The sequence below is a fragment of the Candidatus Omnitrophota bacterium genome, assembly GCA_028699255.1.
Lineage (GTDB): Bacteria > Omnitrophota > Gorgyraeia > 2-01-FULL-45-10 > 2-01-FULL-45-10 > FEN-1322.
In genome coordinates this window covers 1-57671 of record JAQVUX010000003.1, presented here as the reverse complement: position 1 = coordinate 57671, position 57671 = coordinate 1, and the positions used below count along the sequence as shown (strand labels likewise).

General features: G+C 46.9%; 58 protein-coding genes (1 of these 58 running past the window's edge). All 58 read right to left on the bottom strand.

Features of this window, described 5'->3' with window-relative positions; translation table 11 throughout:
• Nucleotides 1-1087 carry the 5' portion of a radical SAM protein gene (locus PHS46_03215; protein ID MDD3905524.1) on the bottom strand. It extends 272 nt beyond the left edge of the window, so 1087 of the gene's 1359 nt are visible here — the first part of the coding sequence; its start codon is at nucleotides 1085-1087; its stop codon lies off the left edge, out of view.
• Nucleotides 1084-2565, bottom strand: a complete 1482-nt coding sequence (locus PHS46_03210; protein ID MDD3905523.1) for a hypothetical protein — start codon at nucleotides 2563-2565, stop codon at nucleotides 1084-1086. Before PHS46_03210 ends, PHS46_03215 begins: the two co-directional genes overlap by 4 nt.
• Before the next feature lie 8 nt (nucleotides 2566-2573).
• On the bottom strand, nucleotides 2574-3653 hold the full coding sequence (locus PHS46_03205; protein MDD3905522.1) for a radical SAM protein: 1080 nt from the start codon (nucleotides 3651-3653) through the stop codon (nucleotides 2574-2576).
• Nucleotides 3654-3662: 9 nt separating this feature from the next.
• The gene (locus PHS46_03200) at nucleotides 3663-4601 is read right to left on the bottom strand and encodes a class I SAM-dependent methyltransferase (protein MDD3905521.1); all 939 of its coding nucleotides are present in this window, start codon (nucleotides 4599-4601) and stop codon (nucleotides 3663-3665) included.
• A complete protein-coding gene (locus PHS46_03195) occupies nucleotides 4573-5433 on the bottom strand; it encodes a hypothetical protein (protein MDD3905520.1) in 861 nt (286 codons plus the stop codon). Before PHS46_03195 ends, PHS46_03200 begins: the two co-directional genes overlap by 29 nt.
• On the bottom strand, nucleotides 5434-6888 hold the full coding sequence (locus tag PHS46_03190) for a radical SAM protein (GenBank protein MDD3905519.1): 1455 nt from the start codon (nucleotides 6886-6888) through the stop codon (nucleotides 5434-5436).
• Nucleotides 6885-8243 (bottom strand): glycosyltransferase family 4 protein, encoded by a 1359-nt coding sequence (locus PHS46_03185; GenBank protein ID MDD3905518.1) that lies wholly within the window; start codon nucleotides 8241-8243, stop codon nucleotides 6885-6887. The genes PHS46_03190 and PHS46_03185 overlap by 4 nt, the downstream gene beginning before the upstream one ends.
• Nucleotides 8236-9546 (bottom strand): glycosyltransferase, encoded by a 1311-nt coding sequence (locus PHS46_03180; protein MDD3905517.1) that lies wholly within the window; start codon nucleotides 9544-9546, stop codon nucleotides 8236-8238. The genes PHS46_03185 and PHS46_03180 overlap by 8 nt, the downstream gene beginning before the upstream one ends.
• 12 nt (nucleotides 9547-9558) lie before the next feature.
• Nucleotides 9559-10194, bottom strand: a complete 636-nt coding sequence (locus PHS46_03175; protein ID MDD3905516.1) for a class I SAM-dependent methyltransferase — start codon at nucleotides 10192-10194, stop codon at nucleotides 9559-9561.
• Between the two features lie 15 nt (nucleotides 10195-10209).
• Nucleotides 10210-12087: an asparagine synthase (glutamine-hydrolyzing) gene (asnB, locus tag PHS46_03170; GenBank protein ID MDD3905515.1), complete on the bottom strand. Its 1878-nt coding sequence runs from the start codon at nucleotides 12085-12087 to the stop codon at nucleotides 10210-10212.
• Nucleotides 12088-12093: 6 nt separating this feature from the next.
• Nucleotides 12094-13200, bottom strand: a complete 1107-nt coding sequence (locus tag PHS46_03165) for a DegT/DnrJ/EryC1/StrS family aminotransferase (GenBank protein MDD3905514.1) — start codon at nucleotides 13198-13200, stop codon at nucleotides 12094-12096.
• A 496-nt stretch (nucleotides 13201-13696) separates the two neighbouring features.
• Nucleotides 13697-14314: a hypothetical protein gene (locus PHS46_03160; protein ID MDD3905513.1), complete on the bottom strand. Its 618-nt coding sequence runs from the start codon at nucleotides 14312-14314 to the stop codon at nucleotides 13697-13699.
• 493 nt (nucleotides 14315-14807) lie between these two features.
• Entirely contained in the window at nucleotides 14808-15740 is a 933-nt protein-coding gene (locus tag PHS46_03155) for an SDR family oxidoreductase (GenBank protein MDD3905512.1), read from the bottom strand.
• Nucleotides 15737-16666: an SDR family oxidoreductase gene (locus tag PHS46_03150; GenBank protein MDD3905511.1), complete on the bottom strand. Its 930-nt coding sequence runs from the start codon at nucleotides 16664-16666 to the stop codon at nucleotides 15737-15739. Before PHS46_03150 ends, PHS46_03155 begins: the two co-directional genes overlap by 4 nt.
• Nucleotides 16666-17970 (bottom strand): nucleotide sugar dehydrogenase, encoded by a 1305-nt coding sequence (locus tag PHS46_03145; protein MDD3905510.1) that lies wholly within the window; start codon nucleotides 17968-17970, stop codon nucleotides 16666-16668. Before PHS46_03145 ends, PHS46_03150 begins: the two co-directional genes overlap by 1 nt.
• Before the next feature lie 87 nt (nucleotides 17971-18057).
• Nucleotides 18058-18936, bottom strand: coding sequence for a dTDP-4-dehydrorhamnose reductase (gene rfbD, locus PHS46_03140; protein ID MDD3905509.1), 879 nt, complete (start codon nucleotides 18934-18936; stop codon nucleotides 18058-18060).
• Between the two features lie 127 nt (nucleotides 18937-19063).
• Nucleotides 19064-20023: a dTDP-glucose 4,6-dehydratase gene (gene rfbB / locus PHS46_03135; GenBank protein ID MDD3905508.1), complete on the bottom strand. Its 960-nt coding sequence runs from the start codon at nucleotides 20021-20023 to the stop codon at nucleotides 19064-19066.
• Nucleotides 20020-20742, bottom strand: coding sequence for a sugar phosphate nucleotidyltransferase (locus PHS46_03130; protein ID MDD3905507.1), 723 nt, complete (start codon nucleotides 20740-20742; stop codon nucleotides 20020-20022). The genes rfbB and PHS46_03130 overlap by 4 nt, the downstream gene beginning before the upstream one ends.
• Nucleotides 20743-20751: 9 nt before the next feature.
• Complete coding sequence (locus tag PHS46_03125) at nucleotides 20752-21198, bottom strand: dTDP-4-dehydrorhamnose 3,5-epimerase family protein (GenBank protein MDD3905506.1); 447 nt, start codon at nucleotides 21196-21198, stop codon at nucleotides 20752-20754.
• A gap of 3 nt (nucleotides 21199-21201) precedes the next feature.
• Nucleotides 21202-22497 carry a UDP-glucose/GDP-mannose dehydrogenase family protein gene (locus PHS46_03120; protein ID MDD3905505.1) on the bottom strand — a complete coding sequence of 432 codons (1296 nt, stop codon included), beginning with the start codon at nucleotides 22495-22497 and terminating at the stop codon, nucleotides 21202-21204.
• 50 nt (nucleotides 22498-22547) lie between these two features.
• Entirely contained in the window at nucleotides 22548-23984 is a 1437-nt protein-coding gene (locus tag PHS46_03115; GenBank protein ID MDD3905504.1) for a radical SAM protein, read from the bottom strand.
• Entirely contained in the window at nucleotides 23977-26130 is a 2154-nt protein-coding gene (locus PHS46_03110; GenBank protein ID MDD3905503.1) for a cobalamin-dependent protein, read from the bottom strand. The genes PHS46_03115 and PHS46_03110 overlap by 8 nt, the downstream gene beginning before the upstream one ends.
• Nucleotides 26102-27823 (bottom strand): glycosyltransferase family 39 protein, encoded by a 1722-nt coding sequence (locus PHS46_03105; GenBank protein ID MDD3905502.1) that lies wholly within the window; start codon nucleotides 27821-27823, stop codon nucleotides 26102-26104. The genes PHS46_03110 and PHS46_03105 overlap by 29 nt, the downstream gene beginning before the upstream one ends.
• A 3-nt stretch (nucleotides 27824-27826) precedes the next feature.
• Complete coding sequence (locus tag PHS46_03100; protein ID MDD3905501.1) at nucleotides 27827-28717, bottom strand: decaprenyl-phosphate phosphoribosyltransferase; 891 nt, start codon at nucleotides 28715-28717, stop codon at nucleotides 27827-27829.
• Between the two features lie 25 nt (nucleotides 28718-28742).
• Nucleotides 28743-30938 carry an LPS export ABC transporter periplasmic protein LptC gene (gene lptC, locus PHS46_03095; protein MDD3905500.1) on the bottom strand — a complete coding sequence of 732 codons (2196 nt, stop codon included), beginning with the start codon at nucleotides 30936-30938 and terminating at the stop codon, nucleotides 28743-28745.
• Nucleotides 30925-31572, bottom strand: a complete 648-nt coding sequence (gene fsa, locus PHS46_03090) for a fructose-6-phosphate aldolase (protein MDD3905499.1) — start codon at nucleotides 31570-31572, stop codon at nucleotides 30925-30927. The genes lptC and fsa overlap by 14 nt, the downstream gene beginning before the upstream one ends.
• A 12-nt stretch (nucleotides 31573-31584) precedes the next feature.
• Nucleotides 31585-32898 carry a diguanylate cyclase gene (locus tag PHS46_03085; GenBank protein ID MDD3905498.1) on the bottom strand — a complete coding sequence of 438 codons (1314 nt, stop codon included), beginning with the start codon at nucleotides 32896-32898 and terminating at the stop codon, nucleotides 31585-31587.
• Complete coding sequence (locus PHS46_03080) at nucleotides 32886-34313, bottom strand: sensor domain-containing diguanylate cyclase (GenBank protein MDD3905497.1); 1428 nt, start codon at nucleotides 34311-34313, stop codon at nucleotides 32886-32888. Before PHS46_03080 ends, PHS46_03085 begins: the two co-directional genes overlap by 13 nt.
• A gap of 11 nt (nucleotides 34314-34324) precedes the next feature.
• On the bottom strand, nucleotides 34325-35428 hold the full coding sequence (gene ugpC / locus PHS46_03075) for a sn-glycerol-3-phosphate ABC transporter ATP-binding protein UgpC (GenBank protein MDD3905496.1): 1104 nt from the start codon (nucleotides 35426-35428) through the stop codon (nucleotides 34325-34327).
• Between the two features lie 38 nt (nucleotides 35429-35466).
• Nucleotides 35467-36309, bottom strand: coding sequence for an acetyl-CoA carboxylase, carboxyltransferase subunit beta (gene accD / locus PHS46_03070; GenBank protein ID MDD3905495.1), 843 nt, complete (start codon nucleotides 36307-36309; stop codon nucleotides 35467-35469).
• Between the two features lie 8 nt (nucleotides 36310-36317).
• On the bottom strand, nucleotides 36318-36959 hold the full coding sequence (locus PHS46_03065; protein MDD3905494.1) for a corrinoid protein: 642 nt from the start codon (nucleotides 36957-36959) through the stop codon (nucleotides 36318-36320).
• Between the two features lie 60 nt (nucleotides 36960-37019).
• Nucleotides 37020-38906 (bottom strand): asparagine synthase (glutamine-hydrolyzing), encoded by a 1887-nt coding sequence (gene asnB / locus PHS46_03060; GenBank protein MDD3905493.1) that lies wholly within the window; start codon nucleotides 38904-38906, stop codon nucleotides 37020-37022.
• 12 nt (nucleotides 38907-38918) lie between these two features.
• Nucleotides 38919-40169, bottom strand: coding sequence for a DUF1015 domain-containing protein (locus PHS46_03055; protein MDD3905492.1), 1251 nt, complete (start codon nucleotides 40167-40169; stop codon nucleotides 38919-38921).
• Between the two features lie 29 nt (nucleotides 40170-40198).
• Nucleotides 40199-40441, bottom strand: a complete 243-nt coding sequence (locus tag PHS46_03050; GenBank protein MDD3905491.1) for a zinc ribbon domain-containing protein — start codon at nucleotides 40439-40441, stop codon at nucleotides 40199-40201.
• Between the two features lie 11 nt (nucleotides 40442-40452).
• On the bottom strand, nucleotides 40453-41628 hold the full coding sequence (gene dnaJ, locus PHS46_03045) for a molecular chaperone DnaJ (GenBank protein MDD3905490.1): 1176 nt from the start codon (nucleotides 41626-41628) through the stop codon (nucleotides 40453-40455).
• A 22-nt stretch (nucleotides 41629-41650) separates the two neighbouring features.
• Nucleotides 41651-42067 (bottom strand): secondary thiamine-phosphate synthase enzyme YjbQ, encoded by a 417-nt coding sequence (locus PHS46_03040; protein MDD3905489.1) that lies wholly within the window; start codon nucleotides 42065-42067, stop codon nucleotides 41651-41653.
• A gap of 76 nt (nucleotides 42068-42143) precedes the next feature.
• The gene (locus tag PHS46_03035) at nucleotides 42144-42476 is read right to left on the bottom strand and encodes a hypothetical protein (GenBank protein ID MDD3905488.1); all 333 of its coding nucleotides are present in this window, start codon (nucleotides 42474-42476) and stop codon (nucleotides 42144-42146) included.
• On the bottom strand, nucleotides 42473-42814 hold the full coding sequence (locus PHS46_03030) for a DUF5674 family protein (protein MDD3905487.1): 342 nt from the start codon (nucleotides 42812-42814) through the stop codon (nucleotides 42473-42475). Before PHS46_03030 ends, PHS46_03035 begins: the two co-directional genes overlap by 4 nt.
• Nucleotides 42815-42817: 3 nt before the next feature.
• Nucleotides 42818-43072, bottom strand: a complete 255-nt coding sequence (locus PHS46_03025) for a type II toxin-antitoxin system RelE/ParE family toxin (protein ID MDD3905486.1) — start codon at nucleotides 43070-43072, stop codon at nucleotides 42818-42820.
• Nucleotides 43069-43293: a hypothetical protein gene (locus tag PHS46_03020; GenBank protein ID MDD3905485.1), complete on the bottom strand. Its 225-nt coding sequence runs from the start codon at nucleotides 43291-43293 to the stop codon at nucleotides 43069-43071. Before PHS46_03020 ends, PHS46_03025 begins: the two co-directional genes overlap by 4 nt.
• Nucleotides 43294-43504: 211 nt before the next feature.
• A complete protein-coding gene (locus tag PHS46_03015) occupies nucleotides 43505-43675 on the bottom strand; it encodes a hypothetical protein (GenBank protein ID MDD3905484.1) in 171 nt (56 codons plus the stop codon).
• A gap of 224 nt (nucleotides 43676-43899) precedes the next feature.
• Nucleotides 43900-45843, bottom strand: a complete 1944-nt coding sequence (gene dnaK, locus PHS46_03010) for a molecular chaperone DnaK (protein MDD3905483.1) — start codon at nucleotides 45841-45843, stop codon at nucleotides 43900-43902.
• A gap of 1 nt (nucleotide 45844) precedes the next feature.
• Nucleotides 45845-46420 (bottom strand): nucleotide exchange factor GrpE, encoded by a 576-nt coding sequence (locus PHS46_03005; protein ID MDD3905482.1) that lies wholly within the window; start codon nucleotides 46418-46420, stop codon nucleotides 45845-45847.
• Complete coding sequence (locus PHS46_03000) at nucleotides 46421-47164, bottom strand: hypothetical protein (protein MDD3905481.1); 744 nt, start codon at nucleotides 47162-47164, stop codon at nucleotides 46421-46423. It abuts the gene before it with no gap.
• Nucleotides 47165-47203: 39 nt separating this feature from the next.
• Entirely contained in the window at nucleotides 47204-48445 is a 1242-nt protein-coding gene (gene hflX, locus PHS46_02995) for a GTPase HflX (protein MDD3905480.1), read from the bottom strand.
• Nucleotides 48446-48449: 4 nt separating this feature from the next.
• A complete protein-coding gene (gene miaA, locus PHS46_02990) occupies nucleotides 48450-49376 on the bottom strand; it encodes a tRNA (adenosine(37)-N6)-dimethylallyltransferase MiaA (GenBank protein ID MDD3905479.1) in 927 nt (308 codons plus the stop codon).
• Nucleotides 49357-50139: an SPOR domain-containing protein gene (locus PHS46_02985; GenBank protein ID MDD3905478.1), complete on the bottom strand. Its 783-nt coding sequence runs from the start codon at nucleotides 50137-50139 to the stop codon at nucleotides 49357-49359. The genes miaA and PHS46_02985 overlap by 20 nt, the downstream gene beginning before the upstream one ends.
• 11 nt (nucleotides 50140-50150) lie before the next feature.
• Nucleotides 50151-51461, bottom strand: coding sequence for a tRNA (N6-isopentenyl adenosine(37)-C2)-methylthiotransferase MiaB (gene miaB / locus PHS46_02980; protein ID MDD3905477.1), 1311 nt, complete (start codon nucleotides 51459-51461; stop codon nucleotides 50151-50153).
• Between the two features lie 293 nt (nucleotides 51462-51754).
• On the bottom strand, nucleotides 51755-52516 hold the full coding sequence (locus PHS46_02975) for a class I SAM-dependent methyltransferase (protein ID MDD3905476.1): 762 nt from the start codon (nucleotides 52514-52516) through the stop codon (nucleotides 51755-51757).
• A 45-nt stretch (nucleotides 52517-52561) separates the two neighbouring features.
• Nucleotides 52562-53248, bottom strand: a complete 687-nt coding sequence (locus tag PHS46_02970; GenBank protein MDD3905475.1) for a class I SAM-dependent methyltransferase — start codon at nucleotides 53246-53248, stop codon at nucleotides 52562-52564.
• A 6-nt stretch (nucleotides 53249-53254) separates the two neighbouring features.
• Nucleotides 53255-53545: a DUF1330 domain-containing protein gene (locus PHS46_02965; GenBank protein MDD3905474.1), complete on the bottom strand. Its 291-nt coding sequence runs from the start codon at nucleotides 53543-53545 to the stop codon at nucleotides 53255-53257.
• 1 nt (nucleotide 53546) lies between these two features.
• The gene (locus tag PHS46_02960) at nucleotides 53547-53729 is read right to left on the bottom strand and encodes a DUF1330 domain-containing protein (protein ID MDD3905473.1); all 183 of its coding nucleotides are present in this window, start codon (nucleotides 53727-53729) and stop codon (nucleotides 53547-53549) included.
• A gap of 59 nt (nucleotides 53730-53788) precedes the next feature.
• Nucleotides 53789-54124 (bottom strand): hypothetical protein, encoded by a 336-nt coding sequence (locus tag PHS46_02955; protein MDD3905472.1) that lies wholly within the window; start codon nucleotides 54122-54124, stop codon nucleotides 53789-53791.
• A 1-nt stretch (nucleotide 54125) separates the two neighbouring features.
• A complete protein-coding gene (locus PHS46_02950) occupies nucleotides 54126-54662 on the bottom strand; it encodes a metallophosphoesterase (protein ID MDD3905471.1) in 537 nt (178 codons plus the stop codon).
• Between the two features lies 1 nt (nucleotide 54663).
• A complete protein-coding gene (locus PHS46_02945) occupies nucleotides 54664-55365 on the bottom strand; it encodes a metallophosphoesterase (protein MDD3905470.1) in 702 nt (233 codons plus the stop codon).
• Nucleotides 55362-56153 carry a GSU2403 family nucleotidyltransferase fold protein gene (locus PHS46_02940; protein ID MDD3905469.1) on the bottom strand — a complete coding sequence of 264 codons (792 nt, stop codon included), beginning with the start codon at nucleotides 56151-56153 and terminating at the stop codon, nucleotides 55362-55364. Before PHS46_02940 ends, PHS46_02945 begins: the two co-directional genes overlap by 4 nt.
• Nucleotides 56146-56820: a type IV toxin-antitoxin system AbiEi family antitoxin gene (locus PHS46_02935; protein MDD3905468.1), complete on the bottom strand. Its 675-nt coding sequence runs from the start codon at nucleotides 56818-56820 to the stop codon at nucleotides 56146-56148. Before PHS46_02935 ends, PHS46_02940 begins: the two co-directional genes overlap by 8 nt.
• 509 nt (nucleotides 56821-57329) lie before the next feature.
• Nucleotides 57330-57671, bottom strand: a 342-nt coding sequence (locus tag PHS46_02930) for a penicillin-binding transpeptidase domain-containing protein (protein ID MDD3905467.1), incomplete at its 5' end; no start/stop codon positions are given.

Here is a 57671-nt window from a genome sequence, read left to right as displayed (position 1 = left end):
ACGGCGCCATAGAATACGCTTCCTCATCGGATAGTTCAGTAAACTCGTGAAAGAACTCTTTAAATACGATCCTGTCCGCGCCCATCTCCGATCTCATAGCCTTAAAACGCTCCATCCTGTCTTCGGAGTATTTTGTAAGAATCATCTGCACCACTATCTCGGGTTTCATGACACCGGCTTCTTTTTTTGCCGCCGACAGATTCTTTATGAACTCAAAAACAAGCTTAAAGTTCCCGCCCCGCCTGAAGCTTTCATAAGAAGCGCTGTCGGTGCCATCCAGCGAAATGCTTACCAGATCAATACCGCTGGCGATAAGGCGGGACGCTATAGCTCCGGAATCCGCTATATTACCGTTAGTATGCATCTCTATCCGCGTATACGGATAGACGGTCTCCCGAAATTTCCGGAGATAATCGAATATATTTTTATTCAGTAATGGTTCACCATAAAAAAATGGGTATATTATATCGAGATACCGGAAATTTTTTCTGCTGTCCTCCATAACCCTCTTGATAACCTCTTCGCCTATCATGACCGGTGGCCTCTTAAGCTGACCCAGTCCGGTCGGGCACCCTATGCACTTGAGGTTGCAGGCGCTTGTTGTTTCGACAAAAAGTTCTGACGGCGACCCCATACTTACGCTCATCCGCAAACGTTTAGAAACACCTATAAGTGCCTTGTTGAAAAAATACGGCATCTTACGGATGAATATCCCTAAAAACCCCGCTCTGCCGATACGGCGCAACTTGCCCTCTTTGTCCGGCTCTACGATATAGATATCTTTGAAGCCAATAAAAAATAATAAAATCGCATCGTGAATGTTAAAACCATGGTCTACGACCGCCGCGCTGAACTTCATACTATTAATAACGCGCGCCTCGTTAAAAAACGCTGTAATATTTTTTGACTTGAAACTATTGAGGTCTATGACCTCCATCCCAAAATCATATTTTTCGCACTTCTCTTCTGTGGAAAATGTCAGAAGCGACAGTTCGGCGCCGGGAAAACACTTCCTGGCTATCTTAGATGACGTATATGCCCAGAAATAATTCGAAAAAACGGCTATCTTTATTTTTTTATCACTCATGCCGCGCGCTCCTTTACAAACGATAGAACAAATGACCGGAAACCATCCATCTCTTTTTTTGTCGCCGATAAAAACAACCACGCCGGGATAATAAAAGATTTTACCAGGAACGTCATGATATTAGCGCCCGGCAAATACCATAATATCATCAAAAGGATGACGCTCTTTATAAGAAGCCCCTTATTCTCTATTGCCAGTGAAAATCCGGTGTCCAATTTATAATATATGGTGTATATCACGGCAAATACTACGTTCGCCGCGGCTACGGCCATATTCAGGCTCTTTATATCAAGTCCGCACAGCTTCGCAAATATGAAATAAAAACATACAATGGCCAGGTTATACCCGAGCATCGAAATCCATATAAGCGCCTTCACCTTTTTTCTCGCCATGAGTGAAGTGCTGAACATACAGCACAAGACGAAGAATATATCTCCTGTTACCTGTATGGCAAGAAGCCCCGACGCGCTCAAAAAATCACGCGAGAAGACAAGGAGCACTATATACTTACTGAAGATTATGACCGGCGCGGCGATAGCCGTAGAAGCAAAGAGCGTAAACCGTATGTATTGATTCACTTCATGATTGATGCCGGTGTTATCTTTGATAGCGCACATCTCCGGATAGAAATGACCCCATAACGCGTTCATCACAAAGGGCAGATAGTATGAGCTGAGCGCGTAGGCAACCTGATAATATCCGTTCGCCGAAATGCCGAATTCTTTTATAAATATACTGCGTAGGAAAAGTATGGTAAATGTGGTCAGCATGCCCGGCAAAAAAGTTATCAGGCCGTATTGGAAAAGTTCTATCGATATACGCCTGGCCTTATCGTTACCGAGAATGCGAAGATCGACCTTTTGCTTTACAAAAGTAGCTTTACGTATGAAATAATTCGCAAGTATAAATCCCAGTACGGATACGATTATAACCTGCAATATCGCACCATTCGTCTTAAAGAACCATACCAGGATAAAAAGTATCACAAGGCCGGCTAATGCGTGATAGATCATAAGCTTCGCGTATTCCGGTATCTTCTTGAAACTATAGAATATCGAATCGGCGATACCGCTCATATATACGGCAAAAGGCGTAGCCAAAGTGATACCGATAAAAAATCCCAGATATCTCATATCCGAAAATAGGAACTTGGTTACCCTGCCCGAAAACGGCAATATGGAAATTATAAATACAGCTGATAACACAAACTGTAGGGTAGCGGCTATATTAATCGTCTTTGAAACATCCTCATCTTTTTTTTGTGAAAGCGATTCCGAGAGATTCTTCGTCAGGCCCATACTCATATTCATCGAGCATAGCTGTATGGTAAATATCGAATACATCATAGCCTGGCCAAGACGCCCCACCCCGGCCGGCCCTATCTGCCATGCCAGAAATTTTGCGCGGATAAGGCCCACGGCCATCTTTACGAGGGTCGCCGCGCCTAGAACCGATGTAATTTTAAGTATCCTCTTCATTCACGCCTTTATTTCCACGGATATACTCCGAAATTATCGGGGCACCATAAACATGGCGCAGGGAGAGCCGCCCTGTCATCGGACAAAAACCGTCTTCTGGCTTCCTTAAAAAAATCGTTATTCCACACATCCTTATCTTTATAATTTCCCTGGTTTTCCATGTTCAGGAGCATCATCGAACAACTCGAAACGTTGCCGTCACCATCAAATCGTATCTGAGAAAAATGTGAGCGACATGCGCACTCCCCGGCGTTCTTATCCAGAAGCGATGGGAATGTTACCTTTCTTCGGGCGCTATAAGGCATCTTGCCTGCCATATCGTTTATTTGCCGTATCACCTCACTGGAATTTTCCAATACTCTTTCGGCGGCATTCAATCCGTCGTAAGGAGCCGCGAGAAAATTACATAAAAATACATGATCCGCCCCAAGATCAAGGGAGGCCTTTATCATCTGGGGGATGAACTTATAATTATATTTGTCGATTATATGCGACAGCTTGACTCTGATCCGCGAACCTGTCCGGTTTCTCTCTTCGATCAATTTTTTTACGGAATTATATATATTTTTATAGATATCTTCCCGCATCCCGGTCATCCTTTTAAATTCTTCCGGGTTATGCCCGTTCAGGCTTATGGTGATGCCTTCCAGGCGTGAAGCAAGTATCTTGCCGATATTATCACTGATCGTCGTGCCGTTAGAAAACGTCTTCACGACCATAGACCTGCCGGCGGCATAATCTATCATCCTGAAAAGATCTTTGTTTAAAAGAGGCTCACCCGATCCTATTATCTGTAGCGTAAGCGCGTTCTTAAAACGGTCAACTATGTCCGTAAATAACGCGAGGTCGATATCCTTTGTGTTTTTCTGTATATGTTTATAATCTTTGGGCACGATGCGAGAATGGGTCGGGCACATATCGCAACCCAAAGTACAGCGTCCTGTAGCCACTATCGATATAGTCAACGGATCGTATCCCAACACCTCGTTTCCAGATGAAAAAAGATATTTAAGATAATTCAACTTCTGGCCGGCGGTATAGTCCGACAGCATAGTGTTTACAGCTTCTTTAATAGCGGCGATATCCATGTTTTCTTCTCAGGGTTTTATTGCAACAACGCCAAAAGAGTATCCAGCATTTTTTATCACAGGAAAAGCGCCGACCTTTAAACTAAGACGGCCTGCTTTTCCGGCGGCCATCTTACCAAGCGATGAATTCAATATACCAAAAACTCCGGCAGGAAAGATTTCGGTAGAAAAGGTGCTTTTTATTATAAAACCGTTCTTTTTAAAAAGACTCTTCCAGGCCCACGGAGTATGGCGAAAAAGCTCTTCAATGAAACTTCCGTAACAACCATCCGGCTTTAGCGCTATATAGCGCAATATACCGCCTGCGCTTACCCTCCGGGCGCCTGACGCGATTTGGCTGGAACCATATTGCGTCGCTCTTTTTCTACGAAAAAGTCCCATCAATCTACGCGAGGCCTCGGCGATTATATATTCGAGTTTCATCACAGGCACAAAAAGACGCTCTGTAAAATTCGGCATTATCATTATAGCCCTGCCGCCGGGTTTCAAAACCCTGCGGATCTCACTCAGTGCCTTGTCTTTATCCTTCACATACTGGATCGCGTATGCGGAAAAAACCAGATCGAAGGAACCATCTGAAAAAGGCAGGCTTTCGGCGGATCCTCCGACAACGTCGATCTTATTAATTCCAAGCCGCGCAAAAAGCTCCCTCGCAATATTTATCCCGAGGGAATGACTGGATTCCGCCTTGCCCGGAAGGTCGAACGCAACTACTTTGTCCGCAACCGCGGAAAGCATGGCTGAGGTAAAGCCATTGCCGCACCCTATTTCAAGAGCACACCGCGCATTACCTATATCGCAAAAGTTGGAGACTATCCCGAATTCCATGGCCTTGGCATCAAAATAGTTCGGCCACGGCTGAAGATCACCGGCCGATTTATTGGCCTTAGCGCCTATGCTTTTTATTTTTTCTCTCATTTCAGCGGAGAAAGCGGTCACGCATTTCATTTAGATTCATCCATTCTATTGTCTTTTTACACCCTTCCAGTTCGCGCACATTCAACCATATATTCCGGTAATACTTCGCAATATCCCAATCGTGCAAGGGAAAAATAAAAGATAACTGCCGGTCAACGTCTTCTTTAAGATACGGCGACAAATGCCCCCGCATAATGGGCGGCGGCATCACGGGACCGAAAACGCTCTGTATCTCTACGATGTTTTTTGATGGCGGCAGTATAAATGGCTGGCCGTATTTCGGGATAATCGCATCTTCAAGATATTTACCGCCGGCCGTATCGATTTTCCCTCTTCTTATCGATACGTCTATCAAAAACCCGCAGCTTTCAAGTTTTGCGACTATATCCGCCGTCAAAAACCACCAGCCGGCTATATACACCGCAGGATAAATACCGGAGACTTTAAACCACGCCATCTCTTCATCGATTTGCGCCCTGATGGCCTCCTTGTCGTAATTCATGTGCGAGATCTGCGTAAGAGTACTACCGCCGGTTAAATAAAAGTGCCCATGGTACCCGATCTCGGCAAATTCCGATATAGCGGTAACTCTCGAGCGGAACTCTCCGTCCGAAACACCCGCCTTTTCCATCGAAGATCTTATGAGCGGGCAGGCGGGTGTCATGATACAAACAGCAATCTTCTTGCCGGTATACGCGTTGAATTTCTTCGCGAACTTCCTGACCGAATTATATGTGTCGTCGTCGTGAATCATCTCTGTGTGAATACAAAAATTAAACCCCGCAGGAAAGCTTCTTGCGGGAAACTCAACTTTTTTAAGATACCACCCTATCTTCGAGATCTTATCCGGAAATATTGACATTTAAAATGGGCTCTTCGGGTTGTAGTACCTGTTAAAATTATAAAGCACCCATATTTCCCACGGAAAAGCAAAGTGCCTGCTCCGAAGTCTGGCTTTGCTTAGCCTGTAAAACAACTCTTTTGCGCAACTCCGCACCGGGCTTGACGATTTGGAATGCGTAAGAAGCTTTCCGTATTTGTCAATCCTGTTAAATATCTCCTTGGTGTTTTTATTGGCCCACGGAAGCCACGTGAGATCCATGTCTGTCCCATAGACATTAAATTTGCCGTAACCGGTGATGTTTTCCGGCGCCTTGTAACCGCTCTTTATCGCGATATCGTACAAGTGCGATCCAGGATACGGAAGAAATGTCTGATACTCCACAACCGTACTCGGCACCATCTCGGCCAATTTAATGCCAAGGTCGATCGTTTCACATATCTCTTCCCACGTTTCGGTAGGGAATCCTATTATACCCGCGGCCGTTACCGCTATGTCCGGGAAATCCGCCAGGAGCTCAAACTGTTTCAATATGGTATCTTTGGTAAGATCTTTATTTATGAACTTCAAAACCCTGTCATTGCCGGATTCCCATCCTACAAATATGCGCCTGGTTCCGAGTGCTCTCAGTTTTTTTAATATGTCCGTATTCAATGCCTCCAGCCTTATCATGCAATTGGTATTCGCGATATCCATCTCCTGCATCTTCTCGAGGATACGAAAGGCGCGGGGCATATCCACGAAAAAATTGTCATCGTGCAGTTGTATCGCCCGGACACCGTGTTTTTTATTCAGATAACCCAGTTTTTCGATAACATATTCGTAAGAATGTTTCCGCCATCTTCTCTTGTTGAATTTTTGATTGTAACAGAAGGCGCACCTGTGCGGGCACCCCCTGGAAGTTATAAAATCTATCTGTCTGCGTCCATCCGGTAGGACGGATATGCACTTCTCGGCGTCAATAAGCGTCCAGTCCGGCTCATAGAGGTCAAGGTTCGATATAAAATCCCGCGCGGGATTAATAATATTACTTCCCGCCGATTTATGCCCTATTCCTTTTACGCCGTTAAGGGCCGAGCCCCGGAGAAAAGAGTCGGCGAGATCCACTATTAGCTCCTCCCCCTCCCCTATGGATACGATGTCGATATCTTCATCTTTTAAGCAATCTTCGGGAAGCATGCTCGGATGAACGCCTCCCCACACTATCTTGATGCTTTTATCGATAGCCTTGATAGCTTTGGTTATTTCATAACTCTTCTCCGTCTGCAATCCCGTCAACGTCGATATTCCGACAAAGAGCGGCTTAATAGCGGCTATCTCGCGGGCGGCGGATGGGATGCCTTCGGGAAATACATTGAAAAGGCGGACATCGTATCCGGCCTTTTTCAAAGCATCTCCGAGATACAAAACTCCGAGAGGATGCAAAACCCTGTCGCTTTCCATTATCACCAGCGCTATTACGGCTTTACCTTTCATAAAAACTCCCCTTGTTCCTGCGAATTATTTTTCACAAGAAACCGGTTAAGAACAGAGATCTCCATATCCTTTATTGCCTTATCATTGAAATATTTAAGCCCGAAAGCCCTGGCTGAGGCGCCCAGTTCTGATGCCAATTGCCTATCCTTCAATAATTTTACCGTCAATCGTGCCAGCTCCCCGCTATCTTTGAATTGCGCCACAAGCCCTCTCTCGTTATATCCTAAAAATTCACATGCCCAGTCATGATCATACGAAACTACAGGTTTTTCCGATAAAGCGGCCTCGACTATAGTAATACCCGCATGGGTAAATAATATAACGTCCGATGAGAAATAAAGGTCTGCCAGCCTATCGTGCGATACCTTCCCGAGGAATATCAAAGAATCGGATATACCGAATTCCTCGGCCTGCGCTTCCATCCGGCTCTTCAGCTTTCCATCTCCTGCCACCACAAGCACAACATCCCGCGCCGCTTTTCTCACATTGTTAAGGCACACCACAAGATCTTCGACGAACTTAACCTTCTCTATCCGCCCCGCGTAAAACAACATCGACTTACCCGACAGCCCCAACTCCTCTTTCAGGTTTCTGCGCGACGCCAGTTCCTTAAAGTGGGCGCCCTGCACCGGCGTACGCAATGAAAATGCCGTCGCTTCATTCGCGCCGTGGGATATGGCATAAAACCTGTAATTTATGTAGCTTGAGGTTGTGAATAGGTTGTTCTTAAACACAAGCTTTTCAACTTTATCCTCAACCGCCCTTAATAAAAACGGCGGGAATACCAGCCTTTGCAATGCTCGTGTCGATACATCATAATTATGGACGACATGTATCGTATAAGGAATGCCCGTGCACAACGACGCGACAAAAGCCGTCAGGCCAAGCATAAACGGATCCTGCGCTCTTATCAGCGATATCTCCTCGGCTTTGATCAATTTAATGCACCTGCAAAAAAGACCGAGGGCGCTTATCGCCAGATTCGTTTTCGCGAAACCTATAAGTTCCAGAATATTTTCCGGGCGCTGGGGAATATTTATAACTCTGTGCGAAGGATTATATTGTTTATCGATCCGCCTCGGATTTGAACTGGAGAACAGAACAGTAACCACTCTTTTAAAATATCCGTCGAGATCCGATTTAAAAAGAATGTTCGAGGCTTTATCCCGCTCAATATCATCTATGCTGAAATGGACCAACTGTAAGACATTGCCGGCAACCGCCTTCTTTGTCTTACGAAAATTATTTGCTACACATAAAACCGCTATACATAAAAATGTACCAATATATAGCGCGAGAAAAACAGCGATATCAATTGGGGACATAATTACGCTTAACATATTACGTTTAGCCATGTTTTATCACCGAGTTTAAGATACCGGCCAGCTCGCCGGTTCGCGCGTACCTTGTCTGTTTTAACACTTCGTTTTCATCGCCGGCATACCTTACGGAGGAGTTTTTAATATACTCGTCATAAAGTTTCAGAATAGCGTTTTTCAAAGCTTCTTCCCCGTCGGCAACTATGCCGCCGGAGACTTTTTTGATAAGGCCGGACACGATACCTCCGTCTTTGGCTATGGCCAGGATAGGCCGCCTTGCTCCTATGTAGTCATATATCTTGGCCGAATACCATCCATCCCCGCCCGCGCCCTGCCACTGAACGAACAGCAACGCATCAGCCGCGCGCTGTATCTTCAGCGCTTCCTCGCGGCCGGTCCTGCCATATTCATGTACTATTGAACTAATTCCATACCTGACTGCGAGCGTTTTTATATCCGGCTTATCATATCCGAAAACATAAAACCGGACATCGATCTTATCACTGCTTATCAGGCCTTCGCCGACCAGATCCCTCAGAGCTTTAAAAAAAGCTTCTAACGGCTGATAGGTTTTGTGCAGTTTACCGGTGTATGCGATGACTAATTTATCGTTCTTCTTGTAGCTTTTGCCTGAAAATTCGTCTTCGTCAAATCCGTTCTCTATCACCTTTACCCTGTCACAGCCGGAAGAATTAGCGCGAAGCGTTTCAGCCCAAGGTTCAGATACCGTTATCACCGCATCCGCATCTTTTAGCACACGCTTTTCCATAAACCTTAAAACAGATTTTTTAAACGGATGCCTTTGCCGATAATGGTCATCAGCCCAAAGATCCCTAAGATCGGCAACCCATGGTATGTGGCATTTCTTTTTTAACGTTCGCGCTATCAAGTTAGCCGTTTCGGGAGGCGATGTACTGAATATGACATCTACGCCTTCTTTTTCGATAATATTCATACCGGACTGAACCGCAAATTTATACCATCCTATTCTTTCGTCGGGTATAGAGATAAGCTCGCGAACGGCTTCCGCCAAATGATTTCGTCTTTGAAGCTCGCCTGCGCATTTTACATCGGCGGATCGGTTCGCCGAAGCCGGGCGTTTAAAAAATATGGCACTCTTTATTTTTTCGATAACATCCACGTAATCCGTCTTGATAGTCCTTATTTTGCCCGCTTCGTCCGCATAGTCAGAACGGGCATCTCCGCGATCTATAGTAAGGACTACGGGTTCCCAGTTATAATCGGAAAGATACTTTGCAAACTTTAATGCCCTGCCCACCCCTACGTCTTCCATGGGAGGCCACAGATACGATATCATCAGAACCTTATTCTTCTTCAAGTCTCCTCCGCCCTAAAACCGCTCTGCGATAACACAAATATTGGTGGCACAATCAACTTCCAGGAAATATGCCAGGATCCTCTTTATGAAAAATCTGAAGCGGCCGTAATTACGCCATACCAACCGATAAACTTTAAGATTACCGTATCCCTGGTTTTTCAATATGGCGCATAGATCCGTGTATGGATACGGCCTTATATGTGTAACGTCCGTCTTCCAGAAATGATTTATATGATGAATATTCGGGGTGGTGATTATAAGCGTCCCTTTTTCGTTCAAAATATCTTTAAAAGATTTGATCAGTTTTAAAAATGATTCCAACGGAAGGTGCTCAATAACCTCAAAACACAGGATAAGGTCGAATTTTTCTTTCACCTGGGATATATCCCGGTAATCGTATGAGATACCGTCCGCTATATCCAGAGTTTTGTAATTTCCTTTAAATCCATTGTCACAGGCGAATTTTTTAAATCTCAAATCTCCGGCGCCGAAATCAAGAACACTGCCTGCGGAAAGGACATGTTTAAGCCACAACTTATGCGCCTCGGAAGGTTTTCGGCAGGCCGATAATGGGTATGTCTCGATAATTCCTTTTTGTACGGCACCCCGATCTATGCCACAGCTCTTCATCTTCCAGTAATTTTCCATTCTAACCAGGCCCTTTCACGCGAAAAAAGTATTCAGCCATATCTCTAAATTTACCCAGCTCCATATAGTAAAAGAGCGATCCGCTTTACCGCTCATATGTTCATCTATAACTTTCCTCATCCCGTTTTTATCGAATATCTTCCATTTTTCGATAACTGAGGAATCCGGCATCGACATTACCCGGTCTTTTAGCTTGCCCTTGAACCATATGCCGACAGGCGTAACGAAGCCCATCTTATCGCGTCTGGTTCTGATCTTTTCCGGCAGTGAGCCTGACAGTGATTCGCGCAGAAGATATTTGGTAACCCCACCCGAAATTTTAACATCGTACGAGAGGGAGAAAACGAATTCCGCAAGCTTATGGTCCAGGAAAGGCGGACGTGACTCGACAGAATGAGCCATGCTGTTTCGATCGTCTATATGCAATAAAGACGGTAGCGGCGATACGATAGTCGAATCATAAAGCTCCTGATTTAAAAATGAACCGTACCGGACACCCCCTGTCCTATCCTTAGTTTTATCAAAGCCGGTTTCGAAAAAATCTTTGCGCAGAAATGCCGGCCGTTTCGATGCGCATACGCTCCGTGCGATTCTTTTTAATCCGTCGGGGACGACGCTTGAAGAGAATATCTTTATCATGGCGGCAATAATACTTCGTTTTGTGTAACCTGTGATCGGATCCAGTCCGGACAGGCCTTTTAAAAATGGGCCTGCGCCTGCATTCGTCAGAAGATCCAGAAAATAATAGGGGTAGAATTTATTATAGCCGCCCAGAAGCTCGTCGCCTCCCTGGCCGGTGATCAGGACTTTTATGCCTTTTTCTTTGGCTTTCTTCATAACCTCCCAATGGGAGAATATACTTGGACTGCTGTAAGGCTCATCCTGATGCCAGACTATCTTTTCAAGTTCATCTGCGAAAGAAAACGCTTGAGGATATACAAAATTCGGAATAAACTTTTCATCTTTAAGTATCTCATTAATAAATGCCCGCTCATCACACCCTTCTTCGTCAAAGCACGCCGAAAAACTTTCGATGCGGCACTTCGTCGAAGCGGACATGATAACCGCGATGGAAGATGAGTCTATCCCGCCGCTTAAGGCAATGCCCACAGGGACGTCGCTTCGCAGGCTTAATCTCGTCGACTCCTCCAGAAGACTTAAAAATTTCTCTTTTATTTTACCGAAATCGGCAGGCTCGCTATATTTATGCGGCGAAAGCCGCCAATAAGAACACTCCGAGGCTCCGCTACGAGAAACAGATAGATAACACCCGGGCTTAAGCTGTCGGATATTCGAAAAGAATGTTTCATCGCTCGTATCAGTGTAACCATAACCTCTCACAAGATAACGGTGTACGGTTTCAAGATTAGGGCTTTTTTCTATAGTCCCATGTTCAAGAATAGCCTTTATCTCGGAGGCAAATACAAATTTATCTTTATCCAGGTAGTAGTAAAAAGGTTTTATCCCGAAACGGTCCCTGCAACAGAACAACTCTCTCTTATCGCTATCCCATAAGGCGAAAGCCCACATCCCGCGGAATTTATCAAGCGCCGAGGCGCCCCACTCTTCGTAAGCATGCAACACAACCTCCGCATCGGAATGCGACTTGAATTTGTGTCCCAGGTTTTTCAAGTCATGCACCAACTCGGGATAATTATATATCTCGCCGTTGTAAACAAGCCACATCGTACCGTTTTCGTTCGATATGGGCTGGCGGGCCGCCGACGACAGGTCGATAATAGAAAGCCGCTTATGCCCGAGACCTATGTCTCTATCCGTAAAATACCCTTCATCGTCCGGGCCACGATGCGAAAGAGCGGCATTCATGCGCCGTAACGCCGGAGCTTCGATATTCATACCGTTTATATTGAATATACCGGTTATCCCGCACATAGAATATCAGGCTTTAAAATACTCCTTTAATTTGCTTACCACATATTTCATTTCATCGTCACTCATCTCCGGATATAGAGGTATCGAAAATACCTGCTTCGACGCCTTCTCGGCTTCTTTAAAATCGCCCTGTTTGTACCCCAGGTATCCATAACATTTCTGAAGATGCAGTGGTATCGGATAATATGCCCTGGACTCAATCCCGGAATCCGTCAAAAACCGCACTATCGGCTCTGCGTCCTGCCGCGCTCTGAGTGTAAAAAGATGATATGTATGGACATTGTGTGATGGAACTTCCGGCATCTCAAGAGGAAGGCCCTTCAGGTTTGTCGTGTAATAATCCGCTTTATTCCGACGGAGTTCCAGCCATTTATCGAGATACTTCAGCTTTATTCTGAGAACCGCCGCCTGTATATTATCCAGGCGGGAATTCATCCCTATGGCAGAGTGCTCATATCTTACCGAGCTTCCGTGAACTCTGAGCATTTTTACGCTGTCAGCTAAATTCCGATCATTTGTAATTATCATACCGCCGTCTCCGAAGCCACCCAGATTTTTGCTCGGGAAAAAACTTAAAGCGCCGATATCACCCATAGACCCGGCGGAACGCCCCTTATATTTCGCACCTATTGCCTGCGCGGTATCTTCGATCACCTTAAGAGCATGCTTCTTCGCTATATTCATTACAGGATCCATATCAGCGCACTGGCCGTATATATGAACGGGTATTATGGCTTTTGTCGCTTTGGTAATACTCTTTTCGATAAGATATGGGTCGATATTATATGTTTTTGGTTCTATGTCGACAAAAACAGGCTTTGCTCCTACGATCGATACTGCTTCGGCGGTAGCAAAAAAAGTAAACGGCGACGTTATTACTTCATCGCCTGCTTTTATGCCCAATGCCTTAAGAGCCAGTATAAGAGCATCGGTGCCGGATGCCAAACCTACGGCAAACCCTGTACCGCAATATTTGGCGATCTCTTCTTCCAACATCGACACCTCTTTGCCTAATATAAAATCCTGTTCGCGGACAACTTTATCTATAGCCGCGCCTATTTCCGCTTTGATCGGTTCGTATTGCCGCTTCAAGTTCAATATCGGTACTTTCACTTAATCCTCCTTAAATTGTGAATAGCGAGTATTTTAGCACCCAGCCTATATGATGTCAATAAAAAATGGCCCGTGCTTAGGCCATATTTCATTGATATAACAATCTATTTTTCAATGTGTTACAAATCTTATTCTATTCCGAAATATACCATGGTTTGCTTTATTTTAAACGATTTAAACAACTATTGTGAGGCATATTATCTTGATTGGTATAATTTATTCCCCTTCCAGTCATATATTACAATATTACTACCCTTGAGTATTGGGCGGAGTTCGTTATTAAAGTATATTTTCATGACTGTGCTATTCTCGTCCACTTCATCGTAGGATATGACCTCATTCATTTTATTCAAAGACACAATATAATAAATTTCCGTTTTAGGCACACTGGGCACGTAAACCTTTTCTACCGCTAATTTATTACGCATACGGGCATATACCGTACCCGATTTGAACCCTACCCACAATAAGACGATATAAATCACCAAGAACAACGCTATTCTTTTTTGCTTCGTTTCCATATAATCCCTCCATATAAAAGCCACAAAATAAAAGTAACGACAAAGACTCTAACAAAATCTCTAGACAAAGTTATCGAGTACATAAAATGCGCCGGTAAAAATAAGGCAAATAATAGAAAGAGATTTGCGGTCAGATCGCCGAATTTTCGTTTCGCGATCATAAAGATAAAATATACGCTCATTATGCTGAGAAATATATTAAAAAACCTGACTAAGATGGTCAGGTGCCCGAATATAAAATATATCACGCCGATAATATATATGTATATGATTGCTTCGGCCTTAGGGGCTATAAAATGCCCTTTCTGGTACTTTAGCGTATCGAAGAAAATGAATTGGGTATGCGCGTCCTTTCCTTTAAAATAGCTTTCCATGTCGGCTATAGTATGGCTATCCAATAAAAAGGCTATGTATTCTCCGGTGGTAGAATAATATTTACTGTCGGGTAATAATACATCCCTGTCCGTCACGGATACAAAAACGTCATATGCCGAAGCAAAAATAACTCTAAGAAGAAGAGCTATTATTATGACTTTTCGGTAATCAAGCGCGTAAAGCCAGCCAGTCCTATTAATAGATATATCAGATCGCATGCCATCCTGTGCCGTATGAGAGCTTCCACGACGTTATCTCTCATGCCTATATAAATCAAGAAACCAAAAAAGAATATTACCATAAGCGGTAATTTCCGGAAATAAACAATACATCCGTATATAAAGAACGGGAATAGCAGGTAAGTTAAAATAGTCTGCGGCGACAAAACACATAAGAATAAAGGTTGAAATATAGCATTGAACAGGCTATTAATTATAATACCGGATAGCATCCCCGGGGTTACGCCGTGCTTAAAAAATTCAAGGGAGCAATTTTCCGGCAATACGTAATAGTGTGTGGCGGTTGGGTATGTTTCATAGACATGCATAGACCGTTTCATGCAACAATCAACGGATGACGCAAATGAATTATAAGCAGTTTGGGGAAGATGGCGCCAGGCGAACAATATAATTCCAATACCCGCGATAAGTACTATCAAAAAAACAATTCGCGATCTTTTATCCGTAGCGCGCATAAATACCTTTATTTTTCCTACAGCGTAAAATAATCTATGGTGCGCGACAGGCCTTCCTCGAGACCAACCCTGGGCTTCCAACCAAGTATTCTTTTGGCTTTTTCAATAACAGGACGCCTTACTTTCGGATCGTCGACGGGAAGGGGTTTATAAACGATCCTGCTTTTCGACCCGGTAAGTGCTATTATTATCTTAGCGAGTTTTAATAGGGTGATTTCATTGGGGTTTCCGATATTGACCGGCTCATGTTCACGAGACATTAGAAGCCTGTAAATGCCGTCCACAAGATCCGACACATAACAGAAACTCCTCGTCTGATAACCATTACCATAAACGGTTATCGGCCTGTCTTTAAGGGCCTGACTTATGAAATTAGGGATTGCCCTGCCATCCTCTTCCCTCATCCGTTCGCCGTAAGTATTGAATATGCGAACGATCTTCGTATCGAGACCGTGATATCGATGGTAGGCCATCGTTATCGCTTCCGAAAATCTTTTCGCCTCGTCGTAAACACCGCGCGGGCCGACAGGGTTGACGTTGCCCCAATAGCTCTCCGGCTGAGGATTTACGAGGGGATCGCCGTACACTTCGCTCGTCGAGGCAAGAAGGAATATGCTCTTCTTTGCCTTGGCCAGACCTAAAACATTATGCGTCCCGAGAGAGCCGACTTTAAGCGTCGGTATCGGGTATTTGAGATAATCTATCGGGCTTGCGGGGGATGCGAAATGCAGTATATAATCGAGGCGGCCTTTCACATCTATATATTCCGAAACATTATGTTTTATAAATTGGAACTCTCTGTTTTTTGCGAGAGGCTTTATATTGCTCATCTTACCGGTGATAAGATTGTCCATGCATATCACGCGGTAGCCCTTCGCCAGGAATAATTCACAAAGATGCGAACCTAAAAACCCTGCGCCGCCGGTTATGAGTATCCTTTTCTTCGTCATTTCTTAAACCATTCTACCGTGAGTTTCAGGCCTTCGTCGAAACCGGTTATTTTTTTAATCTTTAAAAGCCGCTTCATCTTAGTTATATCCGCGCGCGTCTTTTTGACGTCCCCCCGTCTTTTCGGCGCGTATTCGCTTCTTATGTCAGTCTTCAATATACCGTTCAGCGCAGAGACGATGTCGTTCACCGACGTCGTAGTCCCGCAGGCCACGTTGAATACCTCCCCGGAGATGCCCGGCACGACGCACGCGTTTAAATTCGCGGCGACGACATTCGCCACATAGGTAAAATCGCGCGACTGGTTCCCATTCCATTCTACGATAGGCCGCTCGCCTTTGAGCATCTTGAATATGAACATCGGTATGACAGCCGAGTATTTCGATTCCGGATTCTGTCTCGGCCCGAAAACGTTGAAATATCTTAAACTCACCGTCTCCAGCCCGAACGTCTTGGCGAAGGTAACGCAGTAATTTTCCGCGGCAAGCTTCGAAACACCGTAAGGCGAGATCGGCGAGGCGTAGTCGGACTCTCTTTGTGGAAAGGTTTTGGCATCACCGTAGACCGAGCTTGATGAAGCGTAAACCACTCTCTTGATACCGGCCTTCTTACACTCCATCAAAAGATTCAGCGTACCAAATACGTTTATATCGTTTGTCGTAAACGGGTCATCGACCGATTTTGGGACGGAACGCAAGGCCGCCTGATGGATAACATAATCGATCCCTTTCAAGGCGCGTTTAAGCGCGGCGGCATCACGGATATCGCCTTTTACAATTTCAATCACGCCCGAAAACGGCGCGAGATTCTCCCGTTTGCCCGTAATAAAACTGTCGAAAACCCTGACCTTTTGTTTTCGTCTTACAAGTTCTTCGACGATATTCGAGCCTATAAAACCTGCGCCGCCCGTAACAAGATATTTTGCCACTATAACCTCACTATGTTGGACCTGTTCTTGATATCCTTCAGGATATTTCTGGTGTCGACTACCAGCTTGGAATTATCGACGATAAATTGATAATCCACGTTCGAGTGGTCTGTCACTATGATTACACAATCTACGTCGGAAAACGAGTTCTTCGCGAACTTCCGGCATTTAAGATTTATATCGCCGATCTTAAGATACGGCAGGTACGGATCATAATACGATACGAGCGCGCCCTTCTGAATAAGCATTTCTATTATTTCCAAGGCGGGAGATTCGCGCAGATCTTTTACGTCTTTCTTGTAGGCCGCGCCCACCACCAGCACTTTTGAACACATTAAAGGTTTCTTATGAAGATTCAATCCTTCCGCCGCTTTATACACCACATAACGCGGCATCTCCGAATTGACCTGCGAGGCCAGATCGATAAATCGCGCCTCGAAACCGTGCATTCTCGCCTTCCATGATAAATATATCGGATCTATCGGGATGCAGTGCCCTCCGACTCCGGGGCCCGGATAAAAAGGCATAAATCCGTACGGTTTCGTCTTCGCCGCGTCTATAACCTCCCAGGCATTAATGCCAAGCTTGTCGCACATGAGCATTATCTCGTTAACAAGGCCTATATTCACTATCCGGAAAGTATTCTCCAGGAGCTTCACCATCTCGGCAACTTTTGCCGAAGAGACCGGGACGACTATATCAATGGCCTGTTCGTAAAGAAGTTTTGCTATTTCGGTAGATTTTTTCGATATACCACCGATGATTTTTGGCGTATTCTTAGTGTCGTATTTAGGATTGCCGGGATCGACTCTCTCCGGCGAGAACGCGAGATAAAAATCCCTGCCTTCTTTCATACCGCCCTCTTCCAGCACCGGTAACATAACCTCTTCGGTCGTGCCGGGGTATGTTGTCGATTCAAGCACAATAATCTGGCCACGTTTCATGTATTTTTTTATGTTCTTGACCGCGGAAACTATGTAGGAAACGTCGGGCTCTTTTGTTTTATACAGAGGCGTGGGTACGCAGATTATCAGCGCATCCAACTTTTTAATATGGCTAAAATCGTTCGTAACCGCGAACTTTCTTTTTGTTATGGCATCTCTTATATCCGAAGACGGCACATCAAGTATATGCGAAACCCCTTTGCCGAGTTTTAAAACCCTGGCTTCATCTACATCCATGCCATACACTTCAAAACCCTTTTTGACGAATGTCAGGGCGAGCGGCAGTCCCACATAACCCAGCCCGATGATCCCGATCTTCGCTTCTTTCTTCAGTATCTTAGCCTTAAGTTTTGCCAGCATAATTATCCATCTCCTTTTAGCGCCTTACAGGTCAATTTAGCACCTTACAGACCTCCGAGGTCGCCAAAGGCGACCTCGGAGGTCAAATCACAGGTCAAGGTAATCTTTTAACGCTGTCTGCCAATCCCTCATCTTATAACCGGTCAAGCCGGTAAATTTCGCATTGTCCAATACCGACATCGCGGGCCGCGTTGCGGGCCTGTTCAGTTTTTCCGACGATATCGGAGAGACTTTCGCGTCCGACCCGGTTAACCGTAAAATCGTTTCGGCGTATCCGAACCAGGAGATAGCTCCCGAATTAGCTACATGGTATATCCCGGATCTATCCGCTATCCACCGCTCGCTATCCGCTATTTTATCTAACAGCGCATGAATCGCTTTCGATAAGTCAACTGTATATGTCGGCGACCCTATCTGATCGTCGACAACTTTCAGGTCTTTTTCTGTTTTGCTCTTTTTAATAATCGTATCTACGAAATTTTTACCGTTCTTTCCGTATAGCCAGCTTGTGCGAATGATGAAATATTTATCTAACTTTTTAACAATCTCTTCGCCCTTTAATTTAGATTCGGCGTAAATATTTAAAGGATGCGGCTCATCGGGCTCTTTATAAGGCGCTTTCTTTTTACCGTCGAATACGAAATCGGTACTTATATAGATCAAAACCGCGCCGCTCTGTCTGCAGGCGGATGCTACATTCCTCGTACCGTCGGCATTTATCGCGAAGGCTTTGACTTTATTAAGCTCACATCCGTCTACATCCGTCCATGCGGCCGAATGTATGACAACATCCGGGCGTATTTTTGAAATTATCCCGGAAACGCTGTCTTTGTTTGTTATATTGCAAACAAAGTTTTTGCCGGGGATTACATCGGCTCCGTAAATCTTATATGCGCTTTCCAGTTCTTTACAAAGATCGATCCCGAGCATACCGCCCGAGCCGGTTATAAGCACGCGCCGCTTCATAGCGGAGACATTACTGTTCGAGCGAGCGACTGCGAGGCAAAGCCGAAGCAGGAGTGAGTCGAGAACTTCTCGACTCGGCTCTGCCACCTGCGGTGGCGAGGCCTCGCTCGAAGAATATAACTGAAGGTCATTTTTTTAGCTTCTCCCACCAAATCCTATTATTCTTATACCAATCGACGGTCAGTTTAAGGCTCGCGCGGAAATCGTGGCGCGGCTTCCATCCGAGCGAGGCTATCTTCCCGATATCGAGCGAATAACGCCTGTCATGGCCCGGCCTGTCATTGACGAATTTTATAAGGCTCTTGTCTTTCCCGAGAAGGCTAAGTATAGAATCCGTAAGTTCCAGGTTCGGTATCTCGGCTGTGCCGCCGATATTGTATATCTCGCCGGGTTCGCCTTTATGCAGGACGACATCGATGCCCTCGCAATTATCGAGGACGAACAGCCAGTCCCTGACATTCATGCCGTCGCCATAAACAGGAAGGCTCTTATCATCGATAGCGTTGGTTACGAATAAAGGTACCACTTTCTCGGGATATTGATATGGCCCAAAATTATTCGAGCTCCTGGTAATTATCACCGGCAATTTAAACGTTATAAAGTATGATCTGGCTAAAAGATCGGCGCTGGCTTTTGCCGCGGAATACGGGCTATTGGGTAAAAGCCTGTCATCTTCCCTGAACGAACCCTTCTCGATACTGCCGTAAACCTCGTCCGTCGATATCTGGATGAACCTCTCTACGCCATGCGCTCGCGCGGCCTCAAGCAAAGTATGCGTTCCAAGCACATTGGTCTTAACAAAACTGTGTGGATCGGTAACGGATCTATCGACATGCGTCTCCGCCGCGAAATTCACGACGATGTCCGACTTCGCCACAAGCTTACCCACCAATTTATCATCGGCGATATCGCCCTGGACGAACCTGTACCTTTTATCCTTTTCGACATCCTTAAGATTTTCGAGGTTACCGCAATAGGTCAGCTTGTCTAAATTCGTGACGGAGTAATCCTTATACTTGCCGAGGATATGCCTTATAAAATTGGAGCCGATGAACCCGGCCCCGCCTGTTATGAGCAGTCTCTTCATTTCGATTCTCTCTTCGCTACCAGGTTATTCGCGCGCAGAAGCGATTCGAATGTCCCGGCGTCGGTCCACCATCCGTCGAGGATGCTGTATGTCAGCGTCCCGCGTTTTATATAAGCGTTATTAACGTCTGTTATTTCAAGCTCTCCGCGGCCCGAAGGCTTCAGAGTTTTTATGATATCGAACACTTTATTGTCGTACATGTATATTCCCGTAACGGCATAGTCCGATTTCGGTTTTTTTGGTTTCTCCTCGATGCCGAGTATCCTGCCGTCCTTTAAAGCCGCGACGCCAAACCGCTGTGGGTCAGCCACCTTCTTCAGTAATATCTTGGCGCCCGACGGCTGAGCGCTGAAATCATCAACGGCCTTCTTTATGCTCTTCTCTATTATGTTGTCACCCAGGATAACGACTATTCTGTCATCCTCCGCAAAATGCTTCGCCAGCTTCAACGCCTCGGCTATGCCTCCCTCGCCCTCCTGGTAAGTATAATTTATATGCTCCAGGCCGAACTCTTTGCCGTTACCGAGTAACCGCAGAAACTCTCCGGCATGCATACCGCCGGTCACGATCAGGATATCCCTTATGCCGGCGTCGACAAGTGTCCGGATGGGGTAGTAGATCATCGGTTTGGAAAATACCGGCAGGAGATGTTTATTCGTTATCTTGGTTAATGGATGCAGGCGCTTCCCAAGTCCTCCGGCCAATATTATACCCTTCATACCCATACGTTACTTCCTCCAGTCGTACGGAATGTCGTTTTTGTAGGCGTCCAGCCTGTATTCGTCCGGATCTTTGTAATTATACGATTCGGTCACGGTATTTATCACCAGCGCTTCGCAATCGCTTATGCATTTGAAGCCGTGATAAATATTTTTTGGTATCGTTACGCGCATCGGATCGTCGAGCGATATGATAAAATCGTTTACCTCTTTGTAAGTCGGAGAATCTTCCCGGGCATCATATAAAGCGAGCCGCATTTTCCCGTGAATACATGTAAAATTATCGTCCTGTTTTTTATGGTAATGCCACGCCTTCACGACGCCGGGAAACGCCGTCGTCATATAGACCTGTCCGAATTTCTTAAAAACTTCGTCATCGCATCTTAATATTTCCATGAGCCGGCCGCGCTCATCGGGAATGATCTTCAATTTTCTGACCTTCACGCCGTCTATCACCCGCTATTTCCTCCCTATGCCGATATAGGTAAACCCGAGTTTCTTCATTTCCGCCGGGTCATATATGTTCCTGCCGTCTATGAGTATCGGCTGTCTCATGATCTTCTTTATCTTTTTAAAATCGAGTTCTTTGAATTCGTTCCACTCCGTCGCGAGAAGAAGGCAATCGCTATTCTTAGCCACGGAGTAAGCGTCCCGGCAAAACTTCACATTGCGGGGCATTTCCCGCCTGGCTTTCTCCATCGCCTCCGGGTCATATGTTTTTATATGCGCGCCCTCTTTAAGGAGAACGGATATTATATCGATCGCGGGCGACTGCCTTATGTCGTCGGTATCCGGCTTGAACGCCAGACCGAGCACACCTATCGTCTTCTTCGGCAGGTTCCATAATAACGATTCTATCTTCTTTATAATAAGGCTTTTTTGATAACTATTTATCTCCTGCACCTCTTTTAACAGGCCGAAATTATATCCTACCTTATCGGCTATACGGATAAAGGCGGACAGATCCTTCGGGAAACACGAACCGCCGAACCCTATGCCGGCGTTCAGAAAATCTTTGCCTATCCGCCTGTCGAGGCCTATGCCCTTGGCCACCTCAACTATATCCGCGCCCACCTTGTCACAGATGTCGGATATGGCGTTTATAAAAGATATCTTCGTGGCTAAAAAGGAATTTGAGGCGTGCTTGATTATCTCGGCGGATTTAATGTCGGTTACGACTATCGGAGCTTTGAGCGGTTTGTAGAGTTCCACCAGTATGTCGCGGGCTTTTTTGGATTTAACGCCAACGACTACCCTGTCCGGGTTCATGAAATCTTTTATAGCCGAGCCTTCCTTTAAAAATTCCGGGTTGGAAGCAACGTCGAATTTAATATTCCTCTTATTAAAAACCTTTATGGTATGCTCAACCCATTCACCCGTATTCACGGGAACGGTTGATTTCTCTACGACAAGACGGTAGGACGGCATCGAAACGGCTATCTCGCGGGAAACGTTCTCGACAAAGCTTAAATCGGCCTCGCCGTTACACCTGGAAGGAGTGCCTACAGCGATAAATATAACCTCGCATTTTTTCACACCCTCTTTGATCCTGGGCGTAAATGATAAACGCCCCTCTTTTACATTGCGTTTTATCATCTCTTCTAAACCGGGTTCGTATATGGGTACGGCTCCGGCCTTGAGGCGTTTTATTTTCTTTTCGTCGTTATCAACACATATTACGGTATTACCAAGATCCGCGAAACACGCGCCCGATACCAATCCTACGTATCCGGCCCCGATTATACATATGTTCATATTTTTATCCTTTATTGGAGACAATATTATAGCATAAGGCAATATACCCGCTATATTTTTTTAATGAGGCTACTTACCCCAAGGTTGGACAGAATAACCATAAGCCGCTTAAAATTGACGAGCTTGCCGCCCAAAAAACCTATGACCGGACCATATTTTTTTGTAAACACCTTTGTATAATATTTGGAAGTTATGCTTTTGGTGAGCCGCTTGCCCATCTTAAGGGCCTTTATCCGGTCCTTTGCCGGAAAATCTTTTGTTTCGAATATTGGAATACCGGAATAATAGGAAAGGTGGTCCAGATAGCTGTTTTTAGCGTCAAACATTACGGCATTTTTCTTTACCCACTCAAATACTTCCGTTCCCGGATACGGTACGAGATTGTAGAAATTTATTTTATCCGCGGGCCATTTCCTGATCTTTTTCATATACTCCCGAATCATATTCAGATTTTCGCCCGGATGCCCTATTATAAAAGTCGCTCCGACGTATTCTATGCCGGCATTCTTTGCCATCCGCACCGACTCTTCCGCCTGGCGTATCTTTATCCCCTTACCCATCCTGGCCAATATGCCATCATCCCCGCTCTCAACGCCAAACATTACTATCCTGCAACCGGAGGCTTTCATTTTTTTAAGCAAAGATTCGCTGACCCTATCCACCCGTATACCGTTATCCAGGAACCAGTCTATTTTTAAACCACGTTTTATTATGAGATCGCATATATCCCCGGCACGGGCCATGTCGAAAGTAAAACAATCGTCCACAAATTGAAATTCCCCGTAGCCCAACCGGTTCCAGTGCGCGAGCTCATCTACAACATTCTGCGGAGAACGAGGGCGGAAATTCCTGCCCATGGTCAACCTGACGGCACAATAATTGCATCCGTATGGACAACCGCGCGAGGTAGCGATATTTATCCTGTTCTTTCTTACATACCGCGCTGTTTCAAAATCTTCATACGCAGGAAACGGGAGATCATCCAGGTTTTTATTGGGTTCTCTATCGGGGTTCTCAAAAATATCCCCACCTCTTTTGAAGATAAGGCCATTTATATCTTCCAATTTAACATTATCACCGCGTAAGAAACCTAAAAGTTCGATGATGGTAAATTCGCCTTCGCCCTTAACAGCATATTCGGCGTCGGTTTCTTCGAGGCTCTCTTTCCTTACCGATGAAACATGCGGCCCGCCTATGACTATCGGCACACTGGCAATAGCCTTTACGGCCTTTATCAGCGCCTGCGTCTTGCTTCGCTCAAGAGACCAATAACTTACGCCTATAACGGTAGGTTTGTAAGCCGCGACTATCTCTTTTACGGCGTCGAAGGAATATCCAAGGCGCATATCTATAACCTTAAAAACAACGGAATGTCTTTTTAATATTGCCGCTATGTAAGCAAGGCCCACAGGAGGTTCATTGGGGATACCAAAATCAAAACTCCCCATGCCTATTTTTGGCATAATCAATAATACTTTGTCAGGCATAAGGTTTAAGGCCCTCGGCAACGAAGGTTTGTAATTTATTTATCTCATCCGATACATGTTTTCCATGAGATTCGAGATTACGCAGGTTTTCATCCGCAGATTCTCCTACGCCGCAGTTTATGATATTCGTAAACCCAACCCTGGACATCAACTCTTTAAGCACTTTATAATCGTAAATAAATTTATGCCCCCAGCTCCTGAAAAAATTATTTATGACAAATGTATCCTGATAGATAGCGACATCCGGGAATATCATATCGACTATCCTTGTAATCTCACGCTTTTGCACATCGGTCTTTGACGAATTATAGAGCTCTATAAGATACCGGAGGTCTGGGGTTGAAATGCGTATTCTGCCGCCCGGCCTGAGTATCCTGAAACACTCGCCCAGCATGCGAATGCCATCCTTCAATTCCAGGTGCTCAAGCATGTGCTCGCTGAATATGTAATCGAACGTACCGTCGACAAACGGGAAACGCCTGCGCGCGTCCAAAAAAACACCGTCGGACATCTTTGGATTTATATCGGTGTTACACCACCCCTCCAGCATATTGGAACCTGCGCCAAGGTGGAGTTTCTTTACATCATGCGACTTTATGTAACGGCCGATCCTGCCGCCATTTGCCATCCTGACCAGCGCCCCGGCAAAAGACGCTGACACCCATTCGCCAAAAGCCTTTACCGGATATAGATACCTCTTGTATTTTTTCAACATCTTTTCGCCTCCATCGGCGCCGCGGGCAAGCGTACTGCCGAAAAATATAGTCCACGCCCTTTTAAACAGCGCCTTTATCTGATCTTGTGTCTTTATCTCCCGCAGGAGCCCCATGATTACTCTGGGCCGCATGTAAAAACCCACGACTGCCTTTTTTAGATATTTCGACAATAGCGCCGGCGGAATATCGGAGACAAAAGGCACTATCTGGTAATACAGGAACTTCTCCCATGAAACAGCGCGGCCCCCGAGGCGCTTCTTCCATTCGCCGTATATCTGGCTTCCCGGTATCGGCATCACCGGGGAGAAGCTCGCCTTATCGAGCTTGAGCTTCCGGGAAAGCTCGAGCGTTTTCTTGATATCATCGACGGTCTCGCCCGGATACCCTATAAGGAAAAAACCCGTGACGCTCATGCGCGAATTACGTTTTATCATGTCAACCATGGCGCCCACGCTTTCGGCCCTCAGGCTCTTTCTCATCATCCCGAGCACCCTGGAGGAGCCGGACTCTATCCCGAGCGCCACCGAATAACATCCCGAGGACTCCATCGCGGCGAGCATCTCGGCGTCGACTTTGTCTATACGGATGCCGTTAGGGCAGGCCCACCATATCTCGAGCGACCGCTCCTTGATGCCTTTGCAGAACCGCATGACATAATCTTTCTCGATCGTAAAATTATCGTCCTCTATATGGAACTCCCTCACGCCGTATTCATTGCGCAGAAACGATATCTCGTCGAGAACACTCCCAACCGTTCTCCGGCGCACTTTTCTGCCGAATATCCTGAACGCCGCGCAAAACGTGCACGCGTAAGGACATCCTCTCGAAGTTATTATAGGAGCGACCGGATACGACCGCGAAAATGTGCCATGCGGCGATATCCCGTATGTCCTCGGGTCGATAAGGTCCCACGCCGGCATCGGCACATCCTCCAAATCCTCTATCGTCTCGAGGGGGCCAACCATGATTTTACCGTCGGGCCTCCTGAACGCGGTATTCTTGATTCCTTCGAGGGCAAACGGCATATCCTTTCTCGACAACATCGCGATAGCCGCGATCGCATTCTCGCCTTCACCTACGACGAGACAATCGACATCGGGAATGCTCCGCAGGGCGTGCTCCGGGTCGCCGGAAGGATGCAGACCGCCGGCTATTATAACCGTGTCTTTATTGACCCTGCGCGAGATAGCCGCGACGTCGTTAGCGCTACGGATACTGCTGGTATATACCTGCAAGCCCACAACCGGAAAAGAATGCTCCGCCATATATTTTTCGAAAGCCGCAACGCTCAAGCCGGGCTTATTCAAATCCATTATGTGCGGCTCAAAACCTTTTTTCCTTAAAGAAGCGGCAAGATACCCGAGCCCGAGGCTCGGTATCACCGCGTATGAGTATTCGTCCTTAGGCTTTACGAGTAATACTTTTTTCATAGTGTTTTATGCGCCCGTATAAAACGGCCGCGCCGTAACCGAGAAAGGAATAAAATATCGGTATCGCCACCCCTCTATGTCTGGCATTAGTGACATATATCGCGCCGTATATCAATACCAGAGAAAATATGAACGAGACCAAAAGCGTCTTGATAAATATGGCCTTTCTATCCATAAAGGCAAAGACAGCGCCGAGCGCGACGAGAATATACCCATAAAATAAAAGATAGAGGGAGTAATGATATTTATATCCGCTACCGGGATTTATCAGTATCAAAGGGTCAAAAGTGCCGAAGTTCGGGATAAAAAGAAATAGCGCGGCGCGTTTACAGAAACCATTAAATAACAGCCCCGCGACATCGCCCGGCCTGGATTTAAACGTCTCGACCGAACGTTCCGGGCTCTCGAAGGGGTTGAATCCCATGTTGTGCAACTTTTCATTTTCCGTTATGCCATGGGCGGCCTTTTTAAAACACGCCTTGGCCTGGCCGGAAGAAAACGTAAACTTGCCGTAATTCGCGTGGTTTCTCACGGCATGCAATGTAAGCGGCATAAAAAATCCTGCCAAAAAAATAGTTCCTATTACCGCCGCACGGCGCAGGCCGTTTTGTTTTGCGAAAAATACCGGGATAAAGACGGCCGTGATCACCGCAAAAAAAACGAGCTCCCCCCTTACGACGTTCGCGAAACCGAAAAGGATGCCAATGCCCGCCGCATAGAGAGATTTCTTTGTTCCCTGCCGGCAGAAAAATACCGTCAGGGCCGACAAGCTCAGATAGAACATGGGGATATACAGCGCCTCCATACCTATTACCGTGGAAAGAAATGTGAGGTTCAGGTCGAGCGCCGTCAGGGCCGAGGCGATGAAAGCGGCAGGTCGGGAAAATACGGTTTTCGCAATATAAAATACCGCTACAGGAACGGACGCGCCCATTAAAGACTGTATGAGCGCCATGGCCAGATGATTGCAGTCTCCGAATATTCTGTATATACTGCCTAAAAATACCCAGTATCCGAATCCGCCCCAGTAGGTGCCGTTCTCCGGAATCCTGCCGTGCGCCCAGTCGAGCGCATACGGCGCGTACGTAAGCCCGTCGTCACTCGCCATAAGAAACCTGTCGCCGGCCATGTGCAGTAGCCTTTCATAGAAAAGAAATTTCATGGTAAATGCCGCGGCAAATATAATAATGACATATATATATTCTTTTTTATAAAACACCTCTTTAAAGCCCGACGCGGTACCGGAGATTCCAAGGCCCGGCTTTATCATAACCACTAAAATAAATAGGAATATAAAAGCGGCGGCGTGGGTATATTGGGCGTTGGCAAACAGAGAATATGCCGCATAAAAAAATAAAAAAAGCGCGGGAGAATAGATCATAGCCTCTTCCCGGCCCTTAAAAATATTTCTTATCTTCTTTGCAACATAAGCGGTAAAGATACCCATCATGATAAAAAAATATACTTTCGCGTAAACTTCGTATATACCCCTTCCGCCCAACACAAACGGATTGAGTTTATCTATTGATATCCTGAATATCAGCAACCAGTACACCAGCTGGCAAATGATTGCCTGCGGGATAAAACGGCTCAGCGTTTTCCGCATCGCCTCTTTTGAATAAGACCTGATGAGCAGAAAATATATTAACGCCAGCGTCCAGTATAGTATAAAAGGTTTGATATAATAGGCCAATCGTTACCCCTTAAAGTATATAACGCAAACGACGAAGATAGTGTAGAGTACGATATTTACAAGGAATGGCTTGTCTTTTACCAGTATATCTTCCGGGTTACCGCCCAGATTCTTAGAGTAGGTCAGATAAAGATACCTGAATATCCCATACAGTATAAATACGGTGGAATATTTCAAACCTTCGGCCCCGAAACGGGTCGCCGTTTCCGAATAAACCGTATAGAGTATGTAGCATATGAGAAATGTCGAGGTCGTAAATGATATAAGCTGGTCTAAGAGGAGCGGACTATATTCGCTCAATGTCCTGCGATGAATATGGGCCGTCTCTTTCATGAGCAAGGCCTCGTGCCGTCTTTTGCATAAGCTCAAGAACAGCGACAATAATATAGTGCAGAATAATAGCCAGGAAGACGGCGCCAGGTTTATCGCGACGGCACCTGCGAACACCCTGAGCACAAAACTAAATGCTATAGCAAGTATATCAAACAACACTACATGTTTCAAGAACCGGGAATATGCCAGCTGGAGAATAAAATAAATAAAAAGAACGGCCGCCACCTTCCATGACCATAATACACATATTGCTATTATTACCGGACCGGCTATTCCGGCGATCTTCATGGCCGTACTTTCTTTAAGCGCTCCGGAGGCTATCGGCCTTTTAAGTTTTTCGGGATGGATATTATCTGAATCCTTATCATATATATCATTTATCATGTATGAAAAACCGGATATCAGACAAAAAGCTATAAAAGTAAGCGTTGAATCAATGACGGCTGAGGCGTCAAAAAGAGATCTGGAAAATACGAGCGCTATAAAAACGGCGATGTTCTTCAGCCATTGCCGCGGCCTCATGGCTTCGAATACATACCATATAATATGCGTGTTTTTCATGCCGGCCTTTGGTATTATTATATATTTAGTTAGATAACGAGCTACGGCTTGCCACAGAAGCTGAACCGAATCTCGGACGGGAATATGTCTGTTTCAACCCTATAGGCGTTTCCGGGAACGCCTTCAGCCGGATGGCAAACCATAGGCCGATATTATCGCGGTCGCTTGTACTGCTAAAATCGAGAGTCAACTCGGCAATGAAACAATGCAGGTCCCTGTATATCGTATATTCCTGGTCGGTAAGAGACCCCTTGAATAAACTGTATGTCTGATAGGCCCTGATCCGCCATTTGTCGTTAAACTTATACATCGTATCCGCCGTCAGTAAATTATTTATCCCTTCGATCTCCTTTTCATAATCATATCTGGCGCTCACAGACCACTTATCGCTTATACCGCCCGTTATATCGATACTCGCCGTACGTACAGCGGCGTTCTTTGTGCTATAAGACAAGCGCGATACGGAATACAGCCAGTCATATGGTATTAGTTCCAGTTGCAGATCTACATTACGGAATTTCTCCTCAAATATAGTTCCGACATCTTTCTTCATTCTGAAATGATAGTCGGAGTTGATCATCAAAGTTGCCAGATCCACGGACTTATTTTTTCTCTTTGTCTGCAAACGGTTCTCTAAGCCCAGGCTTATATAATTCTGCTTATCTACGGCGTCTATCTCGTCGAGCTGATAAAGTTTATTAGGCCCTATGGCGGGCTGATGGGTATAAATATAGTTCGCGGTAGGCGTAACCACATGCCGCAGTTTATTTATGTCCAAGCCTAAGAAATTTGTCGAGAAATCGAATGTCCTGTAAAATTTTATGGTATTATTAACACCTGCATTAAGAACCGTCCTTATCTTATTGGACTCGCCGCCGTTAGTTTTGGAATAATACGTTTCTTCACTGCCGATATAAGGCGTCACGGTGAACGTCCTGAAAAATCTGAATACATATGAAAGCTGATTATTGGTATCAAAACGCACTACATCTATACCCTTCTGATTAGTCCCATCGGCGGGAAGACGCTGTTTTAAATATACGCCGCTTGTCACGCCGGTATAATATAACGGCACATCTTTTATAAGAGCGATATTGTTTATATTTAACTTATATTCCGGAAGGCGCTCGACCACAGACTGGAACTTATTAACACGTTTCCTGATGAGAAATTCCGTCGTATACTCTGGTTTCTTGGTTAGAAACGTAACATAGTTATCGGGGTCGTCGCCGAGTTCGGCATATTCATTATAAAAGTAATCTTTAATAATATCGCGATCGCTTAACTTATTAAATTCCATTATTGCCGTCGTGTCTGTGCCTTCTCCCATGTCCCAGATGTGACGCAGTTGATAACGGTACCTGTGTATGATCTCGTTGGGGTGATCATTATCATCCCCCTTACCGTCTTCTTTAGTGTAATAAACTTTAAAGGCGCCCTTACCCATCTTTCCAAAATCGTGATAATTATTTATACCACCGGCCAGGCCAAGACCATCCTTGGTCCTGTAGTCCAGCATGGCGTCGCCTTTAAGCGCATCGTTGACATTATACCGGTAAGATGTCAGGGCGTAATAACCCCATTCCTTCTTTTTTCCGGCCATCACATTTACATACGACTTCTTCTGCTTTAACGGTTGGACATAGTAAGGCCAATAAAGCACGGGAACGTTACCTACAAATACAACGATGTGTTTAGCCACTACCTTGTCATTAAGATATATTTCCACGCGACGGGCCTGCAACCTGTAGTGCGGTTCGTCCAGATCGCAGGTCGTGGCGTATCCGCGCTCCATGATATATTCGTCTTTACGCTCGACTTTCTCCACTTTTTCAGCTTTGCCGTAAAATGGCCGCGCGCTCAGATAACCGTTCAGTACCGTGCCCTTTTTTGTATCAAAATTATAATTCATCCGCTCGCCGGTAAAATACGCGTCTTTCTGAGTAACGCGGACATTGCCCTCCGCCAACGCTTCCCTCGTATCTAAATAAACCGTTATCTTGTCGCAGGTAAGCTCTATGTCTTTATATTTTATGGATATATTGCCGGCACCGGTAACCATCTTCTTTTCGTGGAAATATTCGACGTTATCGCCATTAACTATTATCGGCTCTTTGGGAGCCTGGGGGACAATCTCATTGGGAGACGCGGCGTAAACCGCGGAAGACGCGCATAACAATACTAATATGAGCGCGAACGAAATGAGGTTATTTTTTCGCAACACTCTGCCAGTCCTTTAGGAATTTGCTTATTCCTATATCGGTCAGCGGATGTTTCAGCAGTGCCATCAACGTGCCATACGGCACCGTCGCTATATCCGCCCCTATCCTAGCCGCATCGAGGACGTGGAGCGGATTTCTTACGCTTGCCACAATTATCTGGGTCTTGAAAGAATAGTTGGTGAATATCGTCTTTATGTCCCTGATCAGATCCATACCGGTCAGGCTTATATCGTCGAGCCGGCCTATAAACGGGCTGACGTAAGTAGCTCCCGCCTTGGCGGCCAGTAAGGCCTGGGTTGGAGAAAAACACAAAGTCAGATTGGTCTTTATCCCCTCTTTCGATAATATCTTCGCGGCTTTTAAACCTTCCGCAATAAGAGGTATCTTTATTACGATATTCTTGTGTATCTTCGCGAGAACAGCCGCTTCCCTGACCATTTCATCTGATTTTAAACTTATGACCTCGGCGCTTATGGGGCCGTCTACTATCGAACAGATCTCTTTTACTACCGCGATGAAGTCCCTGCCTTCTTTCGCTATCAGGGAAGGATTGGTGGTGACGCCGTCTATGATGCCTATAGCGTTGGCTTCACGTATCTCATTTATATTCGCGGTATCTATGAATAATTTCATTGGGATATTATACTATCTTTTGTACCTGCACACAACATTTTTGCCTGATTTTTTCGCGTCATACATAGCAATGTCGGCCTTCTCTATCAGGGCATTCACTTCATCCGAATCTTGCGGATAAGCTGAAACGCCTGTCGAGATGGTGATTTTGAGCGCCTCATCGTAGGCTTTGAATAGATGTTCCTCTATTCTCTTTCTAATCCTGTCCGCGACGAGCATAGCGCCCTGCGGACTCGTCTCGGGCAAAACCACGGCGAACTCTTCCCCGCCATATCTCGAAACAAGATCTATCTCGCGAACGCTTTCTTTTATCAGATGCCCCAGATCTTTTAATATAACGTCTCCCACCAAGTGCCCGCATGTATCGTTTGTACGTTTGAAATCATCTATATCTATCATAAGAAAAGCGAACTCGAATTTATACCTATTCGATCTTTGTAGTTCCTCGGCAATCCTTTCATGAAAATACCTTCTTAGATAAAGGCCGGTCAGGGAATCCGTTATGGCCAATTTCTCGACGGTCTCATAGAGAAGCACCTTCTTTATTTCGAGGGTAAACTGCATCGAAAGTATAAGGAATTTTTCCAGTTCTTCGGTAGGCAGATTTTCCACCGTGAGCATGGCGGCTAATTTCTGCTCGTTAAATAGCGGGATCGCTGTGAACGTAGCTACGCCGGGGTCTTCTACGCCCATCTTTTCAAACATATCCTTATCGGAATCCATGGAGGCATGTATCTTCTGCGGATTATGGAGAAAATTTTGTATGAGCTTGCCGTAGTTGGCTATCTGTTTCGACGCAGTCTGACTGTCTTCCTGCCATACGCTGTAGCTCCTGTCCAGCCGCGGAAGCCCGGACGAATCCCAGTTCAGCACAAGAAGATCGCACTTCCTGAATGAGAAGTTGCTTTTAAGAAAAGTGCTAAAGACGTTAAAAATATCTATGAATTTTAGGCTCTCCGACATCTTTTTCGTTATCTCGAAGAGATTTACTATCATGAGCTCGTCTTCTTTCATCGCGCGCTCTTCATCTTCAAGCGCCTTCAGTTTTTCCTGAAGACCAAGCTTCCTGCCATTCTCCTTCTCCAGTTTTAAAGAAAGCTCGCCGCGTTCTTCTTCGATTATTTTTTTATAGACTATCGCGCTCGCCTGTATAAGACCGAAAACAGCGGCGGCCAGAAATGAATTTAAAGGATCAAGCCGGCACGCGAACATAAGCACGGAAACAACGATCGCGGATATTATAACGATGATGCGGTATGAAAGGAAAAAATACGCCAGCGGCGCCGCCATTAAAAGCATTATATTCAGGAATTTCAGGCTGAACAAACTCTATCCCTCCCCTGGGCCTTCGCCTTATAAAGCCGCTCGTCCGCTATTCTTATCAGCCCCTCCGCGGGTAACGCATCCTCCGGATAACCCGCGAGGCCTATCGACACGGTGACATTGGCGGTATGCCGCCGCAACGTGATCGGACTCTCCTTGATCGCCACGCGCATCGCCTCCGCTTCGCGGGCGGCCTCCGCCTTGTTCCTGCCGCACAACATGACGACGATCTCCTCCCCGCCATATCTGGCGACGATGTCCCCTTCTTTTACCAAAGCGCCGAGCGTCCTGGCCATGTGTTTCAATACGATATCGCCCGCCGCATGCCCAAATTTATCGTTGTATTCCTTAAAACGATCGATGTCGAGCATAAGAAGCGACATGTGGGATTTTTTTATCGACGTACGCTTCACTTCTTCGTGCAATCGTTCCATGAAATATCTTCTGACAGCCAGGCCTGTCAGGGAATCCTTTATCGCCAATTCCTGCGTCCTGGCATAAAGCATTGCGTTTTCTATTGAAACCGCGCCCAGGTCGGCTATTATACCTAAAAGCCGGAGATCGTCCTGCGAATAAGCGAATTCACGGGTGTTGTCCATTCTCAGTATGCCGATCACTTTGTCACCGCTTATTAGAGGCGCGGCGATAAGCGACCTGAACACTTTCTTGAGATCGCCGTGGTTGTCCGTAGAGAATCTGAAGTCCGTAGCAATATCTTCCACTATCAACGGACGCCTGTGCTTGAATACCCACCGGTCGAAAAGATCGCCCTTTTTCGCCGCGGCGCGCGCCGTAGCGCGTGATGCCGACAATATAAGCTCCTGCTTCTCGGTATCAACAAGGAAGAGTAGTATCCTGCCGGGCTTGCTTAAAGTTTTTGCTGTCTTCTCCATTATAAGTTTCTTTATGTCGTCAAACATGAGCTGGGTACTGAACGAATCGATAACCTCCTTGAGAGCAGAATATCGCTGGAGCTTTTCCTCCACGGAAAATATCCCCTTACGCCTATCCTCCATACCGGTGGTAATGATATTTGTATCCTCGCGTAGCTTCTCCATCTTCAGCCTGTACGAATCGTAAAGATGGTTCCTGCGGCGGCGGCAAAGAAAACCGAAGAAAGCGGTAATAAAAAATGGCAGAGTAAATATCGTATGCCCGACGAGCCCTATCCTCATATTCAGGAGCAATACGAGGATGGCCGAGAGCACCGTTATAACAATGCCAAAGATCGTGCCAAACGCGATCCACGCGAATATGATCGCGATGTTGTAGGTGAATATCAGATTCTCCGCAAGGTTAAAATAGAATAGCGACAGTATGCTATGATTGGCGGGCAAACTGAATAACAGAAATGTCGAAAGAATAAATGATGCTATGGAAATAACGCCGAGGGCCGTTCTTTTTATGGAAGGTGTCATCCGGATCCGGTTTAGATTATCGTGTTCTCCGTATCTCTATCGAAAAAGTGAACTTTCGACATATCGAACACGAGATCCATATCCTGGTTCAACGTCGGCTTGTTATGTCCACCGACTTTTGCTATAAAGGAGCTTCTGCCTGTGTTCAAATACAAGTATGCTTCGGAGCCCATGGGCTCTATAACCTCGCAGGTTGCTTTTATCGTATTGTCCGGAGGAGCTTCCGACACAAACAACTTATCGTATATATCCTCGGGCCTTATGCCGAATATTATCTCTTTATCGATATATGGTTCTATGGATTTCATCATAGAATCGACGATGCGGACCCTGAACTTGCCTTCGTTAAAATAGCACTTCCCGTCTTTTTTTATTATAGTGCCTTTGATAAAATTCATCGGGGGACTGCCGATAAAACCGGCGACGAATTTATTTATCGGCTTATCGTAAAGCCGGATGGGATCAGCTATCTGCTGAATAATGCCGTCCTTCATGATGACTATTCTGTCGCCCATCGTCAAAGCTTCCGTCTGGTCGTGGGTCACGTACACCATCGTCGTCTGGAGCCGCAGATGCAGTTTCTTTATCTCGGTCCTCATCTGGACACGCATCTTCGCGTCGAGGTTCGAGAGAGGTTCGTCGAATAAGAATACGAGCGGCTTCCTGACTATGGCACGGCCGACCGCTACCCTTTGCCGCTGTCCGCCCGATAGTTCCCTGGGCTTCCTGTGGAGCAACTTCTCTATGCCGAGGATAGTGGCCGCCTCCCTGACCCTGGAATCTATTTCGGTACGCGGATATTTCCGCAGACGAAGTCCGAAGGCCATATTTTCATATACGGACATGTGAGGATAAAGCGCGTAATTCTGGAACACCATGGCGATATTCCTGTCCTTAGGCGGCACATCATTAACGCGCTGGTCGCCTATATAGACGTCGCCCGAAGACGCTTCTTCGAGACCTGCTATTATTCTTAAAGTGGTGGATTTGCCGCAACCGGAAGGACCTACGAGGACTACGAATTCTTTATTTTCAATTCCCAGATTAATGTCCTTTATAGCCTGGACATTGCCGGGGAAGAACTTCGAGACATTATTTAAACTTACCTGCGCCATATAGTTAATATCCTAACATAATAACGCTCGTATGCAAATTAAAAATACGTGAGGAGCTTCGACAGCGTCTCCTTCATGTTCTTACGGGGCACTATCATGTCGATGAGACCATGGCTGAGCAAAAACTCCGCCCTTTGGAAACCGGCCGGAAGCTTCTGTCTTATCGTCTGCTCTATGACGCGTGGGCCGGTAAACCCGATAAGGGCCTTCGGCTCCGCCATTATTATATCGCCCAGCGACGCAAAGCTCGCCATAATACCCGCCATGGTGGGATTTGTAAGAATCGATATGAATACACATCCGGCCCTGTCGTGCTTGCATAAAGCCGCCGATGTCTTGGCCATCTGCATAAGCGAATACATCCCCTCATACATTCTGGCGCCGCCTCCGGAGGCGGACACTATGATAAGAGGAATGCGCTTGGCGGTAGCGCGCTCGATCGCCCTTGTCAGTTTTTCGCCGACTACCGAGCCCATCGAACCCATAATAAATCGCGAATCGGTAACACCCAGGACTATGGGAACACCGTTCATAGTGCCTTCGCCGGTAATGACGGCGTCTTTAAGTTTGGTAAGTTCCTGGTCTTTCTTTACCTTTTCTTTATATGTCTTTGGCCCGGCGAAGACGAGCGGGTCGAGCGACTCCATGTCGGCGTCCATCTCTTTAAAACTGCCCTCATCCGTCAGGAGGGCTACCCTTTCTCTGGCTCCTAAGCCGAAGTGGTAATTGCACTTCGGGCATACACGCATATTCTCGTCGAGCTTCTTGTTATAAATGAGCTCGTTGCAATCCTCGCATCTGGTCCAGAGATCGCTCGGGATGTCCCTCTTCTTCGCAACTCTGACTATCGTATATTTCGGTTTTCTAGGAAAAAACGGCATATCTGTCCCTACCTTTTTAACAATTCCTTCGCCTTGTCTACGGCGAGCGCGGCGTCCTTAGCGTAACCATCCGCTTCTATCGACATGGCGAACTCCTGAGTTACCGGCGCTCCGCCGACCATTATCTTTATTTTATCGCGGAGGCCGGCTTCTTTCAGGCCCCTGATGGTATCTTTCATCGAACCCATCGACGTCGTAAGAAGCGACGACATGGCCAGTATATCCGCGCCGCTATTTCTGATCGCCTCTATAAACTTCTCCGTCGGCACATCTATACCGCAATCCGTAACATCGAAGCACGCGCCTTTAAACATCATACTGACAATATTCTTGCCTATATCGTGGAGGTCGCCTTTTACCGTCCCTATAACGACCTTGCCGACCGGCTTTATGCCGCATTTAAGGAAATGCGGCTCGATAAGAGCCATACCGGCATGCATCGCCTTGGCCGATATCAAAACTTCCGGAATGAATATCTCGTTATTTTTGAACTTCTTCCCTATAGTCTCCATGCCGGCAATGAGGCCTTTATCGAGAATATCGGGTATAGCAATGCCGGCGTCGAGAGCGTCTTTGGTAAGCTTCGTTACGCCATTCCTGTCGCCGCGCATCAGCGCTTCTTTAATATCGTTTAATATTTTTTCTTTCATGTCTCTCCCGGGCATATTAATTAAGATTTTCCGTTCTGCCGGATGGCGGAATGGAAAATCTTACATCCATCTATCATACCACATTTCGAACATAAATAGTGTCCAAATTTCTTTCCTGGTATCTTCTTTATTATTCACGAATTCGTTAAGCATATTTTCGATATAAGAATAGTCGAAGATGCCCTCGCGGGCGATCTTCTCTTTGGCGAAAGCCTTAAGAAGCATCGGTTTCAAATCTTCCTTCATCCATTTCGCGACCGGAACGGCAAAGCCCTGCTTGCGCTTGGTCAGGATCGATGCCGGCAGATATTTCTTCATGGCACTCTTAAGTATCCATTTGGTGGTAAGCCCTCGTAGCTTGAACGCGGGCGGTATCCCGGCGGCAAATCCTGCGAAATCCGGGTCAAGAAATGGCGCCCGCACCTCGAGCGAATTAGCCATACTGGCCCTGTCGACCTTGGCGAGTATGTCATCCGACATATATGTTTTAACATATATGTAAATAGCCCTGTCAAGCGGCGAAAGTTTCCTCGCATCATGAAAAAGGCGCTTTGTCGTTTCATATATATCATCGCCGGATTTATTCAATTCTTTACGGGCCAAAAATAGCTTATTCTGCTCCGGCGGCGTAAACGAACCTATCCACGCCTGATGGCGCACATCATCCGGAAAATCCATCCCCCTGATAAAACGCTTTATCTTGAAATTCAGGCTCATGTAGTCGGTAGATGCGGCTGTAGCGCCTGCCAATAATTTAAGCGGTATATTGCGTAGCGGCGCGGGTATCTTCTTCAGATAGCCGTTCAGCTCATGTGCCAGAAACGACGGATAACCGAGAAATAACTCATCGCCGCCGTCTCCGCCGAGGGCTACCTTCACGTGATCGCGGGTAAACTTCGAGACCAGATACGTCGGGATTATGGATGAGTCGGCGAACGGCTCGTCCAAAAGGTCGAGGATATCCGGAAATACTTCCAGCATCGTGCCCGGGTTCAGTATCTGTTCATGATGGTCGGTGCCGAAATATTTTGCGACGAGCCTGGCGTCGGACGACTCATCGAAAGATTTTTCTTTAAACCCTATCGAGAATGTCTTTATCTCCTTCGGCTCCATAACCTGCGCCATCATAGCGACAACACTCGATGAATCTATCCCGCCGCTTAAGAAAACACCGAGCGGGACATCGCTTACCAGCCGCTTCTTTACCGACTCCCGCAGTAATTCCACCAAGCGCTCTTCGGAAGCCTTCAGATCGAAACGGCCCTGCCGCGGAAACTCCATGTCCCAATAACGCCCCACCTTAATGTTGCCGTCTTTAAGGACGAGTTTGGAGCCCGCTTCCAGCTTACGGATATTTTTGAATATGGAATACGGGGACGGCACATATTCATACGCGAGATATTTGCTGAGGGCGCTTAAGTCTATCTCCCTTTTAATCGAAGGATGCTTGAGTATCGCTTTTAATTCCGAGCCGAATATGAACTGATTGTCGAACTCGCCGTAATAAAGCGGCTTCTTCCCGAACCTGTCCCGGGCAATAAAAAGGGACTCTTTTTTAGAGTCCCATATCGCGAAGGCGAACATGCCGTTTAAAAGTTTAAGACAGTCCTCGCCGTATTCTTCGTACGCGTGGACGACGACCTCGGTATCGGAATGCGTCCTGAACCTATGTCCTTTTTTTAAAAGAACGTTTTTGATCTCGGTGAAATTATAAGCTTCCCCGTTATAGACGATCGCGATGGAGTTATCTTCGTTGAATATCGGCTGGTGGCCCGTCTGGAGGTCTATTATGGAAAGGCGCCTGTGGCCAAGCGCGACGTTATCTTTTATATAAAGGCCTTCGTCGTCGGGCCCGCGCATGGCGAGAGTATCCGTCATCGCCTTAAGGATAGATTCGGACGGACGTTTCGTTTTATCTAAATGGATGTAGCCGCAGATTCCGCACATAATTTTTGATCGCTAAAATTTATTGAACACCAGCCCGGATAGCTGTTTTGGATAGAAGTACGTCGCTTTCCGAGGCATGCGTTCGCCTATTTTCGCTATCTTCTTAACCTGAGCCACTTCGGTAGGATTTAAGAAGAATGCCGCTTTAAATTCGCCATCATCTACGGCCTTTTTTGTTTCTGACGGATCCTTCAGGAATCCTATATTATCGTCGGTATCTTTTACGCCGAGGAGGTGTTGGAATATAAACAGGTGAAGTATCGAGACATCCAGCCTCTTCCAATCCTTAGGCTTATCTTTTATAGCCTTATCGGATACCGCTATGTCTTTTAATTTTAATATGCAGAAAGCGTCCTTACCGAGATACATCCCGAACGCGTGCGCCCCGGCGAGTTTGGCCAGGCGAGTCATCATATCTTCAAGACCCCACACTTTTTCAATCGTGAAGAACTCTTTCAGTTTAAGCGTTATTCCGTCTTTTTCGATATTGCCCAGATCCTTTATGAGACGGTGAGCGGGCAGAACTGTGAGCATATCTTCATCCGCCTCGACGAAATACACCATGATATATTTCGGATTTGCCTCTGACTCTTTCGCGAACATCTTCGACACCTCGTAACGATGGTGGCCATCGGCTATAAACGCGCCTTTGGCTTTCATGCGTTTAGATATCGCCTTGATGATTTTCTGGTCGGATAATTGCCACACCATATGACGTACGCCTTCACGCTCTACGTTTATGACAGGCTTCGCTACGGTACAAAAACTTTTAAGAAGCTTCGTTACTTTATTATCGTCATGCAGAATAAATATCGGCTCAAGATTGGCCCTGACACTGCGCGTAAGCTTCAACCGGTCTTCCTTCGGCGCGGCGAGCGTATTTTCATGCGGCAGTATCTTCTTTTTCCCCTCAAGTTCAAGTTCCATAAGCCCTATAAAACCGACCTGCTCTACCTTTTTCGAGCCGCGCTTATAACTTTGCGTATATATGTAAAAAGATTCCGCATCGTCCCTGGCAAGAACTCCTTCGTCCATCCATGCGTCGAAGATTTGCTTCGAGCGCGTATACCGGTTGTCGTCTTTGGTGTCCGCCGGGGCTATCTTATTCAGTATGAGCCGTACGACATTGTGCGGATCACCGCGGTAGAGTTCGTCCTGCAGTTTTTCGGATATGACATCGTAGGGCGGCGCCATAACAGCGGAGATACTGGAAACTCTCGCCTTATTGTACCGCACCGCTTTAAATGGTTTTACTGTAGGCATTCTTTTTCCTTTAACTTTTACCGGTAATTTTAATGGCTCGAGGGGCAACCCTTACAGCCGTCCGATTTCGGTTTGTGGCAGGACCCGGAAGCCTTATTTTTATAGTCGGTCTGGTAGAACCCGCTTCCTTTGAATATTATACCACTGCCTGTCCCCAGAAGGCGCGTAACATTGCCTTTGCATTTCGGACATTTCTTCAAAGGCTCATCCTTCATACTTTGGAACTTCTCGAACTTCCCGCATTTCCCGCATTCATATTCGTAAGTCGGCATCGTTTCCTCGCTTATCTGAACATCCTCTTCATCTTTTCCACAAACGATCTCGTAAGCGGCCCGGCGTTCTTCTCGGACGCTTTCGCGAAATCTTTCAATGTCCTCTTCTGCTCGGAAGACAGGTCATTCGGCACATCTATCTGCACCTTCACGAGCTGGTCGCCCCTGCCGTAATCGTGCAGGTGCGCTATACCTTTACCCCTCAAGCGGAATACTCTGCCGCTCTGGGTTCCCGCAGGTATCTTCATCATTATCTTGCCTTCCAGCGTCGGTACTTCCGTTTCTCCGCCCAGTACAGCCGTAACAAAACTTATCGGCGCTTCACAATATATATCGGCGCCATGACGCTCGAATATTTCATGGGGCTGTACCTCCAGCAAAAGGTACAGGTCGCCGGGCTTGGCGCCCTTTTCTCCCGCCTCGCCCTCACCATGGACCCTGAGGCGCGAACCGGTATCCACGCCCGCCGGTATCTTCACCTTGATATTCCTCTTCGTCCTGATCCGGCCTTTGCCGCCGCATGCCGGGCATGGCGTTTTTATGACACTGCCTTCGCCGCCGCATGCCGGGCACGCCCTGATAACGTTGAAGTACCCGCTCGACGAGCTGACTTTGCCGCGCCCGCCGCACTCGCTACAGCGCTCCACCCTTGAACCGGGCTTGGCGCCAGTGCCGCCGCAGACCTCGCACGTTTCATGCCGAGGTATCGCGATCGTCTTCTCCGCGCCGAACGCCGCCTCATCAAAAGTTATCGCGATCCGGTACTCGAGGTCGGAACCCCTGCGGCCCCCGTATCGGCGGCCCGTGTCCTCCTCGAAGGAGTCGGTGAACATATCCGAGCCGAACCCGAACCCGCGTAAAAGTTCGTTTATGTCGAATCCGCCGAAGATGTCTTTTAAATCTTCGTAGTGATGGAAGTCCTGCCTCATATCGAAACCACCAGGCCTGAAACTGGAATCTACGCCGGCGTGGCCATACTGGTCGTAGGTCGCCTTCTTCTGCGGATCCATGAGCACTTCGTACGCCTCGGACACTTCTTTGAATTTTTCCTCGGCCTCTTTCTTCTTATCCGGCAATACGCGGTCGGGATGGTATTTTAACGCGAGGTTGCGATACGCCTTTTTTATTTCGTCGGCTGTCGCCGTTTTCGCTATTCCAAGTATTTCATAATAGTCACGCTTCGCCATCCCTTAACTCTTTTCTTTTTACTTACTCGCCTATTATTTTTATGAGGACGCGTTTCTTGCGCTGTCCGTCGAATTCTCCGTAAAAAATCTGCTCCCACGGCCCGAAATCGAGCTTGCCGTCTGTAATCGCGCAGACTACTTCGCGGCCCAGGATCGTACGCTTCAAGTGCGCGTCGCCGTTATCCTCGCCGGTAAGATTATGTTTATACTTGTCTTTCCCATAGGGCGCCAATTTCTCGACCCAGGCCATAAAATCCTGGTGAAGGCCGCGTTCGTTATCGTTTATAAATACGCTCGCCGTAATGTGCATAGCGTTGACCAGACACAGGCCCTCTTTTACGCCGCTTTTGGCGACCGCGTCTTCAACCTCGCCGGTTATGTTCACTATCTCGTAGCGGTTTTTCGTGTTGAGCCAGAGGTAGTGCGTGTATGCTTTCATCTATATCTTCTCTTGTTTAGTGCTACCAACCCTTAGCTGGCGATAGGACTTTTACTCCCGCGCCAACCGTGGTCTTTTATGAATTTTTCCTGACGGCATAAGTGAAATGCGAAAAATATTTCCGCCACGAGGCGTCCGTGGAGCCGAACTGGTTCGACCCGGTAAAATAATCTACCATCGCTTCACGCATACGCGCAAGCTCTTTTAACCGCGTAAAGCTCGAAATATTTTCTAACGTCAAATCTACCAGATCGAGGGCGCGCTCAAAAGCATTCCTGCTATAAACAGTATTTTTTTTCGCCCGCCAGTTCAACGCGCGCTCAACCTCACTGCCTATATTGGCCATCTGCTCACAAAATGACAGTTTCTTCCACCGTCCCGCCGCAAGCTCTTTGTGTTTATAAGTCATTTCTTAACCTTTTTCGTGACTATCCTTATGATCTTTGAGCGCAGAGCCTTGTCTACAACGCCGAGGCTCTTATTGCCCTGGCTCGGGCGCAGATTTATCATCGAATCGAATTCTATAAAATCGTCTCCGGCCTGCTCCGGGTAGATATTGATCCCCCAGATATTTTTTTGCTTCGATCCGCCATCAAGAAGAAGCTCCTCAAGGTCGGAATGCAGTTCGGCGTCGACAGCCATTTTTCCGCGCTCGACATCTACGACCGCCTTTACCATCTCGCCGAACAAACCCGCCGCCATCGTCTTGATTTCAGCTATCGTTATCGTGCCGGTTATTATCTTCATATATTACCTATACACTTCCCTGCGATGCCTTATCCGATAGATCATAACCTCTTTCGCAGGATCATCGATGCGGTATAATACCCTGAAATCTCCGCATCTAATCCTATACCCTTCATCGGCGGTCAGTTTTCGACATCCAAATGGCCTCGGATTTTCCGATAAAAGAAAAATCTTCCTCTTAATAAAGTCGAAATCTCTGCCGGATACGGCATCCAGGTCCTTTTCTGCCTTGGCTATGACCTTAACGCGGTATTTCACGACTTCCTTTTTTTAAGGTAGTCTTCGAACGGCAGAGCGTCTTTCTCTTGAGGACGAAGCTCTTTCAATTCAACTATGTCCTCTATCATCTCTTCTCTCTCAAGCTGGCTCTGGATGGCCTTTTCGACGAAAAAGCCCTGCTTCAGCCCGTGCATCTGACAAAACTCCTTGATCTTCTGGATCAACGACTTTTCGATCTTTATAGATAGTACGCTTTTCATATCAACACCTCCTGTTGCAAGTATATATAATAAAACTTACTTTGTCAATATAAAAGTAAGTTTTTAATTACTTTTATTAATTATTCACTTGCCATTTCAACCCGGGGTGCGAAATTTGATTAGACCATCCCAACCTCGCAGGTTATCTGAACGCTAACACGCGGCCAACCTGCGAGGTTATTTCGCATTTTTGCCGGGTTAGATTTTTTCGCTACTTACAGCAACAACAGCCTTTTGTCTTCTCGGGCTTGTCGATGCATTTGTTGCATATGTCAGCGTCTTTATCGGAAGGTTTCACACCGAATATCTTCGACGCGATCATTTTATATAAAAACCCTTCGAGCGGAACGCCGCATTTTTTACATTTCTTAGCCATCTTCATGCATCTCCTTTTTTACCTGTTTTCTCCCCGACGATAAGTATTCGCCGGTAAGTAAAATTTTCGATTCCCATCAGAAATGTGATGTGGCGATGTGGTGAGCTCCGGCCTTAAAATTGGCCGGCAGTGTCCGGACAATTTTACGGAGCGCGATTTTTACATGGTTAAAAATCGCGCGTCCGGAGCGAAGCACTCGACACAGCACATTCTATCGCTATGCTAAATTTTTACTTCTTACCCTTCTTATCGTCATCTTCCTTCGTATATTCCGCGTCTATGACGTCGTCATTCTTCTTCTGCTCCGCGCCGTCACGTTCGGCCTCCGATCCCTGCTGAGGACCACCGTACTCAGGCCCGGGCCCCTGCTGTGCGCCGGCGCCCGCCGCGCCTTGCGCCTTTTCCTGAGCCTTCTTATATATCTCCTCGGCAAGCTTATGAGAGACCTTTGTCAACTCTTCCGTCTCTTTTTTGATCCTGTCCGCATTCTTATCCTTCATCGCCTGTTTTAAATCATTTATCTTCGCCTCGATATTGCCGCGTTCGGTCTGGCTGACCTTGTCGCCGTATTCTTTCAGGGCCTTTTCGGTCGCGTAAACGAGCGTGTCGGCCTGGTTGACGAGATCGACCTGTTCTTTCCTCTTCTCGTCCTCTGCGGCAAACTTCTCGGCTTCTTTGACGAACTTGTCAATCTCTTCTTTGGAAAGCTTCTTCGGCGCCGATATCTTTATCGACTGCTCCTTGCCGGTGCCGAGATCCTTGGCGCCGACATGCACTATGCCGTTTGCGTCAATATCGAATGTTACCTCTATCTGCGGTATGCCGCGGGGCGCGGGAGGTATGCCTACCAGGTCAAATCTGCCCAGCTCGACGTTGTCATCGGCCATCTTGCGCTCGCCCTGCAGTACGCGGATGGTAACCGCGGTCTGGTTGTCCGCCGCAGTCGAGAATGTCTGGCTCTTCTTCGTAGGCACTGTGGTATTCCTCTCGATAAGCCTCGTGCACACGCTTCCGAGTGTCTCGATACCCAGCGAGAGCGGAGTAACGTCGAGGAGCAGTACGTCCTTTGTATCACCCTTTATAATCGCCGCCTGTATCGCCGCGCCGAGCGCCACGCACTCCATGGGATCGACACCGCGCTCGAGTTTTTTGCCGACGTAATCTTCCACGAACTTCTGGACTATCGGCATCCTCGTAGGACCGCCGACCAAGATTATCTTATCCACCTTCGCGGCGGTCAGCTTCGCGTCGGAGAGCGCGTGGTCGATGGGATGTTTACACCTGTCGATGATCGGCTTTATAAGATCCTCAAGTTTGGCGCGGTTTAATGTCATCGTAAGATGCTTAGGCCCCGACTGGTCGGCCGTAATAAACGGCAGGTTTAAATCGGTAGAGAGCGTGCTCGAGAGCTCCACTTTCGCTTTTTCGCAGGCCTCGCGCACTCTCTGCAGGGCCATCTTGTCGTTCTTTAAATCTATGCCTGTGTCTTTTTTAAACTGATTGATGATGTAATCAATCAGAGTATTGTCCATATCGGTGCCGCCAAGTTGCGTATCGCCGGAGGTGGATATTACCTCGAAGGTAGCCGCCTTATGCTCGTCGTCCCAACCCATCTCGAGGATGGTAACGTCGAGCGTGCCGCCGCCGAGATCGAAAACCATTATCTTCTGTTCTTTACCTGCCTTGTCAAGTCCGTATGCCAGGCACGCGGCCGTCGGCTCGTTTATTATCCTCAACACGTTCAGGCCCGCTATGGAGCCGGCGTCTTTGGTAGCCTGGCGCTGGTTATCGTTAAAATACGCCGGGCACGTGATGACTACATCGTTTATGGTGTCACCAAGGTAGTTTTCCGCATCCTGCTTTATCTTTTGTAAAATGAACGCGGATATCTGCTGGGGCGTGTATTCTTTCCCGTAAATATCGTACTTAAAATCAGTGCCCATCTTGCGCTTTGCGGCGAATATCGTGCCCTGCGGGTTGATGGATGCCTGACGTTTCGCCGGTTCTCCGACGAGCTTCTGTCCGTCCTTAGTAAACGCGACAAACGAAGGGAATGCCTTCCCGCTCGACACGCCCGCGCCTTCGGCGGACGGTATGATAACCGGCCTACCCGCCTCCATATATGCCGCCGCAGAATTCGAAGTACCCAAATCAATGCCTATTATCTTTGCCATATTACGCCTCCTCTTTTTTCTTAGCTATTTTTACCGAAGCAGGCCGAAGCAGCCGGCCGTTCAATCTATAACCCGGTTTCAATTCCGCGAGGACTTTCCCGTCGTCCGCATCCGCGGTTTCCACTATCTCGATAGGCTCATGGACATGCGGATCAAACTTTTCCCCCGCCGCTTTTATCCGCTCCACGCCTATATCTTTCAGAAATCTCTGTATCTGCACCTGTATCATATCCACGCCTGCCTGCACCGCCTTAAAATCCTTTGCTTCTTTTATGTGCCCCTCCGCCATCTCAAGATTATCGAGTATCGGCAGAAACTCCAGAATAAGCGAGTCGTTGGCAAATCTCGCGTAGTCGATTTTGTCTTTTTCCATACGCCGCCTGGCATTCTCAAACTCCGCGTGGGCCCTCATATACTTATCGCAATAACTATCCCGATCGTCGGCCTTGGCCTTTAATTCATCGTACTCTTTCTTTGATAAACACACATTCTCATCAAGCAGTTTCTGCCCCTCATCGCCGGGGCAAGCGCCATCCCGCCCACCGTTTTTATTCTTTGCTTCCTTATTATTGGCCATTTATACGTCAAGCTCCTCTAAAAGTTCCGTCATCGCGTCGGCGAGATACTCCACCGTCGGGATAACCTTTTCGTAAACCATCCGCTTAGGCCCGATAACACCCAGCCGCCCCGATGGTTTGCCCTTCACTTTATAACCGCGGGTGACTATACTGCAATCGCTTAAATAATTAAACCTGTTTTCCTTACCTATATGTATTGTGATGGTATCCGTACCGAAATCTCCGGCCAGAAGATCCAGGAGATCGCGCCTTTCTTCGAGATGCCTTAATATGTGATACAATTTTTTAAAATCCCTGAATTCGGGCTGTTCGACTATATGGCTCGTCCCGTCTAAGTATAATTTTTGGTATTCTGAAAAGAGTGTAATGCCGACATAATTAGTAAGGTTGGATATCAGATGGCTTGTGCGCTCGAGTACTTCTTCCAGGGATCTCATTGTATGAGTATATTCGTTCCTGACTGAAAGCGCCGTGGTATCGTTAACTGTCTTCAGGTGCATCAATGAATCTATGTAGTAACGGTAGCCTTTGTCGGTCGGAGTTCTCCCGGCTGATGTGTGCGGATGGGTTATATAACCGAGCTCTTCTAAGTCAGACATGACGTTGCGTATCGTCGCGCTCGATAGGCCAAGCTGTTTAGCCACGAACCTCGAACCGACAGGCTCCGCCGTCTCGACATAGCGTTTTACAATAAGCGAAAGGACTTCGCCATTCCTGTTTTTAGAATTTTTGAGCATAGTCATACCTGCGTCTCCTGCACAACAGACAATTAGCACTCTACCTTATTGAGTGCTAATTGTCAAGAATTTTTCGAGTTGGCGCGGGATCTCGGCTTCGATGGAGACAAAGTCGCCTGTATACTCTTTTTTGATGATATTGGCGTTCTCGTAGATGATATTCAGAGTCTTTGTATCCGATACGGGTATATTCAATTTAACGGGGATCATCATCCTGTTTGTATACCGGGTCACCTTCTCAATAAGGCCGCTAAGACCTTCCCTCTTGAGGGCCGATATAACAACGGAGTTATCGAAAAACGCCGTGGCCTTAGCGATAACCGTAGGATCGGTTATCTTATCCGATTTATTGAGCGCCGTAATAACCGGCTTATCCTTCACGCCAAGCTCATCCAGGACTTTATGAACCGCGCCGGCCTCTTCGTATGCCTTCGGATGGCTCACATCGACAACGTGCAGGAGAAGATCGGCCTCGCCCACCTCTTCGAGGGTAGCCTTGAACGCCTCGATAAGGTGATGCGGCAGGCGGTCGAGAAATCCTACAGTATCTATGAAAAGCGCCTTCTGATTATTGGGCAGGAGAAGCTTCCTCGTCGTCGGGTCTAGTGTGGAGAAGAGCCTGTCCTGCGCCACCACATCGGATGCGGTAAGCGCATTCAAAAGCGTCGATTTGCCGGCGTTCGTATATCCTATTATCGCTATGGTAAGCGCAAAAGCGCTCTGCCTGTTATCCCTCATCATTGAGCGCCGGCGGCTTAAACTGTCGAGCTCTTTTTTGAGATGGGATATCCTCGAGCGTATCCTGCGCCTGTCTATTTCCAGTTTCTGTTCGCCCGGGCCGCGCGTTCCTATACCGCCGCCGGGCCGCGAGAGGTGTATGCCCTTATCTGTAAGGCGGGGCAGTAAATACATAAGCTGTGCCAATTCGACCTGTATCTTGCCTTCATTGGAATGCGCGCGGCGCGCGAATATGTCGAGAATAAGCTGTGTCCTGTCTATCGTCTTTACCCCGAGCGTTTCTTCGAGATTCTTCTGTTGAGTGCCGGTCAGGTCGTTATTAAATATCGCGATATTAATGTTTTCGGCTTTACAAATAGCGGACAGCTCTCCCACCTTACCTTCGCCGATAAAATATGCGGGCGATAATTCATGCCTCTTGGCTATCTCTTCCCTTATGACCTTGGCGCCCGCCGAGCGCGCCAGTTCAGCCAGTTCATTTGAACGCTCCCCGGCCGTCCATTCTTCGCGCTTGCCGAGATCGACCGTTACAAGCAGTGCCCGCTCCATATATTCACCTCGCCGTTTTCTCTATATATTGCATGATCTTCCGCGTACTCATTTTCCCGACATCGAGCCATTTTATCCTGCTATCGGCGCGAAACCACGTGTATTGCCGCTTCGCGAAACGGCGCGTATTCATCTTTAATATCGCCTTCGCCTCGTCTAAGGAATATTTCCCGTCGAGATAGCCGGATATCTCGCGAAGTCCCAGGATCGAACCCGCCGTCTTTGACAATCGCCGCTTCCGCAGTTTCTTCACCTCGGCAACCGCGCCAGCGCGGAACATCTCGTCCACCCTGGCATCGATCTGAGCGTAAAGCTCCTCCCTGGGGCGGGTGAGGGCGAATATCTTTATATTATACCGGTCTTTTAAGCCACGCGTCAGAGATTTTAATTCCGTCATCGTCTTGCCGGTCAACTCATATATCTCGAGGGCGCGTATCACACGGCGTTTGTCGTTAGGATGTATCGACCCGGCCGATCGCGGATCTATATTCGCTAATTTTGCGTGAAGCCTGGGGGTGCCGTATTTCGCGGCGAACGCCTCCATCTTTGCCCGGAACTTCATGTCGGCTTCGGGCGACGGAAAAAGCCCGTCGATAAGCGCCCTGACATAAAGGCCGCTTCCACCGGCAACTATCGGCACTTTTCCTCTTTTTATTATTGCGGCTATGGCGCTCGAGGCCTTCTTTATGAATAACGCTACGCTGTATTCTTCCTCGGGGCTCAAAAGCTCCACTAAATGATGGCGTGCGCGCTTCTTGTCGGCAGGGCCTGGCGCCTGGCTTAATATGCGCATGCTCTTGTAGATTTGCATCGAGTCGGCGGATATCACCTCGCCGCCGGCGCGCCCGGCGATCTCGGAGGCGAGCGATGTCTTACCGATAGCCGTGGGGCCGACTATGAAGACTACGTTTTTACTGGCAGGTGCTGTCATCGCAGATCTTTGTCCTGTACCCTTCACTGACCAATTTCGCAGACAACCCTTCCGCCTCAGACTTCGATTCAAGCCTGCCAACCCTGACCCTATACAGATTGTCGCCGGCATCTACGGGAAGCTGGACGCGCGCGTCGTAACCTTTAGCGCATACCTTCGCGGACAATCGCTCAGCATTCCTTCTATTTTTAAAGCTTCCTATCTGGACGGAAATATCTTTTTTTGGCCCGGCATCCCCGGAGGCATCCGGCTTTTCCGCGATAGACGGTGTAATAACGGCAGGTACCGCAATGGCCGTCGGCGCAGACGCTGTCATGGGTACGCCTTTTTTACGGCAATCCTCCAGCCGCGAATTGACTAACGGAATATTTCCGCACGAAGGAAACTTCGCTTTTATTTCATTGTATATTCTGGCCGCGTTCTCAGTATCCCCGGCCAAAAAATACGAATCCCCGATGCCGATATGCGCGTCGAAAAACCGCGCCGACTTCTTATACTTCGATATCAGCGCATCGAAACTCTGCCGCGCCTCTTTGAACCGGGCGAGCCTTAATTCGCTTATGCCTTTCAGGTAATATATCTCGTCCCTCTGGCGGGCGCGCTCGTTTATCGCATGGTCCGCCTCCCGCACCGCCCTCTCATACCGGCCTTCCAGAAATAGCTTCTCGACGGAAACGACATCGGCGCCGGCAGTAGATAGCCCAAAGGCCGCAGTTGAAATGAATATGAATGCAAAACCCATTAAAACTTTTACTTTTACCATAACCTTCCCCCTCATCCCTTCCTACCTTTTAACGCGAACGCTGTGGCGGAAATTATTTTCACGTTTACCGTTTTACCTATAAGACGCGAAGACCCGTCGAACACGGCTACCTTGTTGGTTCGCGTCCTGCCGGTGATTTTATCCGTGTCCTTGCCGCGGCCGTCGACTAATATTTCGACCGTCTTTCCTGCGAGCAAAGAGTTCCTGGCGAGTGATACCTCGCACTGGACATCCATTATCGCCTTCAGCCGTTCTTCTTTTACATTTTCGCTGACGCTGTCTTTTAGTTTACACGATTTCGCAGGAGGACGGGGAGAATATTTGAAAGTAAAGGCGCTGTCAAAGCCTATCTTTTTCATAAGCTTCAGCGTGTCTTTAAAATCCTTATCCGCCTCCGAAGGAAAACCGGCTATTATGTCGGTGGTTATCGCCCCGCCCGGCAATATTTTTCTGTAATCCTCTATTAATTTTTCATAATGTCCGGCGGTGTATTTCCTGTTCATGAGTTTCAATATACGGTTTGAGCCGGATTGTAGAGGTAGATGAAGGTGCTCGCAGACTTTGCCGAGGTCCCTCATGGCTTTGAATAACTCAGGCGACGCGTCCTTCGGGTGGCTCGTCATGAAACGCACGCGCTCGATGCCGTCGATCCTCTCGATCCCCTCCAACAATTTTACAAACCCGCCCTGCGCCGGGCCGTACGAATTGACATTCTGCCCGAGGAGCGTCACTTCTTTGAACCCCTGCCCTGCCAGATCATTAACCTCCCGAATAATATCCGCCGCCTCGCGCGAACGCTCCCGGCCGCGCACATAGGGTACGATACAGTACGAACAGAAATTATCGCACCCCTCGCCTATAGAAACAAAAGCTTTGAATGGGGCCGCCCGGTATCGCGGAAAAATCTCCGGCTTCTTCGCGTTTACTTTGTCGACGGCAACTATGCGGCACCGGTCTGCGGCAACACTGCGGATTATCCGCCCGATCTCGCTCTCATTGCCCGTCCCGCATACAAAATCGATGAGCGGCGCCCTCTCCAGCGCCGCGGCGCCGTAACTCTGCGCCGTGCATCCCATAAGTCCGATCACAAGGCCGGGTTTTTTCTTTTTGAGCTTCCCGAGATCGCCTATGTTGCTGAAGAGCCTGTCCTCAGCGTGCTTTCTCACGGAGCAAGAATTGAATATCACAACATCCGCCGTCCCGATCGAATCCGCGATAGCGAATCCTTCGTCGATGAGCAGGCCTATGACGAACTCCGAATCCCGGAAGTTCATTTGACAGCCAAAAGTTTTAATGTACACGCTGGGATTGGTTTTTTTCATAATCTTTTCAAGAAATTGCAATCTATCCTTTTGATATTACGGGACGGTTCTCGTCGCCATCCCAGACCTGTCCCCATTATACTTCTGTCATGTAGAAAGGGACAGGTCTAATCTCAGCCTCAGAACCGTCCCTAAATCATACCTATTCAAAAGATCATCAATGCACTTTTTACCATAAGAATAACCGTCGTAAACATCGCCCATTACGAGCCCTTGATCTCGAATACTACTTAACATCTTCCATCGCCTAATATGGGGGCAAATGGGGACACATCCCATTATCACCGGATTGCTCATTTTACTGCGACAACGAGCATCTCGAAATCGTCAGTAGTAAGCTTATCATTTCGTGAATATGCGCCGAGTTTCGCGCCAAAAATTTCTATCTTTTTATATCCAAGCGAACGAAGTAGCCAGGTAATTTCGCTGGGAACATAACATCGTTCATTGCATTCCAATACTTTTTTATTTCCAGAATCATCTTCAAATTCAACGCGATTGTGGTCCCGGAAAGTCAAGAGATCGAAGGAGCACTCCTTGCACTGGGATTGGCCTTCTTTCCCGGCCGATTTATAGAATTCGCTGACCGAATGAAACAGCGGAAACAGCCCGTTTAATGTGGTAAAAATGAGCTTGCCTTTACTTTTAAGCGCTTTTGTGGCGCTCTTGAGTATCTCAAAATTCATCTCATCTGTTTCCATAAGAGAGAATCCGCCTTCGCACAACATAATCGCCAGATCAAATTCACAGTCAAAAGAGAGGTTGCACGCATCCTGTACCTGGAAATCGATGGTCAAGCCTGCCTCTTTGGCCTTTTCCCTTGCCCAATTTATCTGATTCCCGGAAAGGTCAACGCCGGTAACGTTGTACCCCCTCTTTGCCAGTTCAATCGTGTGGCGGCCGGTACCGCAACCGATGTCCAATATCTTTAGGGACCTATCCTGCCCTATTTCCTGCTCGACAAAATCACATTCGCCCGCAGTGCCCTGAACGTAACATTCTTTGTCATATTTATGGGCGTAATTTTCGAATAATGACTCGTACCACTTTTTCACGATTTACTCTCCGTTCTCTGTTATGGAATTACATTACCCAAACCATTATTTGATCCCGCCATATACGGCAAAATTATAATTTTTCCAAACCACTTCCACATCGCTAAAACCGGTTTTACGTAAAAGATCAATTTCAAAAATAAGCTCGGCCGGCCTGTCTTCGTCTTTATGTTTTGTCAGGATATCGTTAATCTGCGCGGGCGAAAAACTCTTGCGCATAAATCTCTTCCACTTCTCAATATATGCTTTAGCCAAGTAATCACTCGAAGGCAATACAAAATCAGCGCTATAAAATACGCCGCCTCTGGGTAAAGCGTTAAATATCTTACGGTAAAACAACTTTTTGTTTTTCTTGTCCAAATGATGTAAAACCAAAGACGAGATAACCGCGTCGGGCTTATTGGAATAATCATATTTACATATATCGCCTACCCAATACTCAACATCTTTATGCCCTTTAAGTTTGGCCTTTGCCATGTCAATCATATTTTGCGCCATATCGAGACAGACTACACGGGCGGCAGGATATCTTTCCTTAACCGCTTTGGTTATATTGCCGGTACCACATCCTAAGTCGATAATTTTTGGTTTCTTACTATTCTCAAAAGGAAGCGTCAACACCAACGCTTCGATAGCTTCTTTGTAGAATGGCGCTATTTTAAAAAACACTTTATCGAATCTCTTCGCTTCGGTTTCAAAATGTTCCTTTATCGCCTTAAATCTCGCTTTCATTTTTATTTATACTCCCTCCACCACTATCGCGTTTGTCCTGGTTGATTCTTCGCGTAAAGGCGCGATTACCCGATACTCCGGCGAATTCCACCATGCGTTAAATTTTTCCATCGATTCGAACCGAACCATTATGATCCTCGCCGGATCCCAGTCGCCTGAAGCAACCGTCACTTTGCCGCCACGGGCTAAGTATTCGCCGTCGAATTTGTCTATGGTCTGCGGCACTTTTTTGATATACTCGCCGTACTTATTCTTATCCATAACTTCTTTTGCTTCAACGATCATATAAACTGACACGCTATACCCCTTCCACAACTACCACATTCGTCCTGCTCGCTTTTTCGCGTAGCATGGCGATCGCCTTATACTCGGGCGAATGCCACCACGCGTTAAACTTATCAATCGATTCAAATTTTATCATGGTAATCCACGATGGGTTCCAATCGCCCGACGCTACGGTTATTTTCCCGCCGCGAGCCAAATAGGGTATTACGGGACGGTTCTCGTCGCCATCCCAGACCTGTCCCCATTATACTTCTGTCATGTAGAAAGGGACAGGTCTAATCTCAGCCTCAGAACCGTCCCTAAATCACTATAGTGTTCGAAATGATTACGTAAGCTACTATCAGAAAGCATATTGTTATCGTCGACTTTAAGTAACTCCCGCAATCTTTCGCCTCTTGCCTCATATTCTTTTTGTGGCCATAAAATCTTCGATACATTTCCAGCGGCTATGAGAATTGATTGAATTGAACTCCAGACTTCAATCTGATCGAAATTGTCCTTGATAGCCGATAAACGTTTAGCGGCCAATTCTGCAATCTTTGATTGCAACACAATCTCGTTTATAAAAACCGTTTCAGCAAGTGCCTTCATCTTAATTCACTGCGCCCTTCTTCTCCTCCTTCAAGAATGTCGCAATCACGGAACTGATCTGCTTAAACGCGACCGGACAATAATCCCACACTTCAACACAAAGATTCACGATTATAGAATTCTCATTCAACCGTTTGATCTTGTATTTCTCATGAACGTGTCCGCAGAAATTCCATGGCACATTTGGGTCCGCGTCCTCGGCCCGGTGCGTCATACAGATATCCTTTGAGCCGTAGTGAATATAGACCTTCGAAATGATCGTGTTGAGGCTGTTGTGCCGGTCGTGATTGCCCTTGATGAAGATGAATTTGCCGTTTAACCTCTTTTCAAAGTGCCTATATTTTTCTTCGCCGCCTTCTTTGCCACCCTTAAATATGAAATCCCCGAGAAAGAAGACAGTATCTTCTGGCTTCACCCGCTCATTATGCTTGCGAATGATCGTCTCATTCATCTCCTCAACCGTCTCAAACGGCCGCCCGCAATACTTGATAATATTGGCGTGCGAAAAGTGATAATCCGATGTCCACCAGTAGTTCATATTATTTCGTCCTAGCTAAATTGTCCGGTGTCCCGCCGTATAAATCCTTTGATAACTCCGATTGCCAGTATTCCTTTGTATCAACATCCATAATCGTCAGCTTGCCCGACCATCCAGCGCCAGTGTCCAAATCCCATACGTTGCAAACATGAATCGGCTGGAGAGTTCTATAAAGCTCTGTTGTCGTATGTCCGATAAAAATGTCGTCATATTTTGTGATCTGGGCTTCCCGTCTATAATTAGCCGCTTCCCACGCGTCTTTGAGTAAATCCCTGTCCCACACAAGTACCTGAGCGCTATTTTGTTCCAATGGCAAATCCGGCACAAAACCGGCATGGACAAAAAGCTTATTCCCGACCTCCAACCAAAGATGTCCGCTTTTTAGGAAGTCGATATGCGTCTGCGGCATGGGTCCGCCGTTATACGACGCCATTGTCCGGTCACCGCCCTGCTTAGTCCATATCTCCGGCTTGTCGCCTCGCAAGGCCCAGTCCAGCACCCACATGTCATGATTGCCAATGATCAGATTACAATGCTTGAGCTTTAATAACTCATCGATGCACTGCCTGACATCCGGATACCCATCGCAAACATCGCCCATCACGATCAGGCGGTCTTTCTTATAATCGAACTTTGAGCGCTCAAAGCACTGCATCATCGCCTTGTAGGCGCCATGGATGTCACCGATCGCGAAGGTTCTCATTCCTCAACCCTTCGCCGAATATCTCCGAATTTTTCAAACGCGTCTTCTCTTACATTCGCGACATAAGCGTCCGGACCGTTTTCCTGCTCAACAAATAAAGGCCCCTTCAAATCAACACTGGCGAAATACTCTTTGAGGTTCTCTTTGACCTGCTTGCCTTCTTTAAGTTTTTTGATAAGGCCGACCACGTCGTCACAAAGTTGTGCCTTTGTCGGGCTAAATCTGATCATATAGTAGACGTAGTATAGGTCTTTCCTGAGCTTAGCTTTATTTTCCCGATCCACAAACGTCAGTAGTTTATGGAAAACAAACATCGATTCTGTCGGAATCTGAATACTCTTACCGTTCATTTTTACCGGCATGACAGAGCCAAGCAACAAACTGAAATGCTGGATTTCATTGATCTTGATTTCTTGGCCAACGATTTTATTAATGACTTTCCGGGAAACCTTTGGGTCGGTAATAAATTCGACCTCTGCTTTAGCATCTCCCGATGAATCTTTTACAATAGGCACAAAAGGAATCAATCTGTCCATTGATGCGTGGCGCTCGCCATATCCCAATCGTTGCACCCGAGAAGCAACGGTATCCTTCCCTTTAAAGTCATGATCTCCGACACCAAAATCAATATCTCCAGTAGTCACTGCCATATTGGGGACGTCTTTCCACATGTGTTTGGCATAGATGTACGGCACCCAACCGCCGACTAGAACAAGGTACGGCAAAAAATCAGCGAGATCGTCTATAACCTTGATGAGGAGTTTTTCTCCCGGGAATTCTTTAAGCAATTGGCTTTCCTTCCTCTTTTAATGTTTTGAGTAAATACTCAGCGTGATCCCGGCCTCTCTGCGGAAAATGGTAGAGATCCAAATAAAGCTGAAGATTCGAAACAACGTTGTAGCCTTTGATCACCTGGGTATTGAAAAATGTGGCGCTTCGATAATATGGGTTTATTAAATAGAAATTACCGCCCGTTTTTAATTCCTTCAAATCAAGCACCTGCCGCAAGTCTAGCGAGGCGCGTTTGAAATCCGCTACCGGCAAGTAACAATATATCGTCTGCGTATTCACGTAGCTGGTAATAAGATTGGCTCCGGTATGAAGGGTCAGTGCATATTTGCTTGGCTCCTTTTTGCCAGCAAAATACTCCTTTAGCCGGGGAAGAATATCCTCTCGGGTTGAGTAATAAAGATGGGCTTCGTTAAGCTCAAACTTATAGACTTTAAGCCATTCCTCAAGAAGCTCTTCTTTATTTTGCAATATACTGTGCGCGAGCCTGCCAGACCGGACTCCTCCGACAAACCCTTTGGCGCGCAATTCTGATAATACTTTTGCCGCGCGCGCGCGTCCCACGCCAAATTCTTTCTCGAAATCTCTGGCGACCCATTTCCTATCGGGTTGAGTTAGCATGGCGCGAATGATTATGTTCGCCTTATCTCCTAAAAGTATTTTCATCGTAGCAACTCCTTCACTCAATCCTTACTTGGCCCTCTGAAAACCAAGATATTATTAAATGTCCACTTTTCCTAAATGTCCACTATTTAGTGGACATTTCTAATTAGTGGACATTTTACCATGATGCTCCTGAGAGTCAAGAGAAATATCTGATCAGGTCGGTAAAATCATTTCCATCCATGTCCATCAAAACGCCCTTTTTTGACCCTCCCGAACGCCCGCAGGATACCCCTAAAACTGCCTGTTTTCCGACGCTGGACGCTTGTTTTAGCCGGTTTGACCATTTATGCCAAAACCCCAAAAGTGATGGACATGGACATCGATTTTTTTGACCACTATCACTGGCTCCTTGCGCCTCGCCCGACCCGCACCGAGGCCCCTTTCCAAGGACCCTTGCCTCGCCGAAGCCAAAGGCGAAAGCACTTTGGCGAAGGCGGGCGCGGCCGCCTCCCAGCATAAAAAATCCCTATGACCGCGCTTTTTAAAACGACCATAGGGATGAGTTGTTATTACAACAGGTTTTGAGACTTAAAGATGCTCTCTATGATCGTCCGGGCAGTCTTGCCCGATGGATTATCGCCTCCGGTAATATTACACGCGAAAACGTAGGTCGTACCGTTATGTTCAAGAAAACCTACAAACCAGCCCACATTCCATTTACCATCCGGCCCCGCGCCGGATCCGGTCTTACCGTAAAGCGTTCCTTTACCGGTCTTCTCTGCCCGCATAATATCGCGTAGTATCGCGATATTCTTTTCAGAGAACGGAAGTTTACCGTCCAAAAGCTTATTCAAAAGAGCAACCTGCTCATCCGCGCTGATCTTGATGGATGTAGTATCCGGACGCGGAAG

Excerpts from the sequence above, each read along its gene's own strand:
- PHS46_03210 (MDD3905523.1), bottom strand. The coding sequence starts at position 2,565 with ATGAAGAGGATACTTAAAATTACATCGGTTCTAGGCGCGGCGACCCTC.
- PHS46_03205 (MDD3905522.1), bottom strand. The coding sequence starts at position 3,653 with ATGGATATCGCCGCTATTAAAGAAGCTGTAAACACTATGCTGTCGGAC.
- PHS46_03200 (MDD3905521.1), bottom strand. The coding sequence starts at position 4,601 with ATGAAATGCGTGACCGCTTTCTCCGCTGAAATGAGAGAAAAAATAAAA.
- PHS46_03195 (MDD3905520.1), bottom strand. The coding sequence starts at position 5,433 with ATGTCAATATTTCCGGATAAGATCTCGAAGATAGGGTGGTATCTTAAA.
- PHS46_03190 (MDD3905519.1), bottom strand. The coding sequence starts at position 6,888 with ATGAAAGGTAAAGCCGTAATAGCGCTGGTGATAATGGAAAGCGACAGG.
- PHS46_03185 (MDD3905518.1), bottom strand. The coding sequence starts at position 8,243 with ATGGCTAAACGTAATATGTTAAGCGTAATTATGTCCCCAATTGATATC.
- PHS46_03175 (MDD3905516.1), bottom strand. The coding sequence starts at position 10,194 with ATGGAAAATTACTGGAAGATGAAGAGCTGTGGCATAGATCGGGGTGCC.
- asnB (MDD3905515.1), bottom strand. The coding sequence starts at position 12,087 with ATGTGCGGGATAACCGGTATATTCAATATAAACGGTATGAATATCGAA.
- PHS46_03160 (MDD3905513.1), bottom strand. The coding sequence starts at position 14,314 with ATGCGATCTGATATATCTATTAATAGGACTGGCTGGCTTTACGCGCTT.
- PHS46_03155 (MDD3905512.1), bottom strand. The coding sequence starts at position 15,740 with ATGACGAAGAAAAGGATACTCATAACCGGCGGCGCAGGGTTTTTAGGT.
- PHS46_03145 (MDD3905510.1), bottom strand. The coding sequence starts at position 17,970 with ATGCTGGCAAAACTTAAGGCTAAGATACTGAAGAAAGAAGCGAAGATC.
- rfbD (MDD3905509.1), bottom strand. The coding sequence starts at position 18,936 with ATGAAGCGGCGCGTGCTTATAACCGGCTCGGGCGGTATGCTCGGGATC.
- rfbB (MDD3905508.1), bottom strand. The coding sequence starts at position 20,023 with ATGAAGAGACTGCTCATAACAGGCGGGGCCGGGTTCATCGGCTCCAAT.
- PHS46_03130 (MDD3905507.1), bottom strand. The coding sequence starts at position 20,742 with ATGAAGGGTATAATATTGGCCGGAGGACTTGGGAAGCGCCTGCATCCA.
- PHS46_03120 (MDD3905505.1), bottom strand. The coding sequence starts at position 22,497 with ATGAACATATGTATAATCGGGGCCGGATACGTAGGATTGGTATCGGGC.
- PHS46_03115 (MDD3905504.1), bottom strand. The coding sequence starts at position 23,984 with ATGCCTGACAAAGTATTATTGATTATGCCAAAAATAGGCATGGGGAGT.
- PHS46_03110 (MDD3905503.1), bottom strand. The coding sequence starts at position 26,130 with ATGAAAAAAGTATTACTCGTAAAGCCTAAGGACGAATACTCATACGCG.
- PHS46_03100 (MDD3905501.1), bottom strand. The coding sequence starts at position 28,717 with ATGAAAAACACGCATATTATATGGTATGTATTCGAAGCCATGAGGCCG.
- fsa (MDD3905499.1), bottom strand. The coding sequence starts at position 31,572 with ATGAAATTATTCATAGATACCGCGAATATAAATGAGATACGTGAAGCC.
- PHS46_03080 (MDD3905497.1), bottom strand. The coding sequence starts at position 34,313 with ATGACACCTTCCATAAAAAGAACGGCCCTCGGCGTTATTTCCATAGCA.
- ugpC (MDD3905496.1), bottom strand. The coding sequence starts at position 35,428 with ATGGCGCAGGTAAGTTTAAATAATGTCTCGAAGTTCTTCCCCGGCAAT.
- accD (MDD3905495.1), bottom strand. The coding sequence starts at position 36,309 with ATGCCGTTTTTTCCTAGAAAACCGAAATATACGATAGTCAGAGTTGCG.
- PHS46_03065 (MDD3905494.1), bottom strand. The coding sequence starts at position 36,959 with ATGAAAGAAAAAATATTAAACGATATTAAAGAAGCGCTGATGCGCGGC.
- asnB (MDD3905493.1), bottom strand. The coding sequence starts at position 38,906 with ATGTGCGGAATCTGCGGCTACATCCATTTAGATAAAACGAAACGTCCG.
- PHS46_03055 (MDD3905492.1), bottom strand. The coding sequence starts at position 40,169 with ATGCCTACAGTAAAACCATTTAAAGCGGTGCGGTACAATAAGGCGAGA.
- PHS46_03050 (MDD3905491.1), bottom strand. The coding sequence starts at position 40,441 with ATGCCGACTTACGAATATGAATGCGGGAAATGCGGGAAGTTCGAGAAG.
- dnaJ (MDD3905490.1), bottom strand. The coding sequence starts at position 41,628 with ATGGCGAAGCGTGACTATTATGAAATACTTGGAATAGCGAAAACGGCG.
- PHS46_03040 (MDD3905489.1), bottom strand. The coding sequence starts at position 42,067 with ATGAAAGCATACACGCACTACCTCTGGCTCAACACGAAAAACCGCTAC.
- PHS46_03035 (MDD3905488.1), bottom strand. The coding sequence starts at position 42,476 with ATGACTTATAAACACAAAGAGCTTGCGGCGGGACGGTGGAAGAAACTG.
- PHS46_03030 (MDD3905487.1), bottom strand. The coding sequence starts at position 42,814 with ATGAAGATAATAACCGGCACGATAACGATAGCTGAAATCAAGACGATG.
- PHS46_03020 (MDD3905485.1), bottom strand. The coding sequence starts at position 43,293 with ATGAAAAGCGTACTATCTATAAAGATCGAAAAGTCGTTGATCCAGAAG.
- PHS46_03015 (MDD3905484.1), bottom strand. The coding sequence starts at position 43,675 with ATGAAGATGGCTAAGAAATGTAAAAAATGCGGCGTTCCGCTCGAAGGG.
- dnaK (MDD3905483.1), bottom strand. The coding sequence starts at position 45,843 with ATGGCAAAGATAATAGGCATTGATTTGGGTACTTCGAATTCTGCGGCG.
- PHS46_03005 (MDD3905482.1), bottom strand. The coding sequence starts at position 46,420 with ATGGCCAATAATAAGGAAGCAAAGAATAAAAACGGTGGGCGGGATGGC.
- PHS46_03000 (MDD3905481.1), bottom strand. The coding sequence starts at position 47,164 with ATGACTATGCTCAAAAATTCTAAAAACAGGAATGGCGAAGTCCTTTCG.
- hflX (MDD3905480.1), bottom strand. The coding sequence starts at position 48,445 with ATGGAGCGGGCACTGCTTGTAACGGTCGATCTCGGCAAGCGCGAAGAA.
- miaA (MDD3905479.1), bottom strand. The coding sequence starts at position 49,376 with ATGACAGCACCTGCCAGTAAAAACGTAGTCTTCATAGTCGGCCCCACG.
- PHS46_02985 (MDD3905478.1), bottom strand. The coding sequence starts at position 50,139 with ATGGTAAAAGTAAAAGTTTTAATGGGTTTTGCATTCATATTCATTTCA.
- miaB (MDD3905477.1), bottom strand. The coding sequence starts at position 51,461 with ATGAAAAAAACCAATCCCAGCGTGTACATTAAAACTTTTGGCTGTCAA.
- PHS46_02970 (MDD3905475.1), bottom strand. The coding sequence starts at position 53,248 with ATGAAAGCGAGATTTAAGGCGATAAAGGAACATTTTGAAACCGAAGCG.
- PHS46_02955 (MDD3905472.1), bottom strand. The coding sequence starts at position 54,124 with ATGAAGGCACTTGCTGAAACGGTTTTTATAAACGAGATTGTGTTGCAA.
- PHS46_02950 (MDD3905471.1), bottom strand. The coding sequence starts at position 54,662 with ATGAACTACTGGTGGACATCGGATTATCACTTTTCGCACGCCAATATT.
- PHS46_02945 (MDD3905470.1), bottom strand. The coding sequence starts at position 55,365 with ATGAGAACCTTCGCGATCGGTGACATCCATGGCGCCTACAAGGCGATG.
- PHS46_02935 (MDD3905468.1), bottom strand. The coding sequence starts at position 56,820 with ATGAAAATACTTTTAGGAGATAAGGCGAACATAATCATTCGCGCCATG.